Here is a 57,671-nt window from a genome sequence, read left to right on the forward strand (position 1 = left end):
TATAGTTAAGTCGTTTTCTTAAAATGGTTTTGTTATAAATCTTTGTACCGAGTGTTAACCCATCATAAATATTATTAAACTCTATTAAAGGCATTAAAAATACTTGATTGTAATAAGGATCTTCAATGTCTTTAAATAACCTAACTTGCAAGGGCTTATTGTTTATAAAAGACCCGTTAACCGCCTTGTAATTGTCACGTTGGTTAAATTCTGGGATTACATTATAGTAATCTAAAACAAACTTTTCTGTCTCATCTTTTGGAAGAGTAATTGTTTTTGTAGTCTTTATATTTTCTACCCATCGTTTGCCAATTATAGAGTCATTGCTAATACTAAATAATGAAATTGGCATACTGTTTTTGCGCTTGTTTTTAACGGTAACTTTTATAGAGTCTTCTGTTGTTTCTACACTTTTAATTTTAAAATCTATCTTTTTACGAGTGCCTACAAAATCTGTAAAAAACCAATCTATATCTTTAGATGTTTTAGAGTTAAGAAATGTTTCAAAATCTGAAATCTTAGCATGTTGGTTTAGCTTATTTTCTTTTAAAAATGTGGTTATTGTCTCAGTTAAATCTATATCGTCTGTAAATTTACTTAAGTAATTAAGACCCACACCAGCTTTGTATCTACCTGCAATGTTGGCATTAAATTTAATTAGCGAATCTTTAGAGGTTGTTAATGGTTGATCTCTGTTTTTTCTGGCAATTTCCATAGAATACAAGAAATACTGAAAATTAAAATCAACATCAGCGGCATGAAAAGCTTTTACTCCCCATAAATTGGCTAATGTGCCTAAGAGCTTCATGTCGGGATAATACGCTTCAACATATTGTATCATAAAGTAAATTTGAAGCCCTTCGGAAAGCCAATGCTCTTTTCTAGGGTTAAGTAGTAGGATATTGTCAATATATTTTTTTAGAGCTGTTTTTAATAGCTTTAATTCATATTGAAATTGATCTGGAAAAGGCCTTAAAAAATCAGGTAATTGGTTGAGACCATACAAAGGGTTTTTATTATAGTCTATTCGCGATACTAATAGGCGATTATGCGGATATTGGCCCAAATTATCTCTTAGAAATCTAGCGATTTTATCAGTAAGTATTGCTTTGTCTGGGCCTGGCAGACCTCTCTCGTTAATATTAGAGACTAAAATTAAATCATCTGTTTGAACGCTGCGAAACAATGGAAATTTTTGAAGCGCGAGATACGTATCTATTCTGTCCTTGCCAAAGTAAATAGTAGTTTGTGTTCTGGTGTCTAAATTTGGTTGCGCAGATATAAGATCTAGCTCTGAAGTTGGTCTATAATTTAAAGGATGCTCTATGGTGATTTTTATATCGGACTTAGGAATAAACAAGTCGTCGAGATTTTTGTTGCTGTAATAATGCCACTTACCATCGTAGACTGCAGGTGTTATGTACCAGTATTTAAGTTCAAAATCTTTATTCTTAGTAAATCCGTAATCTGTAAAAGTGGCATCTGGTAATACCAAAATGTAGCTGAGTTTAATGTTGTATACTTCTCCAGGTAAAATATGTGTGTTTAAATTCACCTTTAATACATCTGGATGTTCATCTAAATACTGAAAGTTAAGATTAGTATTACCTTCGTTATCTCTAATGTCTGTAATTAGTGTAAATCCTCGCTGTTCACTTTTTGCCAAATGAAATTTTGTGCTAAACTCTTCTTCAAATCGTTTAGCTAGTGGTGTAGATTTTGTTGAATAGCTGTTGTTCCAGTCGTGCAGATAGATTGTACTTAAACTGTCCTTGGTGTTGTTTTTATAAACGATGGTTTGTTTTATGGCAATGGTCTTAGATCCTACATCTACATTGGCGTTAATGTCTATGTAATTTTGCCCATACATTGACGTGCAAAAATGAATAATTACATACCATATGAAAAATCGTTTAGTCAATGCGAAACAACAAATTTTAAAGCTTTTGTATTAGACTCGTAAAATTTAATAAAGTACAAACCATTAGCGAGACTACTGGTATTTAGGATTTGTTTTGTGTTGTGGTTAACAAGATGTGTTTTTACCAATTGTCCTAGCTGATTATAAATATATAATGGTTGATTTAAATATTTAGATGAGTTAATGTAAATGTCTAATTCTGTGTCAACTAAATTTTTACTTAAAACTATAGCTTTGTCCAATTCAAAATTGTTATTGCTCGAGAGGGTAACATCAGCTTCTAACAAAAGTGTTACAGGTAAATGGTCACTAAAGTTATGTAATGCGTCTCTAATTTCAAACGAAAATTCTGAACTAATAGTACCACAGTTAGACGAGTTTATAGCGCTATTATAACAAGAGGTTAGACCATTATTTCCATAAACCTTATATGAGTTTGGTACATAGGTAATATTGGCACTGCTAAGCATGTTTTCAGATGTTAAAATAAAATCAAAACGGTCATCAAAACCACCAGTTGTTCCGCCTAAACCGGTTTGTGTTCTCGTAGATTGTGTAAAAACATCTACAAAGTTTGGGTTGTTATTCCAGCTACCAATTCTGTTGGCAGGATCGGCGAATGTAATAGTGTCACTAGAGTCTAAAAGTTCTTGAAATGCAGACTCGGTAGCTGTGTATACATTAAGATCACCACCTAAAAGGACATTGGAGTCCGCGGGAAGTGTTTCTAAATAAGCATCTAACTCTAATACCATTTCAAAACGTCTTTGTGCATTTTGGGGACCACTAGAGGCCTTTAGATGGCATACAATGATGTAAACTTCAACAGGGTTTGTCTCTTGGTCTATTGTTTTTAGCCTAACTTTATAAACATTAAAATCTCTCAGATCTGTAGGGACAATAATTTCTTCTTCAATACTGAATTTTGAACTGTTGTAATACAATAAATTCTGAAGGTCGTTTTGGTTTCCAAAGCTATCGTCGGATGTATTAGAAACATAAGTAGCCATTTCAAAATTTGCATTTACGGCAGATCTTGTAATGTTTAAAACGTTATTGGCGCCAGTGATATTGTTAAGCTCACAAACAAGAAATAAATCGGGCTGGTAATCTGCTAAGATAAATGCTAAGTCATCTTCACGATTGGGTACAGCATCTTCTAGAGGGTAATTAAGGAGATTATAAAACATCACCTTAAATGTTTCTTGTGCAGAAACACAGATTATATTGATAAATCCGAGAATAATAAAACTCAGTATTTTCCTTTTCATAGAATATAAAAATAAGAAAATTAAAAGTTAGGACTTAATCTGTATTCTTCATAGAATTTGTTTAGAATATCTATTACCTCATCTGCCGTATCTACAACATGTATTAGGTCTAAATCCTTTGGGCTTATGTTACCTGCTTCTAGTAACGTGGTTTTTACCCAATCAAATAGCCCTGTCCAAAATTCTTTTCCAACTAAGATAATAGGGAATGTTTCAATTTTATGGGTTTGTATTAGTGTTATGGCTTCAAAAAGTTCGTCTAGCGTACCGAAACCTCCTGGCATAACAACAAATCCTTGAGAATACTTTACAAACATCACTTTACGTACAAAGAAATAATCGAAATCTAGACTTTTATCATTATCTATATATGGGTTATCGTGCTGCTCAAAAGGTAATTCAATATTTAAACCAACGGAAGTACCACCTGCAATATGAGCCCCTTTATTACCAGCTTCCATAATACCTGGTCCACCTCCAGTTATAACTCCATAGCCATGTTCAACAATTTTTTGAGCCACATCAACAGCTAGCTGATAATATTTGTGGTCTGGTTTGGTACGCGCAGAGCCAAATATAGAGACACAAGGTCCTATTTTACTCAGCTTTTCATAACCATTAACAAACTCTCCCATGATTTTAAAAATGGCCCATGAGTCATTGGTCTTTATTTCATTCCATCCTTTGTGTTTGCTTTCTTTTCTCATGTTATATCTTAATATCTTTTATTCGTTTCTTAGTGTGCAATATAGTGTTATTTCAACTCCTTTTTCAAAAACTTTGCTGTATAACTTTTTTTGTCTTTTGCCACTTGTTCTGGTGTGCCTTTGGCAACGACATTACCACCTCCTTTTCCGCCTTCGTAGCCAATATCTATAATGTAATCTACGGTCTTAATAACATCTAAATTATGCTCTATTATTAATACAGTATTGCCTTGGTCAACCAATTTGTTAAGAACTTTCATTAAAACTCTAATATCTTCAAAATGAAGGCCTGTTGTTGGCTCATCTAAGATGTAAAAGGTATTGCCAGTATCGCGTTTACTGAGTTCTGTAGCCAGTTTAATACGCTGTGCTTCACCACCAGAAAGCGTTGTGCTTTGTTGTCCTAAGGTAATATAACCCAAACCAACATCCTTTATGGTTTTGAGTTTGCGGTAAATCTTAGGAATATGCTCAAAGAAGTCTACCGCTTCTTCAATCGTCATATTTAATACATCGCTTATGGATTTTCCTTTGTATCTAATTTCTAGCGTTTCCCTGTTAAAACGCTTGCCTTGGCAAGTTTCGCACTCTACATAGACGTCTGGTAAAAAGTTCATTTCTATAACACGCAATCCACCACCTTGGCAGGTTTCGCAACGTCCACCAGCTACGTTAAAACTAAAACGTCCTGGTTTGTAACCACGAATCATAGCTTCGGGTATCTGTGCAAATAGTTTACGTATTTCGTCAAAGGTTTTGGTATACGTAGCAGGATTACTTCTCGGTGTTCTGCCTATAGGTGATTGATTTATATCAATAACCTTGTCTATGTGCTCTAAACCTTTAATGCTTTTATATGGCATTGGTTTTTTTACACCATTGAAGAAGTGTGCGTTTAAAATAGGGTATAGGGTTTCGTTAATGAGTGTAGATTTTCCACTTCCCGAAACGCCTGTAACACCAATCATTTTTCCTAATGGAAATTCTACATCAACGTGCTTTAGATTATTACCCGTACAGCCCTTAAGTACCAGCTTTTTTCCGTTGCCTTTGCGCCGTTCTTTTGGGATTTCAATTTCTTTTTTTCCGCTTAGGTAGTCTGCGGTTAAGGTGTTATGAGATAATAACTCATTTGGAGTTCCTTCACTAATAATCTCACCACCATGCTTCCCTGCAAACGGCCCAATATCGATAACGTAATCTGCGCGTTCTATCATGTCTTTGTCGTGTTCGACGACAATTACAGAGTTTCCGACGTCTCTCAGTGACGCTAGTGAGTTAATCAGTTTTTCGTTGTCGCGTTGGTGAAGCCCTATGCTAGGTTCGTCTAAAATATAGAGTACACCAACAAGTTGCGATCCTATTTGCGTAGCCAAACGTATGCGCTGCGCTTCGCCACCAGAAAGCGATTTAGAACTCCGGTTAAGACTTAAATATGTTAAGCCTACATCTAATAAAAACTGCGTACGCGCTTTTATTTCTTTAATAATTTCTTCAGAAATTTTACGTTGTGTTTCAGAAAGTCTGTTTTCTAAGCCTTTTAACCATTCAGCTAATTCAACAACATCCATTTTTACAATATCAGCAATACTTTTGCCATCTACTTTAAAGTACAGGGATTCTTTGCGTAAGCGAGACCCTTGGCAAACATCACACTCTACTTTATCCATATATTCTTTTGCCCAACGCACTAAGGATGTAGAATCTGATTTGTATTGATTTTCTATAAAATTAGCAACACCTTCAAAATCTATGTTGTAATCTCTGGTCACCCCAAGCAGTTTGCTTTCTACAGCAAATTTGTCCTTACCACCATAGAGAATCATGTGTTTGGCATCGTTGGGAATGTCTTTCCATGGTGTATTTAGAGTAAAGTCGAAACGTTGTGCTATGGTATGAAATTGTTTAAAAATCCAGCTTTTTTTCTCAGGACCATGTGGTGCCAAAGCTCCATTTTTAATAGATAAGGTCTCGTCTGGTACCAATTTTTTTTCATTGACTACATACAGTTCGCCTATACCATTGCAATTAGGACAAGCTCCTTTAGGTGAATTAAAAGAGAAGTTATTAGGCTCTGGGTTAGGGTATGAAATTCCTGAAGATGGACACATTAAATTACGGCTAAAATAACGTGGTTGATTGGTGTCTTGGTCTATGACCATGAGGACATCGTCTCCATGATACATGGCTGTATTAATGGACTCCGTAAGACGTTTTTCATTGTCCTGCGTATCATCAATCTTTAGACGATCTATAACAATCTCAATGTCATGGGTTTTATAGCGGTCGAGCTTCATGCCTTTTTCAAGGTCTACAATCTCTCCATCGGTGCGTACTTTTACAAACCCTTGCTTAGCAATTTGCTCAAACAATTCGCGATAGTGGCCTTTACGAGAACGAATAACAGGCGATAAGATGTTGATGCGTTTACCCTTATACGCTTCTAGAATGAGGTCTTTAATCTGCTCGTCGCTATAGCTTACCATTTTTTCACCAGTTTGGTAACTGTAGGCATCTGCAGCTCTGGCGAACAATAGTCTTAAGAAGTCGTAAATTTCGGTAATGGTACCTACTGTAGAGCGTGGTGATTTGCTTGTGGTTTTTTGCTCTATGGCAATAACAGGAGAGAGGCCATCGATCTTATCGACATCTGGCCGTTCTAGACTGCCCAAGAACTGACGTGCGTAAGCCGAAAAGGTTTCGATGTAACGACGTTGCCCTTCGGCATAAATGGTATCGAAAGCCAACGACGACTTTCCACTACCAGATAGTCCTGTAATCACTACCAATTTCTCTCTGGGTATGGTAATGTCGATGTTTTTTAGGTTGTGAACTCGTGCTCCTTGTACTTCAATGGACTCGTTGAAATGGCTCATAGGTGGTATCGCTTCTTCTTTATTTCTAGCAAAGTTGCAAAGGTACAATATTTAGATGTTAATTTAGTGTGAAGGTTTTGTCCTTAAAGCTGTTAGTTTTTAGTTAGGCTTCATCTTTTATTGGCTTACTGTCCTTTTTATTTTCATGTAGGAAAAAACACCCCTTGACCCGAATATGACCCGCTTATGACCCGAATTAGACCCGAGATAGACCTGACTTTGGTATAAGATCTTCCTAAATTACATTTGTATGGCCCCATCGGCAATACTAAATGCAATTTTAAATTTAGATATCCCCTTTATTGGGTATGGTTTTACACTGAAGCTATAACTAATTTAGCATTAGAGTGTTACTGTTTAAAGGAATTATAGTAATCTAAACGAAAAATAACAGTTTAGATATTTCATGCTATATATTTTTTTCTATTTTAACCCTTGATAATTAGCTATTAATCAATTATGAAATATCATAAACGCCATGCCTTTGCATTACTTTTTTATTTATGTATAGGTATCGCTGCCGCTTATAATATATCAAATGTATTTAGAACGGATCAGCCCAAATCTAAAATAGTATTACCTCCTTCGGCTAGTATTTCTGGCACGACCACAGTTTGCCTAAATGCGACACCGCAACCTGTAATTACCTTTACCGGTTCTGATGGTGATGTGCCTTACACATTTACCTATACTGTAAATGGTGGTGCTAATCAGACGATTACTACAACAGGCACAAATGATTCTGCGACCTTACCTGTAAATACAAATGTAGCAGGTACATATACCTATGAATTAATTTCTGTAACAGACGCTAATAACGATACGGAAGCTATCAATGATACCGCAACTGTTACTGTTACTAACCCACCAACAGTGAGTTTTACTTTTAATAATGGAGATTGTTCTGCAGATGGTGTCAATTTTAATGCCACAGCATTAGGTAATGGGCCTTTCACTTATAGTTGGTCTTTTGGTGATGGTAATACTTCAACCGCTGAAGACCCTTTACATATCTATGATGCTTTTGGCTGTGGTTTTTCAAACTACACAGCAACATTAGAGGTTACTGATGCCAATGGTTGTACTGCTTTAGTTTCAGAAACCGTGAATATTGAACAGCGTCCAGATTTAAGTTTTGAAGATTTAGATGCACAGTTTACTCCACCTTTTGATAATTGTGGTAATAATACTGTGGATCCTGCGTACACTGTAAATGTTGGTAATACTTCAACATCTACAGCCTGTATTACCTCTTATGATATTGATTGGGGAGATGGCACATCGGAAACTAATGTTACCTTTCCTCTATCGCATACTTATGCCAATTTGGGGTCGTTTAATATGGTAATTACAGGTTATGGAGATAGTGGTTGTAATGCTACAGAAACCATTTTAGTAAAAAACTCAAGTAACCCCATAGGTGCTATTATCAGCCCAGGAAATACGGTGAATTTATGTTTGCCCGCCAATGAACTTGCATTTGCTATCGGTTCCTGGGGACCTAATCCGCCCGATACGACTTATTTTGTAGATTATGGAGATGGTACACAGGCGACGTACACACAAGATGATTTAATAGCCGCTGTAGCTAATTACGATCCTGATAATCCGGCATTGGCGGATCCTTTCCCAATTCCACATGAATACACCGAATCTAACTGTCCAAATCCTAATTATACCATCACCTTAATTATTGCTACCTCTTGTGGAGAAACCGTATTAACAGCAGGACCTATTATTATTTTGACGCAGCCTGAGGTGGATTTTGAATTTGAGAGTCCGAGTTGTGTCAATACACCTGTACAATTTACCAACCTTACCGAAGGAGGTTTTGGACCCAATTGCGTTACACAAGCCGCACATAATTGGGATTTTGGTGATGGAACTACCTCAAATCTAGAAAACCCAATACATACATATACAACACCAGGTACTTACACAGTGACTTTAACAGAAGAAAACTTTTGTGGTATATCAGAACCTGTCGTTAAGACTATTTGCATAGAGCCAGATTTGGTTGCAGACTTTTCTTTAGACAATAATGACGGTTGTATTCCTCTTGATGTTTCAGCGACTAATACTACCGACTTATCACAGTCTTGTGGTGGTGAAACGTATTTGTGGGAGGTTACTTATGCTTCTGACTTTTGTGGTACATCAGCATCTTGGGGTTTTACTGATAATACAGATGAGACCTCTGAAAACCCATCGTTTCAATTTTTAAATGCAGGTATTTATATTATAAGCATGACGATTACCAACTCGTGTGGTGATTTTATAACCACTCAGCAGATTAATGTAAAGCGTCCTCCAGTTGCTAGTATTGATCCTATCGCTGATGCCTGTGGTGCGGCTAGTTTTAATCCAACAGCTATGGTGACTACCTGTGCGCCAACTACCGATACCATAACCTATAGTTGGTCTTTTCCTGGAGGTACACCAGCTACATCTAATCTCTTAGATCCAGGAACTATTAGCTACACCACACCAGGCGACTATACCGTGACGTTTAGTGTTACTAATGCTTGTGGTACTGCTACGGTTACTGAAGACTTTTCAGTCAATGAAAGCCCAACGCTAACCAATACCGATTTTGATCAAACGTTGTGTTCTGGTAATGATAGTAATGCCATAGTGCTTACGTCAGATAATGTGAATACGACTTATACATGGACGTCTAACAATCCTGCAGGCCTTACAGGCTTTATTCCAAATGGCACAGGAGATACTATTCCGGCACAAACACTTATCAATACTTTGGGTACTCCAATAGATCTCATATACACTGTAACGCCCGATATCAATGGTTGTGTTGGGCCATCCGTGAATTTTACCATCACTGTAGAGCCAGCACCTTTCATAGATATGCAACCGCAAGCCGAAGACATATGTCTTAATGGTACACCAAATGATTTATCAGTAAGCTATCAAGGTACAGGTACTCCAAGTTACCAATGGTATGTAAATACGGTTGATGACAATACAAGTGGTACGGTCATAGCAGGAGCTAATGGACCAACATATACACCACCAACTGATAGTGTTGGTACACTATATTATTATGTGGTAATTACGTTTACAACAGGAGATTGTAATGAAATTATTTCCGATACTGCTGAAATTACAGTAGAAGCTGTTGCGCAAATCGATACAGAGCCAATACCAACACAGTCTATTTGTGTAGGTGGAACATCAGAAGCGCTTACGGTTAATCTTATTGGAGGAGCAGGAACAGTAACTTACCAATGGTACAGTAATACTGCAAATACTAATACAGGAGGTACTGCTATTGCAGGTGCAACATCAGCAAGTTATACTCCGCCTGTTTTTACGACTTCAGGGTCATTTTATTATTATGTTGAGGTGAGTTTTACAGGTAGTGGTTGTTCGGGCTTAGTGAGTGCAGTCGCCGAAGTTGCTGTGGTAGACGATCCAGAGATTACAAGTCCTGATTTTGGTATGCAAAGTGTTTGTCAGAATACCAATGTTAATCCTTTAGATGTTAAGGTGTCTGGTGGCTTAGGGACTATTTCTTACCAATGGTATGTTAACACTGTTAATGATACAACGACTGGAACACCAATTGCAGGTGCGACAGCAGCGACGTATACACCACCTTCGGATGTGGTGGGTACATTTTATTATTACTGTATTGTAACCCAAGATGTATCTGGTTGTGAGGTGACGAGTTCGGTCGCCACAGTTGAGGTCACTGCAGCTGCCCAATTTACAACACAACCACTTTCTGATGAGTTGTGTTTAGGAGATACCACAGCAGCGTTGAGTGTGGCTTATACTAATGGCACAGGTACACCGAGTTACCAATGGTATGCTAATACCGTGAATGATACAACCACAGGTACTGCTATTGCTGGTGCAACAACAGATACATATCAGCCTATAGTAGATACTGTAGGTACAACCTATTACTATGTTATCATCACGTTTAACACAGGTGGTTGTTCTGAAATTATATCAAATGTTTCTGAAATCATTGTTAACAATACTCCAAGTATTGCTGATGGATCTGTCTTAATATGTAGTGGCAATACGTTTGAATTTTTGCCAGAAACTATTACTACTAATGTGGTTCCGGTAGGGACGACGTACACTTGGTCTAATCCTGTTGTGAATCCTGCGGGTAGTATTACAGGTGCATCAGCACAACCCACAGCAAGTGCTACTATTTCTCAATTTTTAGAAAATACAACGGTTAATCCGGCAACAGTGACGTATACGGTTACACCAGATGCCAATGGTTGTATTGGTGCTGATTTTGAAGTTGTAGTAACAGTTAATCCTTCCATTTTGGTGGCTTCAACCGTGGTTAATAACAGTTGTTTCAATTCGGATGATGCCTCTATTGGTATTACGATTACGGGTGGAGTACCTTTTATATCAGGGAATCCCTATCAAGTGAGTTGGACTGGTCCTAACGGTTTTGTTAGTAGTGCGACAAACATTTCAAACCTAGAAGCAGGAACATATACTTTAGATATTCTTGATGATGGTGGTTGTCCCTATAATGAAAGCTTTATAATTACCGAACCTGATGAACTTGTTTTTAGTGCCGTTAATTTCGATCCAGAAACCATATCTTGTTTTGGCGCCAATGATGGCGAGATTAGTATTGACGTCAGTGGAGGTACAGAACCTTATATCTATAACTGGACACGTAATGGTAATCCGTTTTCTAGTGATGAAGATTTAAGCGGTTTAGAACCTGGCACTTATGCTATTACAGTAACCGATGCCAATACTTGTGGGCCTATCAGTTCAACTTTTGTAATTGAAGAACCACCATTATTGGATGTGACTTTACAAAGTCAGACCAATGTTATTTGTTTTGGTAATGCTACAGGAGCCATTGAAGTTTCAACTGTTGGTGGTCGACCAGATTATACGTATAGTTGGACAGGGCCTAATGGATTTACAAGCACCACAGCTAATATCGCTAACTTGTTAGCAGGTACGTATGCATTAACGGTAACCGATAGTTCTGACTGTACAGATACGTTAAGTGTTACAATTATTCAGAATGATCAAATCACTATCGATGTCACCACCACTGAAATAGAGTGTTATGGAGATAATGATGCGTCTATAACCATTAATAATATTTCAGGAGGTGTAGCGCCTTATGATGTGGCTTGGAGTAATTTTGGTACAGGCATGAGTCAGACCAACCTTTCCGCAGGTACCTATACTATTACCATTACCGATGCTGAGGATTGCGTGCGTGCGTTTCCCATTGTTATAGATGAAGCGCCAATTTTTCTTATTGACCCTGTAGTCACACAGATATCCTGCGCTGGTGAAGATGATGCCAGTATTGTACTTAATTTTCAAGGCGGCTTAGATCCTATTACAGTGGTTTGGGACGATGACGCATCAGCAGGAGTAGAGCGTAATAACTTAGCGCCAGGTACCTATAGTGTTACTATTACGGATGGTACTCCTTGTGTGATTCAGGAAAGTTTTACCATTTTTAACGTCTTACCTTTACAATTGTCTGCCAATGTTACCGATGCTTTAGATTGTGATGATCCCAATAGTGGTGCTATCAACCTATTAATACAAGGCGGTACACCACCATTCTCGGTATCTTGGTCTAATGGAGCGACTACGGAAGATTTAATAGCCATTCCACCAAACACCTATGTAGTTACGGTCACAGATGCTAATGCTTGTAGCATCGAAGGCAGTTGGAATGTTAACCGTTTTGAACCTTTGACTTTGGATGTGGATACCCAATCTGAAGTGGATTGTGATACCAAAACCGTAAACCAAACCTTTGTGGCTATGGCCAGTGGTGGCGTACCACCATTTACCTATAACTGGTCTAGTGGTACTGTGAGTGGTGCTAATAATGAACTTATGACAACCGATGTTGATGGTTTGGTACTGCTTGAAGTCACCGACGCACAAGGTTGTACCACCAATTATAGTCTTAATGTGGATATTCCTGTGCTTGGTGATCCAGATTTTGAGCTGTCTTCTTTTGGGTTTAGCAATTTTGGTGTGTATTCAATTTCAGATCCTATTAGCTTTACCAATTTGGCTACAGGTGATTATCTCAGTGTTTTGTGGGACTTTGGTGATGGTAGTTTTTCAGGAGAGGAAAATCCAACCCATACCTACAGTGCTGTAGGTTCGTATGTGGTTACACAAACCGTAACGTATCCTTTTGGTTGTGTGTATGAGCGCGTCATTACTTTGTATGTAGAGCAAGGTTATAAACTAATTATGCCAGATGCCTTTACACCAAACGAGGATGGCATTAATGATTTCTTTGGGCCTGTGTACGAGGGTCTCAATAGTTTAGAATTACATATTTACGATACATGGGGCAGTCTTATCTATACTGAAGACAATGCTAATTTTACGGGTTGGGACGGGAAGATTAATGATGAGGTTGCTGAAAACGGCAATTACTATTACACCTTTAGTGCCAAAACCTTTTATGGTAAAACCATCACAGCCCAAGGCGCCTTTGTATTTATAAAATAATCCTTATGACTTTAAGACCCATATTTACCTTTATTATACTTATATGCTGTTGGACCGTTAGCGCTCAAGATCCGGTTTTTACACAGTCTAACTATATACAAGAAACGTTAAATCCTGCCTTTTCTGGTTTTGAGGATAACGACCGTATTGCGGCTGGTATTTTGAGTCGTGTGCAATGGCCTAATCTCGATTTGCAAATTCACACACAGTATGCTTATGTGAATAAGTCGTATGATTATGGTCCAAGTCTTGGCTTTGGTGTTGGTATCAATGCCGTTTGGCAATACGAATCGTTTAATAATTATAATTACGCCCAGGTTAACCTTAACTATGCCCATCGTATTAATCTTAATAATGGCTGGTATTTTAGACCAGCTATAGAGGTGGGAGTAGGGAATAAGAGTAATCGTTTTAGGAATTTAACTTTAGCCGATCAGATTAATATTAATTCAGGGTTTATCAATCCTGTGTCGGTTGATCCACTAGCAAGCCGATTGAATAGTATTTACTTTTTAGATATTAATGCAGGTTTTATTGTTGAACGCCAAACTTTTAATGATATCAGCTATTGGATTGGAGGTTCGGTACGCCATCTTAATCGTCCTAATATATCCATTGTTGAAGGTGAAAAGTTACCGCTTGATATTTTCTATTCGTTTCATGGTAATGTTCGTTTTCCGTTTTTACATGATAATACTATTATGATGACGACTAACCTTATGGTGCAAGGGCCTTATAACCGATTGGATGTTGGTACTATATTTCAGCTTGATGCTATATTGTTAGGCCTCACGGCAGCAACGAATCCTGCGCGTAATGATGGTAATGCTCATTTATTGACTTCGGTTAATGCCTTTGTAGGCTTTGAGTATCAAACTTTTCGTTTTGGTTTTTCTTATGATAAGAATACCTCAAATATTGGTCGTACTGATGGGGTGTATGAGCTGTCTATGACCTATTTGTCGCGTTGTAGACGTTGTAATACGGATCGTAGTCGGAAGAAGTAGTTAGAAGTTAGAAGTTAGAAGTTAGAAGTTAGTAGTTGGAAGTTAGAAGTTAGAAGTTAGAAGTTAGTAGTTAGTAGTTAGTAGTTAGTAGTTAGTAGTTAGTAGTTGGTAGTTAGGGTTTGATTATTAATATACAGATTGCTGCGTTTGTTCCTTGCTCGCAATTACATTTCATAAATATATAATCAACACCTCATCGCACTTGAACTTCCGACTAGGTCGGAAACCGCTGAAAGCAGAAATAACGAGCTGTAAAACTAAATTTGTAAGCAATATCAAGGATTGAAAGTTAAAGTTATAATTAACTCTAAGTCTTACAAGCACTAGAGCGAGTGGCACGCAGTGATTTCCTCTTACAGCGAAGCACTTTTTGGTTCATTTTTGGTGCTTCAAAAATGAACGTAACGACATAGAGGCCAAAGCTATAAATTCAATGCTAGATTCCGTGTCACACTTCGACTGCGCTCAGTGGGACAGCACGGAATGACAAAAGTGTAATTGATTTAATAAAAAAACAGATTGCCACGTCGCTACGCTTCTCGCAATGACACTTCGGTTTGCGTTGTAAGGTATCATTATTAAAACTATATTTTGATTTTGGTAGTTTTGCTAATGACGCGCTTCTCGATACTATTTGCTCATGCTTCGCAAATCACTCGAAGTGACGCTTGGGGTGTTTAGGGTGTTATCATTAAAACTATATTTTGGTTTTGATAGTTTCGCAAATCACTTGCTTCTCGATACTATTTGTTTAAGTTTCGCAAATCACTCGCTTCTCGATACAATTTGCTTAAGCTTCGCTTAGGTATCTTCAATCAAAATGTATTTTGATTTCGATAGTTTCGCAAATCACTCGCTTCTCGATACAATTTGCTCATGTTTCGCAAATCACTCGCTTCTCGATACAATTTGCTCATGCTTCGCAAATCACTCGAAGTGACGCTAGGGGTGGTTAGGGTGTTATCATTAAAACTATATTTTGATTTTGGTAGTTTCGAATATCACTCGCTTCTCGATACAATTTGCTCATGTTTCGCAAATCACTCGCAATGACACTTCGGTTTGCGTTGTAAGGTATCATTATTAAAACTATATTTTGGTTTTGGTGGTTTCGTAAATCACTTGCTTCTCGATACAATTTGCTCATGTTTCGCAAATCACTCGAAGTGACGTTAGGGGTGGTTAGGGTGTTATCATTAAAACTATATTTTGGTTTTGGTAGTTTCGCAAATCACTTGCTTCTCGATACGATTTGCTCGTCGCTTCACAAATCACTCGAAGTGACGTTAGGGGTGGTTAGGGTGTTATCATTAAAACTATATTTTGGTTTTGGTAGTTTCGCAAATCACTTGCTTCTCGATACGATTTGCTCATGTTTCGCAAATCACTCGAAGTGACGTTAGAGGTGGTTTGGTTATTAATGAGCAGATTGCCATGTCGCTGCGCTTCTCGCAATGACACTATGGTTTGCGTTGTGAGGTATCATTATTAAAACTATATTTTGGTTTTGGTAGTTTTGCTAATGACGCGCTTCTCGATACTATTTGCTCATGTTTCGCAAATCACTCGAAGTGACGCTAGGTGTGGTTTTGGTTATTAATATGAAGATTGCCACGTCGCTGCGCTTCTCGTAATGACACTTCAGTTTACGTTGTAAGGTATCATTATTTAAAATGTATTTTGGTTTTGGTAGTTTTGCCAATGACTTGCTTCTCGATACTATTTGCTTAAGCTTCGCTTAGGTATCTTCAATCAAAATGTATTTTGATTTCGATAGTTTCGCAAATCACTCGAAGTGACGCTAGGGGTGGTTAGGGTGTTATCATTAAAACTATATTTTGGTTTTGGTAGTTTCGTAAATCACTTGCTTCTCGATACGATTTGCTCATGTTTCGCAAATCACTCGAAGTGACGTTAGAGGTGGTTTGGTTATTAATGAGCAGATTGCCATGTCGCTGCGCTTCTCGCAATGACACTTCGACTGCGCTCAGTGGGACAGCACGGAATGACAAAAGCGTAATTGATTTAATAAAAAAACAGATTGCCACGTCGCTGCGCTTCTCGCAATGACGTGCTAGATGTGGTTTGTTTTATTATATTTACGACTCTTAAATACCAACAATGCCCAAACAAAATACGTTGGCTGATGCTGTTCAGCAATTGATTACAGCTATTCTGAATGCTTTAGGTTATAATGCGGCTCCAAAGCGTACTTGGCATCAGCATGTGGTGCCGTATGAGGATGGTTGGGCTGTGCGTCGTGAGGGCAACCAACGTGTTACGTCTAAGCATCGTAAGCAGGGCACTGCAATCCGTAAAGCCAAAACCCTTGCCAAGCGCTATAATGCCGATGTTATTATCCACCGTGCTAGTGGTGGCATCCGTAAGCGAATGAGTTACAGGCACCGATAATGTCGTTATTTTCTGTAAAGTCTCTTACTTCTTAAAGACTATTTTTGTTATTTATCTGGTTTAATATCAAGGTGTTACCCTAATGTTTATCTTTTAGTAATCCCTTTTGTTTCTTTTTTATATAGCGGCAATACGTTATTCCCTTAGTTGTTGACTGCACCGTAACTCAATATACCTATTACTGGGTATGGTTTGCTTTGGTGTGCCTTTATAATTTTGAGTATTAACCAATTAAACCCAAAAGATTATGAAACGTTTTATGTATTCAATTTTAGTAATGTTCTCTTTTGCAGCTCAAGCGCAAGCACCTTTTACAACACTTGCTATGGAGCCAACCTATGTAAAAGCGACGCGTACCGGCTCTGATGACTCTGAAAAACGCTATGAACGTGTTGATATTGTTAAGTTAATAAAAGCAGAAAAAGACAAGGGCACGCTTAGTTCTTTTAGTATGACAGATTTTAAAGAACAAATTATGGATGACGCAGACATAGAACCTACGGAAGATACTAATGAAGTTGGGTTTTTTAAAAGCAGTTCTTTAGCGTTGAACGTTTTAAACAACGCCGATAGTAGGGCTTCTATAAATGCACAAGTTTTATTTTATAAAATCAATTTTATGACTCCTGTTGATTCAATTGCGTCTAACTGGCGCTACAATCTCCCTGTGATGATTATTTCTAAACTGTCTACAAGTTATGATTCTATTTCTGGCGCAAGTGCTATTGATGTTTTAGATTATGAAGCGGCGCCTGTGACTTTGCGTATCATGCCATCTTTTAAAATCAGTGGTAATAAAAAATACAAGGAAGAATTATTGTTCGGGATTTATGCAGATGCCAGAGGCATTAACGTGCAAAATACTGAAACTAATGATTATGATCTCGAAGTTGTAGGCTCTGGTGGTATTGGCTTTACCTTAACAGGACATGGTGAAGCCGGTATTTACAATAAACAGGGCGATTACGAAAAAGGGGAATGGTTGGTGTCTGCCATGCTACAGGGTGCGGTCGGTGACGCGGATGTCATTCAGAAACTGTTTAATACTGATAAGGATTTTGTAACGTCATTTCAATCCTATTTTTCGTTTAACATTGCTGAAGGCAGCAAGTTTAATCTTAAGATTGGATATCAACATTACTTCCAAGAAACCATAGCCGGTACAAAGAATAATTTTTCTATTGCGTTAGGTTTATAATGGTGTGTATTTACCTTAATATTCCAAGTTTAGTTTATTGTTCTAAAAAAAGGCTGGGATCTGCAGGTTTATACAATGTACGCCGCCTGCCCCAGCCAAAAACCATTGGGTTATGCTAAAGCCATTGCCTTAACGGATGCAGTCCGTTAGGTACTACACTTTAGCTTTATGGCAAGTTACAAAATAACCATGTATAGATTGTTATGCATATCGGTACAATTTTTTATATTTAGGCTCCCTTAATTAATAGCGACTCAAATACGAGCCGCTTTATTTGTTTTATAAAACTGATACATGTCAAAATTAAAAACCAAAGCCGACATCAATTTCGAGCAAGAACTGTGGAAAGCAGCCAACGAGTTGCGCGGTGCCGTAGCCGAAAACCAATATAAAGACTACGTCTTACCGCTTATATTTTTAAAACATCTGTCAGAACGGTATCAAGCCCGCAAGGACGAGCTTATAGAAGCATTTAACGATGAGAGTTCCGACTATTACACACAAGACCCAGACGAAAGACAATACATTCTAGAAGACCCAGACGAGTACCTCTCTAAAAACACTTATATCATCCCAAATGAAGCCACATGGCAATTCCTACAGGATAATGCTGAGCAAGATAACATTAAAGTCTTGGTAGATGATGCGTTTGATATGCTAGACGATACCTTAGCACAATACAGACCAGATCTTAAAGGAATCCTACCACGCATCTTTGTTAAAAGCCAACTCACGCCAAAGCAAGTGGCTGGTTTAATCAACTTATTGGCAAATCCTAAGCTTTCCGAAAACGAAAATCCAGGTAGCGATATACTTGGTCGAGTTTACGAATATTACATTGGCAAGTTCGCCATTGCCGAAGGCTCTGGTGCAGGGCAATTCTTTACACCAAGCAGCATCGTGCGCCTTATGGTAGAAATGATTGAACCTTACCAAGGTAAAATATTTGATAATGCCTGCGGCTCTGGTGGCATGTTTGTGCAATCGTTAAAGTTTTTGCAAGCCCATGGAGGAGATAAAAAGAACATTTCCATCTATGGACAAGAGCGCTACGATGGCACTTTACGACTCTGTAAAATGAACCTCGCCCTACGCGACTTATCGTTCGATGTCAGACTAGGCGATTCCTTATTACAAGACAAGTTCCCAGACCTAAAAGCCGATTATATTATCGTAAACCCACCATTCAACGTCAGCCAATGGCACCCAGAAGATTTACCTGAAAACGACCCGCGACTATTTGGGCCCAAAGAAGAATTCACCACAGATGGCAACGCTAACTTTATGTGGATGCAAACCTTTTGGAGTCACTTAAGTGATAGAGGTACAGCAGCCGTCGTTATGGCAAATGGCGCGATGACTTCCAATAACAAAGGCGAAAAAAACGTCCGCCAGTTTATGGTAGATAATGGTATGGTAGATTGTATTGTGCGCCTACCAGACAAACTCTTTTTAACCACAGGCATTCCAGCCTGTATTTTTATTTTAAGTAAAAACAGAGACGGTAAAGATGGCGAACACCGAGAGCGGTTAAACGAAGTCCTGTTTATAGATATGTCTAAACTAGGGCGTATGGAAAGCCGTAAACTACGTGTTTTTGACGAAGCCGACCTACAAAAAGCTACAGACACCTACCATGCTTGGCGCAATAGTAATAACACAACGAACGTCACTTCGAGTGATTCTCGAGGAACGCGTGAATTGTATCGAGAAGCAAATGATACCACAGCGTCCCAATTATACGAAAACATCGATGGCTTCTGCTACAGCGCCACCATAGAAGAAATCGCCAAGCAAGACTACAAACTTACACCAGGCATCTACGTAGGCACCGAAGCGGTTGAAGACGACGGCATCCCATTTGAAGATAAAATGGAAACCTTAAAGGCCCAATTGCAAACCCAGTTTGCTAAAGGTAACGAGCTACAACAACAGATTTTAGAGAATTTTAAGAAGTTTTAAATGAAATTAAAGAAATCAATAAATAAAGTTGCTTCAAGTATATTCAATAAGAAGATGCTTTTTAGTGCGATTTTATTTGTTTCTTTTTTTTATTTCCAATACGCGATCATAAGCTTTATTGAAAAGTATTTAACTATAAATAATAACTTTTCTAATAGTTATCTAGATGTTATTATAATGGTTGTAGTTTTCATTTGGACAGTTTATACACTGTATAAATTAATTGCTTATAATTACAAACCATCATTTTCTCAAAAGTTAACTGTTGCAACTGCCATATTCCTAATAGTTTATTTTCAACAGAATAGAGAGAATTTACCTTGGGATTATTTGAAAGACTCTTTTTTTAATATAGAATACATTCAATATGTATTCATATCGCTATCAGTAGTAGTATATTTTTTTCTGGTAATCAATTTTTTTCAAAAACTGGAGTACCTATTTCCAACCAGTCGATTTAATTTCAATAAAGGTGATAATACATATCTAAGTGATGATCCTGTTCTTGATGAAAAAAAGGATTTATTGAGTTATGGTCCAAAAATTAAGAGCTTAACAAATATCTTATTAAACGAGAATTTTGAAAAGTCAATTGCAATAGGATTAGTTGGACCATGGGGAAATGGTAAATCCAGTGTTATTGAAATGTCGCAAAAGCAATTGAAAACTATTGAGTCATATCATGATAGAGTAGTCATACATTTTCTGCCTTACTTAAACCATAAGGAAGAAGATATAATCAATGAATTTTTCATTGCATTGAGTAATCAGATATCGAAATTTAATGGTAAACTATCTAGTCAAATACTTGATTATGCCAAAAAGTTAACAGATGTTTACAAAGGCGGTAATGCATTTAATTTGTTCGAAAAACATGTCACAACCATTGATCAATCATCTGCAAAAGAGCTTTATGATAACATCAATAAACGGTTAAAAGAAATTGATAAAAAGATAATTGTCTTTGTAGATGATTTGGATAGATTAAGTGGAAAGGAAATTATACAAATTTTAAAACTGATAAGAAATACTGCAGATTTTCGAAATACTATTTTTGTTGTAGCTATGGATAAGGATTATGTCGTTAAGCGATTAAAGGCAGAGAACAATATTTCTAGCACGCGTTTTATAGATAAGTTTTTTCAGTTAGAGATTTATTTACCAGAAATAGATAAGAACATTCTTAGAAAGTTTGTTTATGAAAAATTAAATCAATCCGTTTTAAACTCAACATCCGATTTTAAATCGAAGCTAGAAAGAGGTATTAATCATAAGGACAATTTATTTGAAGATTATATCAAGAATTTACGAGACGCAAAACGTCTGGTTAACCAAATAATTTTTGATTATAACTTTTTAAGAGAAGAAATAAACTTCAAGGATTTTATGAACTTTACATATTTTAAGTTAAAGTTTCCAAAGTTTATGGAACTATTAAATCACAATCGATTAGACTTCTTGAAATTAGAAAACGGACAATACAAATTAAAAGAAAAACCACCTAAAAATGATGAGAAGAGTGAAAAAAAATATGTACCCACTTTAGATAACATTGTTCTACTTGGTAATACGGAGTATAATGATTATAGCTTTCTTGACAAGTATGCCGTTTCAGAGTTATTATCCCAAGAAGAGGATTGCCTTAAAAAACTTTTGGGTATAGATTGCGATGATGCTTTATTGCTTTCGAAAACCTTAGCCTATTTATTTGGAGACCAGAATAAAAAAGAAACATTTAACTCGATTAAAGAGGCTCAGAACTTCAAAATGTTAATGCAGCAAAGAGTTTTTGAAAATGTACTAACGGAGCGCGAATTCAATTTAGTTATACACGAAGGTGACATAGAAAAGCGACATGAGATATTAGAAAATCTTCACACCCAAAATAAATTTCTTCAGTTATTGGATAGATTGGATTACTACAATACCGACAAACATCTAATTCTTTCTCAGATAACTTTAGTACTATTTAGACTATATGAAAAAAGAACAGATTATAATATTACAGACCAACAACTACTCAATAGAATAGCAGTATATGTTGAGCGTCTCATACAAGATAATGACAAAGTAAATCAAGAGCAGGTTAATTGGATGAAGGCAGATATTTTTGAGGGTAATTTACTTTCTACTGAAAATAAGTTAAACATTTTAGGAGAATTATGGGAAGCAAAGGAAGACAATAACTTGTGGCATCTTACCGAGGAGTATATATCTAAAAAGACGCTAGAATTATTTAAAAAGTATTTATCCAAGCACCATAATCAACTTTGGTCGGTAACTGATTTTTCATTTTATAAGTATTATCACCTTTTAAAGCATATAGATGGTTTAAAAGAGGCTCTGAATAAAGAAATTAGAACGTTTTGGTCTAAAAATAATATTGAATTGTTATGTGCTCAAAGTACAGATACACCGGCTTTTTCGTTATCATCATTTCAAATATCTAATACGGTATCTGAAATTTTTGGCAGTATCCGTAAATATCATGAGTTTGTAAAAAATCATTCAAAAAATCCTTCTAGAGCAACCAAAGAATTTTTAGAGTTATACGAATTACATGCTATAACAGGTTATGTTGTACCAATAGTGTACAATTTCAAGAATTCTAGATTAATGCTAGATAAAATTAAAAATAAAGTAGAAATACCTGGAAGAGGCAGTTATGATGAAGATGCCAACATTACACAATTGGTATTTAAAACTAATAGCAAAGAATTGATAGAAGAGCTAATTGAAATAAGGAAAAGACAAAACGCTAATGACAACTTGCTATTGAGCACAACGTACAAGGTGAATATTTCTACTGAAAATTTCCCATCAATGCGTTTTGCTTCTTTTAGCTCAGGCGAATTTCATTATTTATTCATTAATCACGACAAAAAATTTAGATTAAATTTTGCCATTGAAATTTTAAAAGCCCTTGAGGCTATTGCGAGTAATATGTTTACTATTAATAATAAAAATTTTAGACCATGGAGAAGAAAAATAGTAGATAAAGAATTAATTAAACTAACTGATGAAGTGACTTTACAGCTCATTTCATTGCAAAGTGCACAATCAACACAATTGTAACTAATGCCAAACAACTGGAAAACATATAAACTTGAAGAACTCACAACTAAGTTGGGTGATGGCTTACATGGCACACCGAAATATTCGCCTGATGGAGAATATTATTTTATAAATGGGAATAATTTAACTGATGGTAAAATTGAGATTAAACAAAATACTAAACGAGTAAATAGAGACCAATTTATAAAATATCAAAAGCCTTTAAATGATAGAACAATTTTTGTTTCTATTAATGGGACGTTGGGTAATGTAGCAACATACAATAGTGAAAAAGTCGTCCTTGGTAAAAGCGCTTGTTATTTCAATGTAAAGGAAGATGTCCATAAAGAATTTATTAAACACTATGTTTCAACGTCAGATTTTAGAAGGTTTTTAGAAAACAACGCGACAGGTTCTGTAATAAAAAATGTATCTCTTAAATCCATGAGAGAACATGAACTCAACCTACCACCACTACCAGAACAAAAAGCCATAGCCAACATCCTCTCAGCCATAGACGACAAAATAGAAAACAACCTAGCCATCAACAAAACCTTAGAAGACATGGCCATGGCGCTCTACAAACATTGGTTTGTAGATTTCGAATTTCCTGTATCACAGGAAAATCGAAACCCTGAACTCGTTTCTGGGTCTCAACCAATAGGCTACAAATCCGCTGGTGGCGAATTCACCGACAGCGAACTAGGACCAATTCCTAAAGGTTGGGAAGTGAGAAAAGTTAAGGATTTAGGTGAGGTTGTTACTGGTAATACACCATCAAAGAAATATCCAGAACATTATGGTAATGAAGTACCGTTTGTCACACCGACCGATTTCAAAAACTATGGAAAGCACATTCTTAATGCCAATCGTGGTTTGTCAAACTCTGGGATTGAAAAGTACACTAAAAAAATAATTCCAAAAAATTCAGTAGTGGTCACTTGTATTGGTTCAGATATGGGGAAAGTTGCACTTTGCAAAACAAATTGTTTGACTAACCAACAAATTAATTCTTTAAAGACAAACCACTTTCTGTATATGTATTGTTTTTTTGTTTACAATTATTCAATGCTAAAAATGCTAGCAGGTGCAGGTACTACAATGCCAATAATTAATAAGTCACGTTTTGAAGAAATTGAAGTTATTATGCCGACAAGTACAGTATTGAACTCATTTGAAAAAAACATGAGCTATTTAGACGAACAAATATTTAATAACACAAAAGAAAACCAATCCTTAACTCAACTTCGCGACACACTATTACCAAAGCTTATTAGTGGTGAGGTGCGTTTAAAGGAATTTAAAGAACAAGTAGAATCCGTCATTGCGAGTGAGGAAGGAACGACGCAATCTTATGAAGTATAGAATAAACAAACAGATTGCCGCGCTACGCTCGCAATGACAGTAACAACAAACAGATTGCCGCGCTTTGGTCGCAATGACAGTAACAACAAACAGATTGCCGCGCTTTGGTCGCAATGACAGCAAAATTATGACATGAAGAACAAATAATAATAACTATGGAATATAAAGTATTATGTTATATAGAAGTATCTGGGTTGGTGGAGGCTGTCAATTCTGATATTAAAAAGGGTTGGCTACCTCAAGGAGGTGTGTCTTATGCCAGAACAGACGGTATTAGCAATTACCATATGCAAGCCATGATAAAGACATAATAAAACGTCATTGCGAACGCAGTGAAGCAATCTCATTAAGTGAAGGACAAAAAACAAACAGATTGCCACGCTACGCTCGCAATGACGGGGACGATAAACAGATTGCCACTGTTGACTGCAAACGTCAATATCGCAATGACATAAAAATGAAACCAGGATTTGTCTACATACTAACCAATAAAAATAATACGACGCTTTATACTGGTGTCACGGCTAACCTTGTGCAACGTCTTAAACAGCATAAAGATAAAACTGACAAAAAATCGTTTGCCGCTAAATACAATTTAAATAAATTAGTGTATTACGAATCCTTTCAAATGATTGGTGACGCCATAGCAAGAGAAAAGCAAATAAAAGCAGGAAGTAGAGCAAAGAAAATAAAATTAATAGAAAGTATAAATCCTAATTGGGATGATTTAACCGAAACCGTAAAACGTCATTATGCGGACGTAGGACGAAGTAATTTCATGATGTGAAGAACAAAGCAACAAACCGATTGCCGCGCTACGCTCGCAATGACAGTAACAACAAACAGATTGCCGCGCTACGCTCGCAATGACAGTAACAACAAACAGATTGCCGTGCTACGCTCGCAATGACATAAACAAGGTCTCGCAATGACCGTATAATTATGACAACAGAAGCCACTATAGAACAAGCCACCATAGACTGGTTAGAAGACCTAGGCTATACGCATAAAGACGGTACAGCTATAGCACACCATCCTAAAGACGTTGTGCTAAAAGATGTGCTTTTGGCATTTATACAAAAAACCTACCCACAATTATCACCAGAGTTACAAACACTTGCCGTTGGTGAGTTTACCAATAATGTGGGTGCAGACCTAGAGCATCGCAACCGTAGCTTTCACCTTAAATGCACCAAAGGCATCGATTTAGATTATGAAGATGCTCAAGGCAATGAAAAAGCGGTACATATCTATCCTATAGATTTTGAGCACCCAGAAAACAATAGCTTTTGGGCAGTCAATCAGTTCACCATTACAGGCAAAAACAAACGCAGACCAGACATTATCATTTACATCAATGGCTTGCCCTTAATTGTATTTGAGCTCAAAAATTGGTACGACCAAAACACCAATCTTAAAGAAGCACACAACCAAATAGAGCATTACATAAAAGACATTCCGCAGTTGTTTGAGTACAACGCACTCACCATTATTAGCGATGGTAACGAAGCTCAACATGGCATGTTTAGTAGTGGTATGGAGTGGTTCGCCCCTTGGAAAAGTATCAATGGCAAAGAGACGGTTCAAGAAGACGATTTCCAAATGCACACCTTGTTGTTTGGTTTGTTTCCTAAAGAACGATTGCTCAACTACATCAAAAACTTCATCTTTCACGAAGACCATAACGGCTCGCTCATAAAAAAAGGCGCCAAATACCATCAGTTTTTTGGAGTTAACTTTGCCGTAGAAGCTGCAAAGCAATCGGTTCGTCCCTTTGGCGATGGTCGTATCGGTGTTATATGGCATACCCAAGGGTCTGGTAAAAGTATTTCAATGGCCATTTATACTGGGATTCTTAGGAGTTTACCAGAATTAAAGAATCCAACCATTGTAGTGCAGGTGGACCGTAGCGATTTAGACATGCAACTCTACGAGAATTTTGTATTGGCTAAAGATTTGGTAGGTGAGGTACAACATGCCGAAAGTACCAACGATTTAAGACAATTGTTATCGGCTGGTGCTGGTGGTGTGATTTTTACCACCATTGAAAAGTTCCGCCTCAAACAAACCACAGACGACGCTTTGGGCGAATTGGAGCATCCTGTCTTATCAGAGCGTGAAAACATTATCGTCATGGCAGACGAAGCCCACAGAACCCAATACGGTTTATTAGATGGCTTTGCGTCTAACCTCAGAAAAGCCTTGCCAAAAGCATCCTTTATTGGCTTTACAGGTACACCTGTAGATAGTAAGGATGCCGATACAGAAGAGGTCTTCGGAAATGTGATACATACCTACGATATCAAACAAGCGGTTGAAGATAAAGCCACCGTAAATATTTATTACGAACCACGTTTAGCAAAACTGCACCTTTGGAATGAGGATATAGACAAGGATGCGGATAATATATTATGGGAACAAGAAGATACAGGCAATCTTAAATGGGCAGCGATTGAAGATGCAGCAGGTAGCGAAGACCGTGTCAATAAAATTGCCAAAGACATTTTACAACATTTTACCAAACGTATAGCAACCTTAGACGGAAAAGCCATGGTCGTTTGTATGAGTCGCCGCAATTGCGTAAAAATGTACAATGCCTTAACGGCTTTAGAGGATTGTCCAGAAGTGGCGGTAGTCATGACAGGTAATATCTCAAAAGACCCAATAGAATGGAACGAGCATATCCGTACCAAAGATGCGACTGAAGCCTTAAAAAAACGCTTTAGAAACCTAGACGACCCTTTAAAAATTGTCATCGTGCGCGATATGTGGCTCACAGGTTTTGATGCTCCTTGTGTACATACCATGTACGTCGATAAGATTATGAAAGGGCATAACCTAATGCAAGCCATTACACGTACCAATCGTGTATTTAAGGACAAAGAAAACGGTGTTATTGTAGATTATATTGGTATTGGCGACAACTTAAAAACAGCAACCGATAAATATACAGGAGGTGGAGGCAAGGGCAGACCAACCATTGATATGGAGCAGGCTTTAGAATTGTTTTTTAATCAGGTTGAGGTCTGTAAGGCCATGTTACCAGAAACAGTAGATTATAGTAATTGGAAGGCTTTGCGTGAAGCAGATAAAGTATTGTTAGTTAAAAATGCGGTAAATCATTTAGTAAAAGATGAGGATGAGGCTAAAGGCTTTATGAAAGAAGAGAAAAAGCTATCAGGCTTGTTATCTATAGTAAAGAGTCAGCCAGCCATTCAGGAGTTTGCAGTAGAGGTCATATTTGCACAACACGTTTCCAAAGCCGTTCGAAATGCAACAACGGTAACGTCACCAAGAGGTGGCGAAAAAGACATGATAAGGGAGTTAATAAGTCAGAGCATCGAATCCGAAAATATTGTAGATGTATTTGCTATGGCAGGTATAGAAAAGCCAGATATTTCCATATTGGATGAGACCTTTTTGCTAGGAGCCAAAAAAGAAAAAGATGGCAACGCTTTAAAAATTGAAATCATCAAGAATATTCTTAAAAATGAAATCAAACTGCGTTTACATAAAAACATCAAAAAATACACATCCCTAAAAGAGGAATTAGAAAAGGTTATTGATAAATACCATAACAACGCCTTAGATAGTTATGCTACCATCGTGGAATTGGTAGAACGCGCACAAGAGCTCCAAAAAGACGATAAACGTACAGAAGAGTTAGGTTTATCAGAAGAAGAACTGGCCTTTTACGATATTCTGGCAGCAAAGCAAGATATCATCAAAGAAAAAGGACCAATGCAAGATATTGTGCACGGTGTAGTTAAGGCTGTAAAATCCAATTTGCAACTCGATTGGACAAAAAAGGAAAATGCCAAAGCGGCTATAAGACTAGCGGTGAAAAAAGAACTAAGAGGCAAAGTATCCATTGCAAAACTAAACGACATCCTAGCCGAAATCATGGAACAGGCCGAAGGGCAGTTTAGTGATTGGAGTGCATAATATTAACTCAATAAACTAATAAAACTTATAACCTACAATGAGTACATTTTTAACAGGAGAAGCCTTAGAAAGCAAACTAACTGATATCATTTGGGAGGCTAAAAAATATGTAGTTATAGTATCACCTTTTATAAAGTTAGATGAACATACAAAAGCGATTTTAGACAAGATAAAGCATACACCAAAAATTGCACTATATATTGTTTTTGGAAAAAACGAAGAATCAAAATATAATAGCTTTAAAGAAGAAGACTTTAATTATTTTAAAGAATTTAAGAATATAGTAATCCTTTACAATAAAAACCTACATGCCAAACATTATGCTAATGAGAGTGAAGGTTTAATAACATCTTTAAATCTGTATGGTTATTCTATGGTAAACAATATAGAATATGGCGTGTACTTTGCAAAAACACCACTTAATCCTATAGATAGGCTATATGAAGAAACTTATAATTATACGCATCAGTTAGTCCATAAGCTAAGCGATGTTGTATTCTTAAAAAAACCACAATTTTCTAAAGCACTATTTGGCTTAAAAAAGGATAACATGGGCTCTAGAGTGATTTTTGATGTAACATCAAATTTTTTTAACTACTCTAATAACTATGAGAAAAAGTGTTTTGATGATTTTGATATTGAAACAGAAACTATAATACAGAAGAAGTTTGATACAAAACCAACAAGAAATCTAGATTCTAATACTTCTAAAACGATTAAAAGAAATAAAAAACTTACAAATGAAAATTTGGGCTACTGTATAAGAACAGGCGAGAGAATACCATACAACCCAGAACAACCAATGAGTTTAGAAGCTTGGAAGGTATGGAACCAATATAAAGACTATGATTTTCCAGAGAACTACTGTCATAAGACTGGTAAAAAATCAAATGGTCGTACTAGCATGGCAAACCCTATATTAACGTATCAAACTAAATGGACTAACGACCCTTGGTAAAATTACCAATTAGATAATGTCATTCCGAGTATAGCGAAGGAATCTTATGAAAGGTATAGGTATCAATAAGTAGATTGCCACGCTCGTCCCTCGCTCGCAATGACAGTATCATGGTGCGCTTGCTTCGTCATTTCATTCCTCGCAATGACAGTGCTGTTTTATACTTTAGTTGTCACTGCTAGGTACGAAGTAGTCTTGTAAATGGTGATTATGATAATAAACAGATTGCCACGCTCGTCCCTCGCTCGCAATGACAGTATCATGGTGCGCTTGCTTCGTCATTTCATTCCTCGCAATGACAGTGCTGTTTTATACTTTAGTTGTCACTGCTAGGTACGAAGTAGTCTTGTAAATGGTGATGAAGATAATAAACAGATTGCCACGCTCGTCCCTCGCTCGCAATGACAGTATCATGGTGCGCTTGCTTCGTCATTTCATTTCTCGCAATGACGGAGACAAAAAAATCCCGTACAGCAACACCATACGGGATATTTGTTATTAGCTTTTGGCCGATGGCCGTTTAGCTATTAGCCTGCAGTCGCAATCTTCATACTATGGCCTTGCGCCAACTCGTAGAGCTCACCATTGACCATCTGAAAAAACACAATAGCAGTACCGGCAAACAATGCTGTTGTTACTGGTATTGGGCCGTATGTGGTAAGGTTTAGAGTTAAATCCGTATCTGTACCGACCATAGCACCAAGGGCAATGGCATCGCTATAGACAATTTCACCAGCACCATTTGGGGTGTCCTCAACGGGCTCGTACGACTTAAGCGCAGGATCCCACTCATAATTGCTAACATAGCCAGCTGCTAGTGCAAGCTTGCAATGCGTAGCCCCCTCTGGTTTTTTAATATAGGTATCGGTATTAAAGTCTGGAATGCTCCAACTTACCTTATCGCGAGACGCATCAATTACAGGTCCTGTTGAAGGAGCATTAAACTGGCTGTCAAAAGGTTTTGATAGGTTGAACTGAAATCCTATAAAGGGTTCTAGGTTATCTACAAGGTTAATGTTACGCTCGCCACGTAAACCAGCACCGTTAGGTACTACACTTCTAACTTTACCAGTAATACGTGCGCTGAGGTACGTATCGGCGACTAGACGTACGATGGAAGCGAAGCTTTCTCTAAGTGCTTTACTACAGCGTGCAGCACCTCCGAACTCTTGCATGTTTTCGCGTGTACGTTTGTAAGCAGGATCGTTCATTATACGATTACGGCTTACTTGGTTCTTTGTTTTTACAAGGTTATTACCATCCTTGTTGTAGAAGGTTAAACCGTCTAAGGTTCCTTCTAATTTAATAAATGAATTATTACGTGCCATAATATTGTTGATTTAGGACATCACCTAGCAATGGCATAATGCGCTAGGTACATCTGGTTAAATTTCCCAGACTCGTTCTGGGACTTTGTAAGGTATTTAGGGGAGATACAGCAATCTACAAATCCGGATTTTATAGTTAGCACATATACGTTGGCTAAACTGCTGTGCTTCAAACATATAAAATTATTTTTTAACCAGTTACCGATTAAAGATATCATATTATCGGTAAAAAATGTATTTCATCGATGATTTTGTAATAAAGGTCTTGATATCGAGGTTTGTTTTAGAAAATGTTCAACGATACCCGAGAACCAATTAAAAATTTCGTAAAAATGATGATTCTTACAAAAAACAGGGTTAAGTATCACATTACTAGTATTATAAGAATGTAATGTAACCGTCATTCCGAGGACTTATGACTCGCTTCTCGATACAATTTGCTTAAGCTTCGCTTAGGTATCTTCAATCAAAATGTATTTTGATTTCGATAGTTTCGCAAATCACTCGCTTCTCGATACAATTTGCTCATGCTTCGCAAATCACTCGAAGTGACGTTAGGGGTGTTTAGGGTATTAATGAGCAGATTGCCGCGTCGCTACGCTTCTCGCAATGACACTTCGACTGCGCTCAGTGGGACAGCACGGAATGACAAAAGCGTAATTGATTTAATAAAAAAACAGATTGCCGCGTCGCTGCGCTTCTCGCTATGACACTTCGGTTTGCGTTGTGAGGTTTCATTATTTGAAATGTATTTTGATAGTTTCGCCAATGACTTGCTTCTCGATACGATTTACTCATGATTCGCAAATCACTCGCAATGACACTTCGGTTTGCGTTGTAAGGTGTTATCATTAAAACTATATTTTGATTTTGGTAGTTTCGCCTATCATTCGCTTCTCGATACGATTTGCTCATGTTTCGCAAATCACTCGAAGTGACGTTAGGGGTGTTTAAGGTGTTATCATTAAAACTATATTTTGGTTTTGGTAGTTTCGTAAATCACTTGCTTCTCGATACGATTTGCTCATGTTTCGCAAATCACTCGAAGTGACGTTAGGGGTGTTTAGGGTATTAATGAGCAGATTGCCGCGTCGCTACGCTTCTCGCAATGACACTTCGACTGCGCTCAGTGGGACAGCACGGAATGACAAAAGCGTAATTGATTTAATAATAAAACAGATTGCCATGTTCGTTCCTTACTCGCTTCTCGATACAATTTGCTCGTCGCCTCACAAATCACTCGAAGTGACGTTAGGGGTGGTTAGGGTGTTATCATTAAAACTATATTTTGGTTTTGGTAGTTTCGTAAATCACTTGCTTCTCGATACGATTTGCTCATGTTTCGCAAATCACTCGAAGTGACGCTTGGGGTGGTTAGGGTGTTAATAAGCAGATTGCCACGTCGCTGCGCTTCTCGCAATGACACTTCGGTTTGCGTTGTAAGGTATCATTATTAAAACTATATTTTGGTTTTGGTAGTTTTGCTAATGACGCGCTTCTCGATACGATTTGCTCATGTTTCGCAAATCACTCGAAGTGACGCTAGGGGTGGTTTTGGTTATTAATATGAAGATTGCCAAGTCGCTACGCTTCTCGCAATGACACTTCGGTTTGCGTTGTAAGGTATCATTATTAAAACTATATTTTGGTTTTGGTAGTTTCGCAAATCACTCGAAGTGACGCTAGTTACTGCGCTATCCGTCCCTGTTTGCGTGCAGACAGGTATTCCGACTACAAACGTTTGAATGTATTGAGAAGTAGTTTAGTTTTTGCCATAAAATAAATGCGTACAATAACTCATCGGTAATTGTGAAATACTCTAATGTTAACAAAACGCTAAATGTTTAATATATAATGGTTTAAGACATCCAAAAGTGTACGTTTCAACGTATCTTTAGTAACAGAAAAAAGTCTTGCTATGAACACACTACAAAAACTAAGATTACGATTACTAAAGACAGGAACACGGACCAGCACCCTGCCAGAGCCAAAGGTGGAATTATCACCTAAAGCCAAAGACGCCAACAAGACCGTTAAGGACGATGATGCCTTTATGTTTATCTAGTATACAACTAGAGCAAGACTACGATTCTCTGAGCTTTACCGAAATAGGATAGTGGTCACTAAACCCATTACTATTTATTTTTTTGCCCATACCACCAAAGTTAACAGGGACACCATAGGCACCAGGCTTTACCATTTCTGGAAACCGTTCTATACCTACCGAGTTAGATACTACTTTAATTTTGCTATTACTCTTTAGCATGTTCTCATTGGCCAGAAATTGATCGAGCATGTTAGGCTTATTTCCAAAATAAAAACTGGCAGTACCATAGTCCATCAACGACCACATAAGGTTTAAGAAATAAGGAATACGACCACGCACCACACGTGCTCTACTGCGTAAGGCAATTGCAAAACGTGTGAGCGATTCATTAAAAGGCTCGTCGTTAAAGTCGCCCATAGCCATTACAGGCGTATCGTCACCATGAATTTCTCTTATACGCTGATGGAAATAACTCAGCGTTTCACCAGCAATCTGTCGATACCCTTCAGATTCGTACTGCCCTCCACTACGAGAAGGCCAGTGGTTGGCTATCAATACCAAGCGCTGTTGGCTTTGGCTATGACGGGTTAAAAAGTTTACCTGAAGAATATCTCTGGTGGCTGTTCGGCGTAGCACAAAATGGTCAAAAACTTTAGGCTCACCGTTTTCTTCTTCCACGCTAAAGAGATCTGCATCATAGATAAAGGCCACATCGATACCACGGCGATCATCCGAGTCGGCATGCACTAAGGCATAATTTCGATTCAACATACCCATTTTCTGAATCAACATATGAAGTACGTGGGCATTTTCAACTTCACAGACTCCAAGAATATCAGGACCGTTGCCATCATTTAATTGTATAATAATACGATTGAGTTGTTCTAACTTTTGATTCAGTTGGGTTGGTCCCCAACCTTTAACATCACTGCCAATGGCACGTTGCAGTTTTTCGGTGCGCCTAGGCGTGTGTTCAATATCAAAGAGGTTTTCTAAATTCCAGAATGTAATGTGGTAGTCCATATCAGTTGTTGTTGTGGGATACGGCTAATAATTAGTTGGTTATAGCGGATGTTTAAAAGTAGTGGATTTTGGACTAAAAACAAAATGGATATTGTAACTTAAGATTCAGTGATACACGGTGGAAATGTAACAGAGATTTAGTATACTTGTTGTGCAAAATCATATAATGAATCCGTTACATTTGATTTCAAAACTATAATCAAATGTCAGTTCGCGTAATTCTGAGCCACTAAAAATTGTATCGAGAACCATTTTAAAGTGAAACACTCTATTCTGGATACAGATTTTACGCTCTATCAATCGTAAAATCCACTCGAATTGACGAGTTTTATCAAAATAAACAACGGAAAAAAATAAAGTTGACTATGAAATTATTAGGAATAGGATCGCGTATTAATCATGCAGAACATGGCAAAGGAGTCGTAACCAATGTGACCTCAAAACACTATTGGGTGACGTTTATAGATAAAGGATTAGAAACCTTGGAGCTCGATGACGACTTTGAAGTTATTGAAGCTGCGGAAGATGATGTAGATACCGTAAGTTTTTACGAGGTTGAAAAAAGCCTAAAGTCTATTTTGAAGAAATGGTCTGACGTCTCTGAGGTGGTTTCTATTGCCGATAAATGGAAAGGTGGAAAGCTCATTCTTGAACCTGGTGACACTAATCTACAAGGCAAAGAACTGCCAATAGATACTTTTTTTCATAAGATTACCATGGTACGTGATCGTTTACGCGTGATGGAACAGAAAATCAATTCTAGTAGCTTAGATGAACAAGAGAAAATTGATTTGCAGCAATACATTACCAGAAGCTACGGAAGTTTAACGAGCTTTAATGTGTTGTTTAAACTGAAAAGCCAACAGTTTGTAGGGCAGCGGTCTAAGTAGTGGTTAGTAGTTAGTATTGAGTATTGAGTATTGAGTAGTTAGTAGTTAGTAGGCAGTCTCTGTAATTTGATACTTCTATCTAACAGTACTAATTAATTCATTAAAACTTTAATCCTTTAACGTCTCCCATATCAAGGTCAAAGACCAAGAACTTGTGTGTTGTTGGTAACTTGGCACCACTTTCTGTTGTAGTCCATTGGTCCCAAGACGCTTCAAGACCATCGATAGGCAGAATATCTACCCACATTTGAAAGCTTTTAGGCCGTCCGTTGTCATCCAAATGCCAGAGATATGAATCACCAGGAGTCGAGCCACCTTTGGTATAGGTAACCAGTAAGGATGGTTTGCCTTCTTCGGATATTACCAATCTACGTTCAGTACCTTTGTCAAAGACTTTGTATGGTGCCACCAACCAAAAGGAATCGTTATTAAAATAGTCTGTAGCTTTATTGATGTAATCTTGTTTTTCTACACCGTTGTACTCTTGTTGGCCAGCAAAGACTTTTGAGTTATCTGAATCATTAAAATCTAGAATTACCGTAATGGCATCCCATGATACTTCACAGGTATTATCTGTTTTGTACCATTTATAATGGTGCCCTCCCTTAAAAGTCCATTCTAAATAATCCGTATTAAGGTAAGCTTCCTCATTTAACGCATTGAGCATTGTTGTTGCTAATTGATCTGCTTTAGTCCCTTGTTGTCCTTGAGGCAGATCTTCGTTGTATTTGAGGTACATAAACCCAAAGAAAAGTAGGGTAGGTAATGTAAAGAACACTATGAGTCCTCCTATAATTTTAAAGATACGTTTGGTCTTTGAGGATTTTGGCATTTTAAGGTTTTTAGCACTGCGAGTAATTGGTTTTTCAAAGTAGTGTGTTTTGAAAAAAACGGAATTACCCGTAATGTGTTGTACTATTAATTGTCAGATTTGTAACCATTAGGTCGTTTCCAGCGTACAGGCGCTTTTGGTTCTGGTTGTAGTTGAAACTCATTACCTTTTAAAAGTTTTAATGCTTCTTGTACTGCGCGTTCTAATTGTGGGTCATTTCCTTTGGACGTTTCTTTAGGGTGTTGAATCACTTCAATATCTGGTGCCACCCCTTCACCTTCAACAGCCCATTTGCCATTTACATCATAGAAACCTCCACGAGGAGCCACCATGCGTCCACCATCAATGAATGGTGGTGTATCCCAAGTACCAACAAGGCCTCCCCAAGTTCTTGTGCCAATTAATGGTCCTAAGTTTTTCATTTTAAACATGTATGGTAATAAATCACCACCAGAACCAGCGCGCTCGTTAATTAGCATTACTTTTGGTCCCCAAATACCTGCAATAGGTGTGGTCCATGGGCGTTTATCACCAGCTTTACTATTAAAGTAACCGTATATTTCTCTAGACATAATGTCCATCATATAATCTGCAGCAGAACCACCACCATTGTTTCGTTCGTCTATAACCACCCCTTTTTTATCTTGCTGAGCGAAGTAGTATCTGTTGAACGCTGTAAAACCTCCGCCACCAGTGTTTGGTACATAGACGTAAGCGAGTTTACCATTAGATAGTTCATCCACTTTACGACGGTTGCCTTCAATCCAATCTATACTTCTTAAGCCGCGTTCATTACTTACAGGTTTTACAAGTACGCTACGAGCATTGGTCAATGTTGGTTCTGAATTTACCATTATAGTAATTTCTCGACCTGCAGTTTGCTCTAGTAAGGCGTAAGGATTTGTTTTGCTGTCTAGTGTTTTTCCATTAATTGCTAATATGTAATCCCCTTCTTTAATAGCAATGCCTGGTTTAGCCAAAGGCGCATCAATATTAGGATTCCAACGTTCACCTGTATATATTTTAGAAATCTTGAAGTTGCCATTTGTTTTTTCAAAATCACAACCCAACAATCCAACTGCTACACGGTCTACGTCAGGGAAATCACCACCAGAAACATAAGAATGTCCAACAGCAACTTCACCACTCATTATATCCACAACGTAGTTTAAATCTGTTCTATGTCGTACATGGTCTATCCATGGTGCGTACCATTCGTAAACATCGTCCCATGGCGCACCATGCACATTATCTACATATAGGAAGTCTCTCATATAGCGCCAGCCTTCTTTAAAAATTTGATGTGCTTCAGCTTTAGGATCTAACTTTATTTTGATATCAATCTTTAAATTGTCTTTTCCAGGTTTTGGTGGTGCAGATGTACTTGTTAATACCCAATTACCATTCTGAGAAAGCAAAATAGATTTTCTGTCGTTAGAGGCTACCATTTGAGACACGCTATCAGCAAAGTCCGAGGCTTTTTCTTTTTCAACATCATACTCATGTACTTTTAGTCCTCTAGCATTTGGAATAGCCTCAGCAATAAAAACCTTGTTTTCAGGCCCTTTAAGCAATGCTATATAGTTTCTATCAGGTAAGCTTAATGCTACAGCTCTATCGAAAATGCCATCTTCATCAATTGTTACCGTAACACCATCAGATGATTTTTTATCCTCTTTTTTATCATCCTTTTTATCCTCTTTCTTATCATCATTTTCCTTCTTTGCTTCCTCCATATCACTTTTAGGAAGGTTAGGTGCCTTGTCATCTTTACTTAAAACAATGGCGTATAAACTTCTGGTAAGATTGGCTGAAGGATCGTAATTACTCATGTCTAACCAACCACTTTGCAATCCGTAATTGGTACTTGCTAGCGTGTAAAGGTACTTTCCGGACTTGTCCCATACTGGTGTGATGGCATCCGCTATAGGATCTGTAATCTGAATCACTTTTTTAGAGTCTATGTTGTAAACAAAAATGGCTTTAAAATGGTTGTCTTGTTGTTTTGCATATGCTATCCACTTGCTATCTGGTGACCAAACAGGATTCATAGAACGGTTAGGGTGTGCATATCGATCTGTATCAATCTTTTTCGTCTTTTTAGTTTCAAGATTTATAATCCAAACGTTATAATGTGTGTCTGTATAGGCGATGTGCTTACCATCTGGTGACCAATCTGGTTGAAAGTAGAATGTTGGATTTGGCAACGAAATCGCTTCAGTATTGTCACCATTTTGATCTGCTAACATTAATTGGTATTCGCCACTTTTATCAGAAAACCACGCAATTTTATCACCATTTGGTGACCATATAGGATTACGATCAGCAACACCTGGTGAGTTGGTAATATTTTTCCACGTACCGTTTTCTTTTGGTACGGTAAAGATTTCACCACGATGTTCAAAAATAGCACGCTTTCCCGTTGGCGAAACATTAGGATTTATTAATTGTCTGGCAGAAACATTATCCCATTTTGTTCTGTAGAAATTGAGATCTGCTTTAACATCAATATTTAATTGCTTTGTTTTGTTTGTTGAAGGATTGTAAACATGAAGATAACCACCTTGTTCGTAAATTAATTTATCGTTACTCGCGTCTAAACTTTTTACATCAAACTTTTTATGAAACGTGACTTGTTTTTCTTCTTTAGTTGAAGGATTAAAAGACCAGATGTTCATTGTGTAATCACGTTCGGACATAAAATACACCAGTCCGTTTAACCAAACAGGATCTAAATGACGCTCCTTTGTTGGTTGCGATGTTCTTACTAGGTCTTTTGTTTTTAAATCTACAACCCAAATAGGCATTGCTTGTCCGCCACGATAGTTTCTCCACTCGGCATCCCAACCTGTAATAGGAGTATAGGCGAGATGGTTGCCATCTGGTGACATTTCTCCATAAGCTGCTCTCGGAATATCTAACGCTTCTGGCATACCACCATCTGTAGAAACTGTGAAAAATTTATTGGTCATGGTTGGTTGCGCTTCTCTCCCTGAACGAAATAACACTTTGCCGTCTGGTGTCCATCCTTGCACAAAATCACCACCAGGATGATAGGTAAGGCGTTTTGGTTCTCCACCTTCAGCAGGCATCACAAATACATCGACATTGCCGTCGTATTGCGCTGTAAAGGCAATTAGTTTTCCATCGTTAGAAAAATGAGGGTTGGATTCATAGCCTTCATCACTGGTTAATCGTATTGCTGTACCACCGTTTAAGGATGATTTCCAAAGATCGTTAGCATATACAAAGACCACATCATCTCCATGAAGTGTTGGTTGTCTTAATAATTGTGTGCCTTGAGAAAACGAGAAAATAGAAGCGCATAGCGCTACAACTGCAATGTGATTTTTCATATCTGGTTAGTTTTAATGGTGGTTATTAGTTGCTTGATGTAGCTAAAGATACGACATCCTTAAATTGAAAATTTTAAAACAATGTTAAAAACCAACTGCAGTATCGTCGCCTCTATGATCTGCACCACCTTCTAATGTGCCATCATCCAAAACTAAAATACCGTCCACTTTACCGATAACAGGGGAGCGCTTTAAGTTAACGTTATAGCCCAAGGCTTCTAATTCTTTAATGCGTTTGTTGTCAAACCCATTTGGTTCCATTCGTATTTCATCAGGTAACCATTGATGATGAAAACGTGGAGCATCAACTGCATTTTGCATTGTAAATCCAAATTCGTGCACATTCAGAATGGTTTGTAATACAGAGGTAATAATTGTAGATCCGCCAGGTGTGCCCACCGTCATGTAAAGTTCTCCTTCCTTTTCTACAATAGTTGGAGTCATGGAACTCAACATTCGTTTTTCTGGTGCAATGCTGTTAGCTTCTGCACCAATAAGGCCAAAGTAGTTTGGTTCGCCAGGCTTACTGCTAAAGTCGTCCATTTCGTTATTAAGAAAAAACCCTAATTCTTCGGCATACAATTTAGAACCATAGGCACCATTTAGTGTTGTGGTTACAGCAATGGCATTACCAAATTGATCTACGATAGAGTAGTGCGTGGTTTCATCACTTTCATAACCGACAATATTACCATGCGATAAAGAGTCAGATGGAGTCGGTTTTTCAAATGAGAAATTATTCATTCTATCTTGAAGATAGACATCACTCAATAAAGTTTCTGTTGGGATGTCTACAAAATCTGGATCTCCTAAATAGTAACTTCGATCTGCATAGGCACGCTTTTCGGCTTCCACGATAACTTGAATGGTTTTTAAAGCGTTGTGACCATAATCGTTTAAATCGAAGGGTTCAATCATTTTCATGATTTGCCCTAAGCAAATACCACCAGATGATGGCGGCGACATGGACGTCATGGTTAAATCATCATACTCAAAAGTTACAGGATTTCGCCATTTGGCTTCATATTTCTTTAAATCTTCAAGCGTAATGATACTGCCTTCAGATTGAAGAAATGATACGAGTATTTCTGAAGTTTTTCCTAAGTAAAATTCATTTCTTCCATGATCAGAAATGCGCTGAAGTGTTTGCGCTAAAGCTTTATTTCTTATTGTATCTCCGGCTTTAATAGATTTGTTGAATAGTATTTGTTTTTTGTTTACTTGAGTGAAAATGCTATCGTAAGCAGCGAATCGCTTTGCTTGTTTTTGGGTAACAACGAAGCCATTGTTTGCTAGTTCTATGACTGGTTTTAATACAGTTTTTACATCGAGCTTACCGTATTTTTGTTGGGCTTCAAAAATACCAGCAATTGTTCCTGGTACACCAATGGCCATGCTGCCAACAGTGCTTAGGTTTTTAATCACATTACCATTGTCATCGAGATACATATCCTTTGTTGAAGCCAGTGGAGCTTTTTCTCTGTAATCTAGTGCACCTTTTGTACCATCTGCTAATCTAAAGACCAAAAAACCACCACCTCCAAGGTTACCAGCATAAGGGTAAGTAACAGCCAAAGCCATTTCGGTTGCCATCATAGCATCAAAAGCATTGCCACCAAGTTTTAGAATTTGTACACCAATCTCAGAAGCCTCTTTTCTGGCACTAACAACCATTGCCTTTTCTGCAATAGTACCACGCGTATTAACCTCTGTTTTTTGTTGTCTTGCTGCATCTTTACAAGCAATTAAGTTAAATAGAATTAATAATAAGGTAAAGCGGTTTTTCATGGCTCGAATTGCTTTTTTAGTTCAATTAGTTTTGAGTTGCTGTAGGCTCTTAGTTCTTCAAAAAACAGGGTAAACTCATGTTCAAATTCTGAGTAGTATTCTTTTAGCTCCTTAGTAGCTTCATTCATTTTAGATTTGCCTTTTGTGCGTCTGTTCATACCGTTTAGAACTTGTTGAATCCCTTCAATTTTAGCATAACTCAAAAGCCAATTGCCTTCTATCATTAATGGTGCTAAATGTTTAAAGCGATCTGGTAAAATTTCAAAATTGTCATTAAGACTTTGATAAAAATGGTCTATGTATTTTGCTAGTGGTATGTTGGAGTAGTGCTTCCAGTTTTTTGCTAAGAAGTGATCGTAGAAAATATCGACGATAACTCCACTGTAATGCCCATAATTTTTGTGTAATCGCTTGGTGCTTTGCCTAAAGATTGGATGTGCATCTGTAAAGGTATCAATAGCTCTGTGCAATAAAATCCCAGCCTGAATCTTTTCTGGATACAATTTGTATTTATTACCTCTAATGCCGTCGGCAACAAAATTTCCGATGGTTAAAAGTTCGTCGTCTCCTGATAGATAAATGTGGGCTAGAAAATTCATAGGTCCGAATTTACAAATTCGTAATAACAAAATAGGATTAAGATATTATATTTGCTCAAAATCAAAACTCTATGACTTTAATTAAATCAATTTCAGGAATTCGTGGAACTATTGGAGGTGCTGTTGAGGACAATTTAACGCCAATTGATGCTGTAAAATTTGCAGCAGCTTATGGTACTTGGTTAAAGCAACAACGCAATAAAGACAACTACAGAGTTGTGGTTGGTAGAGATGCACGTATTTCTGGCGAAATGATTCAGAGTTTAGTAATGCATACCTTAGTTGGTATGGGAATTCATGTTATAGATTTAGGCTTATCAACTACACCAACTGTTGAGGTGGCTGTACCAATGGAACATGCAGATGGCGGTATTATTTTAACCGCAAGCCATAACCCAAAACAATGGAATGCCTTGAAATTATTGAATCATAAAGGTGAATTTTTAAATGGAGTAGAGGGCAAGAAGATTCTAGATATTGCTGCTTCTAATGATATGACTTTTGCTGAGGTTGATGATCTTGGTAAGATTACCAAAAATGATGCTTACATCGATTTACATATCGATGAGGTTTTAAACCTTCCATTAGTAAATAAAAAGGCAATTGAAGCTGCAAATTTTAAGGTTGTAGTTGATGGTGTACATTCTACTGGTGGTATTGCGATTCCATTATTATTAGAGCGTTTAGGTGTTGAGCCTGTAAAGTTATATTGTGAGCCAACTGGTCAATTTCCGCATAATCCAGAACCTTTAAAGGAGCATTTAGGTGATTTAGCAAAAGCTGTAGTTAAGGAGCATGCCGATTTTGGTATCGTGGTCGATCCAGATGTAGATCGTTTGGCGTTTATGGATGAAAAAGGCGAAATGTTTGGTGAAGAGTATACTTTAGTCGCTTGTGCAGACTACGTATTGAGTAAAAATTCTGGAAACACCGTAAGTAATATGAGTTCTACACGTGCCTTACGTGATGTTACCGAAAAGCATGGTGGAACCTATGAAGCCAGTGCAGTTGGTGAGGTAAATGTGGTAGAATTAATGAAAAAAAACAACGTAGTGATTGGTGGTGAAGGTAATGGTGGTATTATTTACCCAGAATTGCATTACGGTAGAGATGCTCTAGTAGGTGTGGCTTTATTTTTAAGCCTTTTAGCAGAAAAGAAAATGTCTGTAAGTGCATTGCGCGCCACGTATCCGAATTACTATATGAGTAAGAAGAAAATTCAATTGACACCACAATTAGATGTTGATGCCATTTTGAAGACTATGGAAACCAATTACAGTCATGAAACATTAACAACCATAGATGGTGTGAAGATTGATTTTGCCGATAGTTGGGTACACCTCAGAAAGAGTAATACCGAACCAATAATTCGTATTTATACTGAAGCGCAGTCACAAGAGGCTGCAGATGATTTAGCAGATCGTTTTATTGCTGAAATAAAAGCTATCGCTAATATTTAGTATCTTTAGGTTATGATTTCTGAAGCAACGACGCATAACACATCAACGCTTGAAGCTTATTTTGAGCAATTTAGAAAACACATTGTTGGTCAAGATCAGACATTTATGTCTCCTTTTGGTGAACAAAAAATAATTTATACAGATTGGACAGCTTCAGGACGTTTGTATAGACCAATTGAAGAAAAGTTACTCAATGAGTTTGGGCCTTTTGTGGCTAATACGCATACTGAAACTACGGTATCAGGCACTGCCATGACAAAAGCGTACCACAAAGCTAAGCATATTATAAAAGACCATGTTAATGCCAACGAAGACGATGTGTTGATTGTTACTGGTAATGGAATGACAGGTGTGGTTAATAAATTTCAACGTATTTTGGGACTAAAAATCCCTGAAAACCTAAGAGATTATACAACTGTGCCAGATGAAATGCGACCTGTTGTTTTTATCTCACATATGGAACACCATTCTAATCAAACCTCATGGTTAGAAACGATTGCCAAGGTAGAAGTAGTGCCACCAGACGATAACGGTTTATTCTGTTTGAAAAATCTTGAAGCATTGCTAGAACAGTACAAAGACAGAACATTAAAAATTTGTTCTATTGTTGGTGGGTCTAATGTTACAGGCATACAAACACCATATCACAAAGCAGCTAAGCTTATGCATCAGCACGGAGGTGTATGTTTTGTTGATTTTGCATGTTCTGCACCTTATGTAGACATCAATATGCATCCAGAGGATGAAGACGAACAGCTTGATGCTATATTTTTCTCACCACATAAATTTTTAGGAGGACCAGGAACTTCTGGTGTGTTGGTTTTTAATAAGAAATTATACCATAATATGGTACCAGATTGTCCGGGAGGAGGTACTGTGAGTTGGACAAATCCTTGGGGAGAACATAAATACATCGATAATATTGAAGACAGAGAAGATGGTGGTACACCAGGATTTCTTCAAACTATAAAAACAGCCTTATCTATTAAGCTGAAAGAACAAATGGGAGTTAGTAATATCCTTGAGCGCGAGCATGAGCTTATAGATATTATTTTTGATAAGCTTCAACCGATTTCAAACATAAACATACTAGCAGGACAGCATAAAGACCGCTTGGGAGTTATTTCGTTTTATATCGATGATTTGCATTACAACCTTGGTGTAAAATTACTGAACGATAGATTTGGTATACAAACTCGTGGAGGATGCAGTTGTGCTGGTACGTATGGACATTTTTTATTGCACGTAGACCAGCAAACCTCTAAAGAACTTACCGACGAGATTTCTATTGGAGATCTGGTACGTAAACCAGGCTGGATTCGTATGTCTATTCACCCAACTACTACTAATGAAGAGATTGCATATGTTTGTAATAGTATTGTTGACTTAGCCAAAAATCACCAAGAATGGGCTAAAGATTATGAATACTCTCGTTGTAATAATGAATTTATTCATAAGTCTTTAATCGACAAGCCATGTAATGCTACTAATGTAGAAGGTTGGTTTAATTTAGATTGAACAATTTTTTAATCCTTAAATGTTTCTGGGACTTTATTGCGATGTTTCCAGCGTTTGTGCGTCCATAAATAATATTGCGGAGCTTCATTAATTTGTTGTTCAACGAGTTTAAAGAAGATATCTGTGATTTCGTAGTCTTTATAATCTTTAGGGTTTTCTGTAATTGTGGTGAACGTCGTTTCGTAAAAACCGCGTTTTAATCGTTTTACGCTAAAGAATACTACGGCCATATCAAGCCTTTTAGCAAGCATTTCTGCGCCTGTATGCATCGGTACTTTTATACCCATAAATTCACTCCAGTGAAAGGCTTTATTTGCTTTTGGGGATTGATCTGAAGCAAATCCGTTAATGGTAAGTTCGCCTTTTTTCTTTGATTCGGCTAAAACTGTAAATGTGTCTTTGGTTGTAATTAAGTGTGAGTTGTATTTGGCTCTAATACGCTTTATAAGTTTGTCGAAGTATTTGTTTCTTAGGCGTTTATATACGGCATATCCTTTATGTTGTATGTATGTTTGAAGTATAAAAACCCACTCCCAACTGCCATAATGAGCACACATAAGCACAATACTTCTTTGTTTGCTTCCTAAATCATTTATCAATTCTACATTACTAAACTTGTAGCGTTTTTTCATTTCAGATTCTGATATTGTCATGGACTTAATAGACTCTACAATCATATCGCATAAATGATGGTAAAATTGACTAGTAATCATTGCTATCTCCTTTTCGGATTTATCAGGAAATACAAGGCGAAGATTTTCTTTTACAGTAGACTTTCTATAGCCGAAAATTTTATAAAGAAAAATATATAATACATCAGAGAGACCATATAGTAATCTAAATGGTAAAATAGATATCAACCATAAAAAGGGATAAATAATAATGTAGGCTATAAGTTGCATAAAAGCGAGTTCGTTCTAAAGCGCAAATATATTATATTTGAATCAATAGATATTTTTATGCACAATTTAGATCCTGTTACCATTGTAATTATCGCGGCTAATGTTTTGCTATCATTAAAGGGTTTTAATGACCGTTTATTTTTTGAAAAATACAAGTTTAATGTAGGTAGTATAAGACGTGGCGAGCAAATAAGAATGTTTAGTTCTGGCTTTTTGCACGTAGATACGACGCATTTGCTGTTTAATATGATTACCCTTTATTTTTTTGCAAGTTATGTTGTAGACTCTTTAGGAACTTATAATTTTTTAATCCTCTATTTTGCAAGTCTTCTTTTTGGTAATCTATTATCCTTGTATTTTCATAAAGAAGAATTCTGGTATAATGCTGTTGGTGCCAGTGGCGCTGTTACTGGAGTGTTATATTCGGCAATATTACTAGATCCTAGTATGAGCTTGTACATGTTTTTTATACCAATTCCCATACCTGGATATTTATTTGGTATAGGCTATTTGTTATATTCTATCTACGGTATGAAAAATAGGGTAGGAAATATTGGCCATGATGCTCACTTTGGTGGTGCGGTAGGAGGTTATGCAATAACTTTAATTTTAATGCCCAGTTTGTTTAAAACAGACCTAGGTCATATAGGTTTATTGACTATCCCTATTATCATTCTTTTTATCCTATATAAAGTGGGAAAACTCCAATAAAAAAGCCCGCTTTAGTTAGCAGGCCTTTTATACTATGTTGGTTTTTTAGTTATTGTTATCAAACAATTGTCTCAACTTACGCTCCAGAGCAAAACCTCTTAAATTTTTTGCTACAATCTTACCTTCTTCATCTAGTATATAAGTAGCAGGTATAGATGTTATATTATACTGCTTTGCAACGGGATCATTAAAGTACATTAAGCTAGATACATGGTTCCACTTTAACCCATCCTTTTCAATAGCATCTAACCATGCTTTTTTAGGATCCTTTTGGTTTGGAGCACCATCTAGAGATACACCAATAATTTCTAAACCTTTGTCGTGGTATTGCTCATAGATTTTAACAACGTTTGGGTTTTCTCTTCTACATGGACCACACCATGCTGCCCAAAAATCAATAATGGTGACTTTTCCTTTTAGGTCATTAAGGCTTACACGCTCACCACTAGGTGTTTGAGACTCAAAGTTAGGTGCTATTTTACCAATTTCTAGGTAAGCTGTTTTTTCATATTCCTTATAGAGTTCATCTAATTTTTGCTTTACTAACTGTCCTCTTTTTGATGCTTTTAACTCTTCCGGGAAACGCTCAAATGCCTCTTTATATTTTAAAATATCAAAGCCAGCTCTACTAGATTCTAGTTGAATAAGGTTTAAACTAAAAAAGCTATTGTTATTTTCTTGCACAAATTGCAAAGGGTAGGCTCTTTGTCTATCTCTCAAGGCTTCCATTGCCCTACCAATAGAATCTCTTGTTTCTGGAGCTGGTTGTTGGCCAAGTTCTCTAAATTTAGCCATAATAGCTTCACCTTCTTCTTTAAATGCCATCATACCATTCTGAAAATTCTCGTAACTTTTGTTAGACTCAGACCCAGTAACTTCAGATTCCATAGGAATGTCTTTATTAAAATTTATAGCTATATCGCTATTTTCTAACATAAAAACAACGTTGCCAGGACTGCTGTCAGCCGATAAAAAATAAATACTAGGCTCATCTACAGCGCCCTTTATTATAAATTTTTCATCTTTCACTACAGCAGAGTCTTTAATGATTTGCTGACCTTTAGCATCTATCTCGGCAAGCTGCACTCGTACACCATTTGCAACGCCTTTTGCATTTCCGTTAATAACGAATTCTGCGTTTTTTTGTTGGTTGCAACTTACAAACGCCACCGTTAAAATTAATAAAACAAGTATTTTTTTCATGTATATGATTTTCTTATTATGAGGTAGCAAATATAACAACATAGGCTAACTAATCTAAGCTTTAGATGTGAATATAATCTTAAATACAACCGTTAACCTTTTAACAATCCCACATTTTACAATATTTTTGTATTAAGTAAAGATCCATTATGCATAACGATACAATTGTGGCCTTGGCAACACCCTCAGGAAGCGGAGCTATAGCTGTTATACGGCTATCTGGTAGTGAAGCCATAAATATTGCAGCATCTGCTTTTAAATCTATTAAAAATAAAAATCTAAAAGCACAAGCTACGCATACGATTCATTTAGGTCATATTATTGATGGTGATAAAACTCTTGACGAAGTTTTAGTTTCAGTATTTAAAAATCCAAACTCGTATACAGGTGAAGATGTTATAGAGGTCTCTTGCCATGGCTCTCCCTATATTCAACAAGAAATTATACAATTATTTCTTAGAAAAGGTTGTAGAATGGCCAATGCTGGCGAGTTTACATTACGCGCCTTTTTAAATGGAAAATTAGATTTAAGTCAGGCAGAAGCTGTAGCAGATTTAATAAGCAGTGATAATGCAGCATCGCATCAAATTGCTATGCAGCAGATGCGTGGTGGTTTTTCTTCTGAAATTGCAAAACTGCGAGAAGAACTTTTAAACTTTGCGTCGTTAATAGAATTAGAATTAGACTTTGCCGAAGAGGATGTAGAATTTGCAGACAGGACACAATTTAAGGACCTTATTAACCGCATTATTTTTGTATTAAAACGATTAATAGATTCTTTTGCGGTTGGTAACGTCATAAAAAATGGTATTCCTGTGGCGATTGTAGGCGAACCAAATGTTGGCAAATCTACATTGTTAAATGCACTTTTAAATGAAGAACGTGCAATTGTTTCAGAAATCGCAGGTACTACCAGAGATACTATTGAAGATGAAATATCTATAGGAGGTATAGGTTTTCGATTCATTGATACGGCTGGTATACGAGAAACAGAGGATATTGTTGAAAGTATCGGTATTAAAAAGACCTTTGAAAAAATAGAACAATCTCAAGTAACAATTTATCTGTTTGATGCTAGTAAAACCATAGATACACTAGAAGAGGTAAGAATAGAAATAGAGAAGATTAGAAATAAATACCCTCAAAAACCTTTGTTGGTTATTGCTAATAAAATTGATAGGTTAAATGATATACAGTTAGCTAAAATAAACACCACCATTGCCGATGTACTTTTACTTTCAGCTAAAACGGGTTTTGGTGTAGAACAGTTAACCAACTCGTTATTAAAATTAATCAATACAGGTGCTTTACGCAATAATGAAACCATAGTTACAAATACACGCCATTATGATGCGCTTTTAAAAGCTGTTGAAGAAATTCAAAAAGTGCAACATGGTTTAGAAACTGGTTTATCAGGTGATTTGTTAGCTATAGACATTAGACAAGCTTTATATCATTTTGGTGAAATTACAGGTGAGATTACAACCGATGATTTATTGGGTAATATCTTTGCTAACTTTTGTATCGGGAAGTAATACCTTGTTTTTAAAAATATAATTGTAACATTAGTTGCTTACTTAACTAAGTATAAAAACTAGCTTTGATATCAAAATTACAATCTTAATATGGATTTGACTCAGATTTTAGGTTATATCGGAGCTTTGTTTATAGGTATTGTTCTTGGGCTCATTGGCGGAGGAGGCTCCATTCTAACTGTTCCAATCTTAGTTTATTTGTTTTATGTAAATCCAGTTACGGCAACAGCTTATTCTCTCTTTGTAGTAGGTGTTTCGTCTTTAGTAGGTGCTATTAGAAATATTCAAAAAGGCTTAGTGGATTTTAGAACAGCCATTGTTTTTTCAGTACCAGCTTTTATTGCAGTATATATTACCAGAAAGTATTTGGTGCCAGCAATGCCAGAAGAACTATTTAGTGTTGGTGATTTTTTAGTAACAAAGCATATAGGTATAATGATATTTTTTGCCTTTGTTATGCTTGTTGCCTCTGTATCCATGATAAAGAATAAAAAGGTTAAAGCAGTTTCTGATACCGAAGTAAATTTCAACTATCCATTAGTTGTTGCTGAAGGTGTAATCGTTGGTGTTATAACAGGAATCGTAGGTGCTGGAGGTGGATTTTTAATTATACCAGCATTAGTGTTGTTGGCCAAACTACCGATGAAAAAAGCCGTAGCCACGTCATTACTCATTATTGCTATAAAATCCTTAATAGGTTTTATAGGTGATGTTGAAAATTTAGACATAGATTGGTCATTTCTTTTAATATTTACATCCATCTCTGTAGTTGGCATATTTTTAGGAGTTTACCTCTCCAATTACATTGAAGGCAAAAAGCTTAAAAAAGGTTTTGGTTGGTTTGTGTTAATTATGGGTATTTACATCATTTACAAGGAATTAACATTGTAACTTTTGTTACAACTCAATTTTTTTAATGTCCGTAATTTAAGTGAAATTTATTCACATTAACCAAAATAATTATGAAAATAGAACAGATTTATACAGGATGCTTAGCTCATGCAGCATATTACATTGAAAGTAATGGTGAAGCTGCAATTTTTGATCCATTACGAGAAGTTCAGCCGTACATTAATAGAGCCAAAATGGCTGATGCAAAAATCAAATACATTTTTGAGACGCATTTTCATGCAGATTTTGTTTCAGGTCACTTAGATCTTAAAGAAAAAACAGGTGCTAAAATTGTATTTGGTCCAACAGCAAAGCCTAATTATGAAGCTATAGTTGCAGAAGACAATCAGATTTTTGAGGTAGGTAATTACAAGGTGAAGGTTATCCACACACCAGGTCACACTATGGAAAGTACGACTTACTTACTCATAGATGAAAACGGCAAAGAGCATGGTATTATTACAGGAGATACTTTATTTATAGGTGACGTGGGCAGACCAGACTTAGCACAAAAAGTTGATGCAAAACTTACACAAGAAAAATTAGCCTCTCATTTATACGATTCCTTGCGTAACAAAATAATGCCATTGAGTGATGATTTAATTGTGTATCCCAATCACGGTGCAGGTTCTGCTTGTGGTAAAAACATGAGTAAAGAAACAACAGATACTCTTGGTAACCAGAAGAAAACTAATTACGCACTTAGAGCAGACATGACCAGAGAAGAGTTTATAGAAGAACTTTTAGATGGTTTAACTGAGCCGCCAGGATACTTTCCTCAAAATGTACTAATGAATATTAAAGGTTACGAGAGTTTTGATAAAGTTATGGATAAGGCTCAAAATCCGTTATCACCAAAAGCTTTTGAAGCTGCTGCAATCGAAACTGAAGCTGTGGTATTAGATGTTCGCCATCAATCAGAGTTTATTAAAGGACATATTCCAGGTTCTGTTTTCATTGGTATCGATGGTAATTTTGCACCATGGGTAGGAGCATTAATCGTAGATGTTACCCAGCCCATATTATTAGTGGCACCAAAGGGCAGAGAAGAAGAGGTGATTACCAGATTATCTAGAGTTGGATTTGATAATGTTGTAGGCTACTTAGATGGAGGTTTCGAAGCTTGGAAAGATGCTAATATGGAAATCGACACTATAACTTCAATTTCTGCAGAAGAATTTGCAAAAGATTTTGAAGATAAAAAAGATGTTGTTTTCGACGTTAGAAGAGAAGGTGAGTATATTGCTGAGCATGTAGATGGAGCTAAAAATACTCAACTAGATTATTTAAATAATTACCTAAGCGAATTCCCAGAAGATAAAACCTTCTATGTGCATTGTGCTGGTGGGTATCGTTCAGTAATTGCCGCTTCAATATTAAAAAGTAGAGGAATTCATAATTTGGTGGATATAGCAGGCGGTTATGGCGCCATTAAAAAAACAGACATCCCAAGAACGGATTATGTCTGCCCTTCAACTCTAAAATAAATTCCAAAGTCAAAATTATTAGAGGTTGTCTCAAAACCTATATTTTTTGTCAATCTTAATTGGTTTCAGATTCTTAAAATAATTAAAATCAGGTCAATAAGATTCTGAAATAAATTGACTACGTCGAATCTTCGATTTCAGAATGACGGTGTTTTCGGTTTTGAGACTGCTTTTTTTGTGTAACATAGGTTACGCTTTGCCAAAAGTTTAACGACTATTTTTATCATGTTTTATAATTCAATTCTAAAAATTCTTCTTATGTCATTTTTCGCTTCATTATTTGGTTCTAAAACATCACAAAGCGATGTTATAAAGCTATTATCACCAAAAGAATTTAAAGTGCAGGTTGAAAACAAAAATGTGCAATTGATAGATGTTAGAACACCAGCTGAGTTTAAAGGTGGACATATAAAAGGTGCAAAAAACATAGATTTTTTCTCCGGTAAGTTTAATGTTGAGTTTAATAAATTGAATAAGGATAAAGCAGTCTATGTTTACTGCCGAAGTGGAAGTAGAAGTAGACAAACATCTAAAAAGCTGGAAGCTATGGGATTTACTGAAATTTATGATTTAAAAGGAGGAATAATCAATTATTAATGAGTCACTTATGAAATATACTATAGTACTTTTGGCATCTGTTTTTATTTTAAGTTGTAATAACTCTGATAAAAAAGAATTATCGGCATTTGAAAAGTCTAAGTTGGCTAATAGTCATCCAGGTAAAAAATTGATGGAAACCAATTGTTACGTTTGCCATAGTCCAACAGCTAGCCACGACGATAGAATTGGGCCACCCATGGTAGCCATAAAAAGACATTATATTGATGATGCAACTACCAAAGAGCAATTTATTGCAGACATGCAAGCTTGGATAAAAAATCCTAACGAAGCTGATGCAAGAATGCGTGGTGCTGTAAGACGCTTTGGAGTTATGCCAAAACAAGTTTTTCCAGAAGAAACCATTGAGAAAATTGCAGATTATATGTATGATTTTGAGATCGATCAGCCAGAATGGTTTGAAGATCATTTTAATGAAGAAAAAGGAAAACATAACGGAAATGGTAAAGGTATGGGACAAGGTAAAGGAAAACATCAGCAACAAGCACAAACCAACTACCAAGATTTACCTTATGGTGAAAGAGGTCTAAAGTATGCTTTAACCACAAAAGCTGTGTTGGGTAAAAACCTTATGGGTACAATTCAAAAAAAAGGAACATTAGAAGCCTTAGAGTTTTGTAATGTTAAAGCCTATCCATTAACCGATAGCATGGCAGTAGTTCATAATGCAAGCATAAAACGGGTAAGCGACAAACCTAGAAACCCAAAAAACAAAGCCAATTCAGAAGAGTTAGAGTACATCAATACTTTTAAAACTTTGGTTGCTGGCGAAAAAGAAGTTAGTCCAATAGTAAAAGAATCTGAAGACAATGTCCATGTGTATTATCCGATTGTAACAAATACAATGTGTCTTCAATGTCATGGCAAGCCAAAATCTGATATAAAACCCGATGTTTTAAAATCATTATCTTCATTATATCCCAAAGATAAAGCTATACGCTATTCCGAAAATCAGGTAAGAGGTATTTGGAATGTCTCTTTTAAAAAGAATTAAAATTAGTTATGAGCAAGTTTTCAGAATTAATCAATAAAGACAAATTAGTCCTTGTCGATTTTTTTGCAGAGTGGTGCGGTCCTTGTAAAATGATGTCTCCGATTTTAAAAGAAGTAAAAGACAATCTAGGCGATAGAGTAGCCATCATAAAAATTGATGTTGATAAAAATCAAGCTTTAGCTGCAAAATATCAGGTAAGAGGTGTACCAACATTACTATTGTTTAAACAGGGTAAACAAATTTGGAGACAGTCTGGAGTGCTTCAAAAAGATGATTTAATTAATCTTATTGCCAACAATGATTAGGTAATTGAGATATACTTTAAAAACAACTAAAGCACATCTTAAAGAATTATTTTTAGGTACTTTTTCATTTACTGACAAATGTCATTTTTATTACAAATGATTACAGCTAACTTAGCATTTGTAAATGATAAATCGGCTAAAAAATGAACAACTCTTTACTAGTATATGACCATAGCAATGGAGTAATAATGATTGCAGTGTTTGCTTTAGTCTGCGTAATTTTAGTAGGCGTACTTATTAATTTTATGACAAGCGGAAAAAAGAAAGACAACAACGAAGCAAACTAAATCAACCAACTATCATACATGGTTTTTTTAACAGTGTAATTTTTTAAAATTCTTCTTGAATTTTGGGCTAAAAAAAAGAGGCTCGATTCATTGATCGAGCCTCTTTTTTTTTAACTATTAAAAATCAGGGTATAAACAACGATTATTTTAAAGATAGATAGAATGACGCATTAAGGATTAACTAGTGCAGTTAATTAGGTTTTTTTGGTTAGTGTTAAGAAGCATCTTTTTTTAAAGGTGCTTCTTGCTTTAGTAACCTTTGTTACTAAGTAAAAGTTGAACGCAGCTTAATTTTGAATCAAATTAAATACGACATGTATAAACTAAAATATCTTATCACATTCACTTTAATAGGTTTCATATCTGGTATTTATGCTCAAGACATGAGATCTATTTCAAAAGATGAAGTATTAAGTAAGGTTTCTGAATTTAATCAGCAAATAAAGATTTCGGTTGAAGCTTTTAATGAGGCCAAAGCAGATTACAGACAAACCAATGCTGTGTTTTTACCAAATATTAGTGTGTCTCACACTGCAATGACTACAACGAACCCATTAATGGCTTTTGGATCTAAGCTAAATCAAGAGATTGTAACTCAAGCAGATTTTAATCCAGATGCATTAAATGATCCAAGTCAGATTGAAAACTATGCTACGGTTTTTGAGTTTCAGCAACCATTAATCAATATGGATGGGTTTTACCAACGTAAAGCTGCAAAGTATAAAATGGAAGCTATGGCTTTGCAAACAGACAGAGTTAAGGATTATGTGAATTTTGAAGTCGAAAACGCCTATATGCAATTGCAATTAGCATATAAAGCGGTTACTGTTTTAGAAAAAGCGTTGGAGGCAACTGAGGCAAATTTACAACTGGCACAAAATAGTTACGATCAAGGCTATTTACAACAATCTGATGTGCTCTTGGTTAAAGTAAGAGTTACAGAGGTAAAAAACCAATTGCAAACGGCAAGGAGTAATGTGAAAAATGCTTCAAACTATTTATCATTTTTAATGAACGATGTTTCAGATGTGGTTTTAAAACCTCAGGATTCTCTTCAGTTGGAAACTACCGTTTTAGAAACTGATGAAAAGCTTAGTGAAGAACGTGCAGACATAAAAGCAATGCAATTAGCTGCCAATGCCAGAGAGACTATGTACAAGTCCGATAAAATGACATTTCTACCAACCTTAAATGCCTTTGGTAGCTACCAATTGTATGACGATAGTTTATTTCAGTTTGGTGCTGATGGTTATTTAATTGGTGCCGAATTAAAATGGAACATTCTTCAAGGTACTAAGCGATTTGGTAAAGCAAAAAAATCTAAGGCAACTCTAGAAAAGTCAAAATTAGAGTATGAGCAATATGTTTCTAAAAGTCAATTAGAACTCAATAAAACCAAACGCCTTATTCAAGATATGGAAAGCAAATTACAATTGTCAAAATTAGCAATGGAACAATCTAAAGAGGCTTTAAGAATTAGAACTAATCGATTTAAAGAAGGCTTAGAAAAAACAACAGATTTGCTTATGGCAGAAACACAATTTGCACAAAAAGAACTCGAATATTATCAAACCATTTTTGAATATAATAGTACTAAAGCCTATTTAAAATTTTTAACCGTAAACTAAAATGAAGACATTATCTATACATAAATTATTTGCCATCGTTACTTTATTCGCATTTCTAAGTTGCGGACAAGACGAAAAAGAAGGTGTAAAAAACACGTCAAATCCTGTTTCAGTTGTTGTGGCAAAAGTAACGGCCAATGACGATAATTCTCCATTAGTGGTTAGTGGTACTATTGAAGCTGTAAATAGCGCAAACTTAAGTACGCGTCTTATGGGTTATGTAGAACGGATTAATGTAAAAGTAGGCGATAAAGCATCTAAAGGTCAGACTTTAGTTGTTATAAATAATTCCGATTTGCAAGCTAAAAGCGCTCAGGTAAACGCTGGAATTTCTGAAGCCAAAGCAGCTTTCACCATCGCTGAAAAGGATTATAACCGTTACAAAAACCTTTTTGATCAAAATTCTGCTTCACAAAAAGAATTAGATGATATGACAGCACATTATAATATGGCAAAAGCAAGATTAGAGGCTGCGCAACAGATGAAGAATGAAATCAATGCGCAATTTGCTTATACCAATGTAAAAGCACCTTTTAGTGGTGTTGTTACAGGAAAATTTATAGATGAAGGCGCTTTAGCAAACCCTGGGATCCCGTTATTGGCTGTAGAATCACCACAAAATTTTGAAGTGATTGCCAGAGTTCCAGAAGCCATCATATCAAACATTAAAGAAGGTGAAGCTGTTAATGTTGTGGTGTCTTCCATTGATGCTGAACTAAAAGGAAAAGTTTCAGAAGTGAGTACGTCTTCGGCAAATTCTGGAGGACAGTATTTGGTAAAGGTAAGTTTAGATTCAAAAAACGATAAGGTACGTTCAGGTATGTTTGCTACAGTACAATTTCCGAATTTAAAATATCAAACATCAAATTCTACTACAACAATCATGATTCCAAAGGACGCTATAATTACTAATGGTCAACTATCTGGAATTTATACCGTAAGTCAGCAAAACACAGCGGTATTACGTTGGTTAAGATTAGGGAAAACTTTTGGTGATAAAGTAGAAGTGTTATCTGGCTTGTCGGCAGATGAATCGTACATATTGTCTTCAGAAGAGAAACTTTATAATGGAGCACCTTTAAGTATTCAGTAGACAGTTGATAGTAAACAGTATTTAATAATGTAAAGAATGTGCGTTAGGGATAGAAGCGACATCCTTTTTATGTCAGTTCGAGTGAATTTGTGAACATTGAGCGCAGTGGAAAATGAAACAAATTTGTATCGAGAACTAGTAAAAAGATACAGCGCATAGCCCGTTAAAACGCCAAAAAATATAAAACATGAAAGAAGGTTTAGCAGGAAAAATTGCCAAAGGCTTTATAAGTTCTAAACTTACAGTGCTTTTAATGATTGTTTTTATGGTCATTGGAGTGTACAGTTCGTTTTTAATTCCTCGAGAGGAAGAGCCGCAGATTGATGTGCCAATGGCAGATATTTTTGTGGGTTATCCTGGCGCAAGTCCTACAGAAGTTGAGTCTAGAGTTATAAAACCATTAGAAAAGCTTATCTCTAATATTAAAGGTGTAGAATATGTGTATTCTACATCCATGCAAGAGCAAGGTATGGTCATTGTTCAGTTTTATGTGGGAGAAGATATTGAGCGCTCGTTTGTAAAATTATACAACGAAATCAACAAGCATATGGACCAAATGCCACAAGGTGTAACGTTTCCTTTGGTAAAAACACGTGCTATTGACGACGTACCAATGCTGGGATTAACCTTATGGAGTGAGAATTATGACGATTATCAGTTAAAACAAATTGCACAAGAGTTAACAGACGAAATTGAAAAGGTTAACGATGTGTCGGCAACACAAAAAATCGGTGGAAGAAATCGCGAGTTACGCGTAGTTTTAGATAAGAATAAACTAGCGTCTAGTGGCTTAGATTTTTTATCTGTTGCCGAAATGATTAAAGCTAACAATCAGCAACTAAGCTCTGGTAGTTTTGATAGAAATGATACCGAATTCCTTGTAAAAACAGGAGAATTTCTACAAACCAAAGAAGATGTAGAAAATTTGGTTATTGGCGTTTTTCAAAATCAGCCTATTTATTTAAGTCAAGTGGCAAAAGTATTAGATGGACCACAAGTACCTGTTAATTATGTGAGTCTTGGATTTGGTTCTGCCAGTGAAAAGATTAAAGATTACAAGTCGGAATATCCTGCAGTTACCATTTCTGTCGCAAAGCGAAAAGGTGCTGATGCAATGAAAATTTCCGATGTTATTATAGACAAGGTGGAGCACCTGAGAGCGACTTTAATTCCAGGTGATGTTCATGTAGAAATAACACGTAATTATGGAGAAACAGCCTCACAAAAAGTATCTGAATTATTAATGCACCTCATTGGAGCAATAATCGCAGTAACGATTGTGGTAATGCTAGCTATGGGCTGGCGTGGTGGATTGGTGGTATTCTTATCGGTACCAATTACATTTGCTTTAACCTTGTTGAGTTATTACTTACTCGATTATACATTAAATCGTATAACGCTTTTTGCTTTAGTTTTTGTTACTGGTATTGTGGTAGATGATTCCATTATTATTGCTGAAAATATGCATAGGCATTTTAAGATGAAACGTTTGCCGTTTAAACAAGCCGCTTTATACGCGATTAATGAAGTTGGTAATCCAACCATTTTAGCCACCTTTACGGTAATAGCATCGGTTTTACCAATGGCTTTTGTATCTGGTTTAATGGAACCATATATGAGTCCTATGCCTATTGGTGCATCAATTGCCATGTTATTATCCTTATTTGTCGCGTTGACAATTACGCCATATTTGGGTTATATTTTCTTGAGAGAAAAGAATAAAAAAGCAGATGCTTCGGTTGAAGATGAAACTTCAGGAATTTCGGATTCAAAAATATTTAAAATCTATTCAAAATTTGAAACACCACTTATTGAAAATAAAACCAAACGTTGGGCATTTTTAGGTATAACATTTTTCTTATTGATTGGTTCTGTTGGATTATTTTTTACAAAAACAGTTGCTGTAAAAATGTTACCATTTGATAATAAGAATGAATTTCAGGTGGTCATTGATATGCCAGAAGGTACAACCTTAGAGCGTACAGCTTTA

General features: G+C 36.6%; 38 protein-coding genes (2 of these 38 running past the window's edge). 26 read left to right on the plus strand and 12 right to left on the minus strand.

All coding sequences use genetic code 11. The annotated features are described in order from the left end of the window. The 4 genes in view from BWZ20_RS00720 to uvrA are tightly spaced (at most 47 nt apart) and all read right to left on the minus strand, a layout consistent with a single transcriptional unit that may run on beyond the window. Nucleotides 1-1,870: the 5' portion of a metalloprotease gene (locus BWZ20_RS00720; protein WP_076614944.1), read on the minus strand. The gene continues 926 nt to the left of window position 1, outside the view; 1,870 of the gene's 2,796 nt are visible here — the first part of the coding sequence; it begins with the start codon at nucleotides 1,868-1,870; its stop codon lies off the left edge, out of view. Nucleotides 1,871-1,917: 47 nt separating this feature from the next. Further along, the gene (locus BWZ20_RS00725; RefSeq protein WP_083677125.1) at nucleotides 1,918-3,192 is read right to left on the minus strand and encodes a T9SS type A sorting domain-containing protein; all 1,275 of its coding nucleotides are present in this window, start codon (nucleotides 3,190-3,192) and stop codon (nucleotides 1,918-1,920) included. 20 nt (nucleotides 3,193-3,212) lie between these two features. Next, entirely contained in the window at nucleotides 3,213-3,899 is a 687-nt protein-coding gene (locus BWZ20_RS00730; RefSeq protein WP_076614950.1) for a TIGR00730 family Rossman fold protein, read from the minus strand. A gap of 47 nt (nucleotides 3,900-3,946) precedes the next feature. Then, nucleotides 3,947-6,775, minus strand: a complete 2,829-nt coding sequence (gene uvrA, locus BWZ20_RS00735) for an excinuclease ABC subunit UvrA (protein ID WP_076614953.1) — start codon at nucleotides 6,773-6,775, stop codon at nucleotides 3,947-3,949. 459 nt (nucleotides 6,776-7,234) lie between these two features. Here uvrA and BWZ20_RS00740 point away from each other — a divergent pair, with 459 nt between their 5' ends. From BWZ20_RS00740 to BWZ20_RS00790, 11 genes are all read left to right on the plus strand, one after another. Continuing rightward, complete coding sequence (locus BWZ20_RS00740) at nucleotides 7,235-13,285, plus strand: PKD domain-containing protein (protein ID WP_076614956.1); 6,051 nt, start codon at nucleotides 7,235-7,237, stop codon at nucleotides 13,283-13,285. Between the two features lie 5 nt (nucleotides 13,286-13,290). After that, entirely contained in the window at nucleotides 13,291-14,292 is a 1,002-nt protein-coding gene (locus BWZ20_RS00745; RefSeq protein ID WP_076614959.1) for a PorP/SprF family type IX secretion system membrane protein, read from the plus strand. 2,121 nt (nucleotides 14,293-16,413) lie between these two features. Beyond that, nucleotides 16,414-16,704 (plus strand): DUF2188 domain-containing protein, encoded by a 291-nt coding sequence (locus BWZ20_RS00750; protein WP_083677126.1) that lies wholly within the window; start codon nucleotides 16,414-16,416, stop codon nucleotides 16,702-16,704. Nucleotides 16,705-16,951: 247 nt separating this feature from the next. Further along, nucleotides 16,952-17,902 (plus strand): hypothetical protein, encoded by a 951-nt coding sequence (locus tag BWZ20_RS00755; RefSeq protein ID WP_076614961.1) that lies wholly within the window; start codon nucleotides 16,952-16,954, stop codon nucleotides 17,900-17,902. Between the two features lie 294 nt (nucleotides 17,903-18,196). Next, nucleotides 18,197-19,864, plus strand: a complete 1,668-nt coding sequence (locus BWZ20_RS00760) for a type I restriction-modification system subunit M (RefSeq protein WP_076614964.1) — start codon at nucleotides 18,197-18,199, stop codon at nucleotides 19,862-19,864. Nucleotides 19,865-20,041: 177 nt separating this feature from the next. Then, a complete protein-coding gene (locus BWZ20_RS00765) occupies nucleotides 20,042-22,939 on the plus strand; it encodes a P-loop NTPase fold protein (RefSeq protein ID WP_198034963.1) in 2,898 nt (965 codons plus the stop codon). A 3-nt stretch (nucleotides 22,940-22,942) separates the two neighbouring features. Then, entirely contained in the window at nucleotides 22,943-24,283 is a 1,341-nt protein-coding gene (locus BWZ20_RS15355) for a restriction endonuclease subunit S (RefSeq protein WP_076614969.1), read from the plus strand. Between the two features lie 155 nt (nucleotides 24,284-24,438). Further along, nucleotides 24,439-24,594, plus strand: coding sequence for a DUF1737 domain-containing protein (locus tag BWZ20_RS00775; protein WP_083677127.1), 156 nt, complete (start codon nucleotides 24,439-24,441; stop codon nucleotides 24,592-24,594). 146 nt (nucleotides 24,595-24,740) lie between these two features. After that, nucleotides 24,741-25,070, plus strand: a complete 330-nt coding sequence (locus BWZ20_RS00780; RefSeq protein WP_076614972.1) for a GIY-YIG nuclease family protein — start codon at nucleotides 24,741-24,743, stop codon at nucleotides 25,068-25,070. Nucleotides 25,071-25,225: 155 nt separating this feature from the next. Next, complete coding sequence (locus tag BWZ20_RS00785; protein ID WP_076614974.1) at nucleotides 25,226-28,228, plus strand: type I restriction endonuclease subunit R; 3,003 nt, start codon at nucleotides 25,226-25,228, stop codon at nucleotides 28,226-28,228. A gap of 37 nt (nucleotides 28,229-28,265) precedes the next feature. Continuing rightward, nucleotides 28,266-29,186, plus strand: a complete 921-nt coding sequence (locus BWZ20_RS00790; protein ID WP_076614977.1) for a phospholipase D family protein — start codon at nucleotides 28,266-28,268, stop codon at nucleotides 29,184-29,186. A 527-nt stretch (nucleotides 29,187-29,713) separates the two neighbouring features. On the opposite strand, the gene BWZ20_RS00795 is transcribed toward BWZ20_RS00790, so the two are convergent. Further along, nucleotides 29,714-30,514 carry a hypothetical protein gene (locus BWZ20_RS00795; protein WP_076614980.1) on the minus strand — a complete coding sequence of 267 codons (801 nt, stop codon included), beginning with the start codon at nucleotides 30,512-30,514 and terminating at the stop codon, nucleotides 29,714-29,716. Nucleotides 30,515-32,432: 1,918 nt separating this feature from the next. Here BWZ20_RS00795 and BWZ20_RS15235 point away from each other — a divergent pair. Next, complete coding sequence (locus BWZ20_RS15235) at nucleotides 32,433-32,579, plus strand: hypothetical protein (protein ID WP_157358290.1); 147 nt, start codon at nucleotides 32,433-32,435, stop codon at nucleotides 32,577-32,579. 18 nt (nucleotides 32,580-32,597) lie between these two features. Here BWZ20_RS15235 and BWZ20_RS00800 read toward each other — a convergent pair whose 3' ends face one another. After that, nucleotides 32,598-33,584, minus strand: a complete 987-nt coding sequence (locus tag BWZ20_RS00800) for an endonuclease/exonuclease/phosphatase family protein (protein WP_076614982.1) — start codon at nucleotides 33,582-33,584, stop codon at nucleotides 32,598-32,600. A gap of 365 nt (nucleotides 33,585-33,949) precedes the next feature. On the opposite strand from BWZ20_RS00800, the gene BWZ20_RS00805 reads away from it, so the two are divergent. Continuing rightward, nucleotides 33,950-34,474, plus strand: coding sequence for a hypothetical protein (locus BWZ20_RS00805; protein WP_076614985.1), 525 nt, complete (start codon nucleotides 33,950-33,952; stop codon nucleotides 34,472-34,474). A 100-nt stretch (nucleotides 34,475-34,574) separates the two neighbouring features. Here the strand turns inward: BWZ20_RS00805 and BWZ20_RS00810 are convergent, their stop codons facing one another. The 4 genes from BWZ20_RS00810 to BWZ20_RS00825 form a co-directional block, all read right to left on the minus strand. Next, on the minus strand, nucleotides 34,575-35,306 hold the full coding sequence (locus tag BWZ20_RS00810) for a hypothetical protein (protein WP_076614988.1): 732 nt from the start codon (nucleotides 35,304-35,306) through the stop codon (nucleotides 34,575-34,577). An 86-nt stretch (nucleotides 35,307-35,392) separates the two neighbouring features. Further along, nucleotides 35,393-38,662, minus strand: a complete 3,270-nt coding sequence (locus tag BWZ20_RS00815) for a S41 family peptidase (RefSeq protein WP_076614990.1) — start codon at nucleotides 38,660-38,662, stop codon at nucleotides 35,393-35,395. Nucleotides 38,663-38,746: 84 nt separating this feature from the next. Further along, a complete protein-coding gene (gene ggt / locus BWZ20_RS00820) occupies nucleotides 38,747-40,450 on the minus strand; it encodes a gamma-glutamyltransferase (protein WP_076614993.1) in 1,704 nt (567 codons plus the stop codon). Next, the gene (locus BWZ20_RS00825) at nucleotides 40,447-41,049 is read right to left on the minus strand and encodes an ACP phosphodiesterase (RefSeq protein WP_076614995.1); all 603 of its coding nucleotides are present in this window, start codon (nucleotides 41,047-41,049) and stop codon (nucleotides 40,447-40,449) included. Before BWZ20_RS00825 ends, ggt begins: the two co-directional genes overlap by 4 nt. Nucleotides 41,050-41,120: 71 nt before the next feature. On the opposite strand from BWZ20_RS00825, the gene glmM reads away from it, so the two are divergent. Beyond that, entirely contained in the window at nucleotides 41,121-42,509 is a 1,389-nt protein-coding gene (gene glmM, locus BWZ20_RS00830; RefSeq protein ID WP_076614998.1) for a phosphoglucosamine mutase, read from the plus strand. A 12-nt stretch (nucleotides 42,510-42,521) separates the two neighbouring features. Continuing rightward, nucleotides 42,522-44,027, plus strand: coding sequence for an aminotransferase class V-fold PLP-dependent enzyme (locus tag BWZ20_RS00835; RefSeq protein WP_076615000.1), 1,506 nt, complete (start codon nucleotides 42,522-42,524; stop codon nucleotides 44,025-44,027). A gap of 8 nt (nucleotides 44,028-44,035) precedes the next feature. On the opposite strand, the gene BWZ20_RS00840 is transcribed toward BWZ20_RS00835, so the two are convergent. Continuing rightward, nucleotides 44,036-44,929, minus strand: a complete 894-nt coding sequence (locus BWZ20_RS00840; RefSeq protein WP_076615002.1) for a lysophospholipid acyltransferase family protein — start codon at nucleotides 44,927-44,929, stop codon at nucleotides 44,036-44,038. 57 nt (nucleotides 44,930-44,986) lie between these two features. On the opposite strand from BWZ20_RS00840, the gene BWZ20_RS00845 reads away from it, so the two are divergent. Then, nucleotides 44,987-45,640, plus strand: a complete 654-nt coding sequence (locus BWZ20_RS00845) for a rhomboid family intramembrane serine protease (RefSeq protein WP_076615005.1) — start codon at nucleotides 44,987-44,989, stop codon at nucleotides 45,638-45,640. A 45-nt stretch (nucleotides 45,641-45,685) separates the two neighbouring features. On the opposite strand, the gene BWZ20_RS00850 is transcribed toward BWZ20_RS00845, so the two are convergent. Further along, complete coding sequence (locus tag BWZ20_RS00850) at nucleotides 45,686-46,843, minus strand: TlpA disulfide reductase family protein (RefSeq protein ID WP_076615006.1); 1,158 nt, start codon at nucleotides 46,841-46,843, stop codon at nucleotides 45,686-45,688. A 149-nt stretch (nucleotides 46,844-46,992) separates the two neighbouring features. Here BWZ20_RS00850 and mnmE point away from each other — a divergent pair, with 149 nt between their 5' ends. The 10 genes from mnmE to BWZ20_RS00895 all read left to right on the plus strand — a co-directional run. Further along, nucleotides 46,993-48,378, plus strand: a complete 1,386-nt coding sequence (mnmE, locus tag BWZ20_RS00855; RefSeq protein ID WP_410529704.1) for a tRNA uridine-5-carboxymethylaminomethyl(34) synthesis GTPase MnmE — start codon at nucleotides 46,993-46,995, stop codon at nucleotides 48,376-48,378. A gap of 90 nt (nucleotides 48,379-48,468) precedes the next feature. Next, a complete protein-coding gene (locus tag BWZ20_RS00860; protein ID WP_076615011.1) occupies nucleotides 48,469-49,269 on the plus strand; it encodes a sulfite exporter TauE/SafE family protein in 801 nt (266 codons plus the stop codon). Between the two features lie 71 nt (nucleotides 49,270-49,340). Continuing rightward, nucleotides 49,341-50,756, plus strand: coding sequence for an MBL fold metallo-hydrolase (locus tag BWZ20_RS00865; protein WP_076615014.1), 1,416 nt, complete (start codon nucleotides 49,341-49,343; stop codon nucleotides 50,754-50,756). 258 nt (nucleotides 50,757-51,014) lie between these two features. Then, nucleotides 51,015-51,353: a rhodanese-like domain-containing protein gene (locus BWZ20_RS00870; RefSeq protein ID WP_076621216.1), complete on the plus strand. Its 339-nt coding sequence runs from the start codon at nucleotides 51,015-51,017 to the stop codon at nucleotides 51,351-51,353. A 10-nt stretch (nucleotides 51,354-51,363) separates the two neighbouring features. Continuing rightward, the gene (locus tag BWZ20_RS00875; protein ID WP_076615017.1) at nucleotides 51,364-52,368 is read left to right on the plus strand and encodes a DUF3365 domain-containing protein; all 1,005 of its coding nucleotides are present in this window, start codon (nucleotides 51,364-51,366) and stop codon (nucleotides 52,366-52,368) included. 8 nt (nucleotides 52,369-52,376) lie between these two features. Further along, nucleotides 52,377-52,673, plus strand: a complete 297-nt coding sequence (gene trxA, locus BWZ20_RS00880) for a thioredoxin (RefSeq protein ID WP_076615019.1) — start codon at nucleotides 52,377-52,379, stop codon at nucleotides 52,671-52,673. A 143-nt stretch (nucleotides 52,674-52,816) separates the two neighbouring features. After that, nucleotides 52,817-52,960, plus strand: a complete 144-nt coding sequence (locus BWZ20_RS15360) for a hypothetical protein (RefSeq protein ID WP_198034964.1) — start codon at nucleotides 52,817-52,819, stop codon at nucleotides 52,958-52,960. A gap of 314 nt (nucleotides 52,961-53,274) precedes the next feature. Beyond that, nucleotides 53,275-54,588 carry a TolC family protein gene (locus BWZ20_RS00885; protein ID WP_076621217.1) on the plus strand — a complete coding sequence of 438 codons (1,314 nt, stop codon included), beginning with the start codon at nucleotides 53,275-53,277 and terminating at the stop codon, nucleotides 54,586-54,588. Between the two features lies 1 nt (nucleotide 54,589). Next, nucleotides 54,590-55,681, plus strand: a complete 1,092-nt coding sequence (locus BWZ20_RS00890) for an efflux RND transporter periplasmic adaptor subunit (RefSeq protein WP_076615022.1) — start codon at nucleotides 54,590-54,592, stop codon at nucleotides 55,679-55,681. A 187-nt stretch (nucleotides 55,682-55,868) separates the two neighbouring features. Beyond that, nucleotides 55,869-57,671, plus strand: partial view of an efflux RND transporter permease subunit gene (locus BWZ20_RS00895; RefSeq protein WP_076615024.1) — the 5' portion only. 1,398 nt of this gene lie beyond the right edge of the window; the window shows 1,803 of its 3,201 coding nt (coding positions 1-1,803); the start codon lies at nucleotides 55,869-55,871; its stop codon lies off the right edge, out of view.

It is taken from the genome of Winogradskyella sp. J14-2 (genome assembly GCF_001971725.1).
Classification (GTDB): Bacteria; Bacteroidota; Bacteroidia; order Flavobacteriales; family Flavobacteriaceae; genus Winogradskyella.

What these genes read in the sequence shown, in the direction of transcription:
- BWZ20_RS00725 (WP_083677125.1), bottom strand. Translation starts at nt 3,192, where the DNA reads ATGAAAAGGAAAATACTGAGTTTTATTATTCTCGGATTTATCAATATA.
- BWZ20_RS00730 (WP_076614950.1), bottom strand. Translation starts at nt 3,899, where the DNA reads ATGAGAAAAGAAAGCAAACACAAAGGATGGAATGAAATAAAGACCAAT.
- uvrA (WP_076614953.1), bottom strand. Translation starts at nt 6,775, where the DNA reads ATGAGCCATTTCAACGAGTCCATTGAAGTACAAGGAGCACGAGTTCAC.
- BWZ20_RS00740 (WP_076614956.1), top strand. Translation starts at nt 7,235, where the DNA reads ATGAAATATCATAAACGCCATGCCTTTGCATTACTTTTTTATTTATGT.
- BWZ20_RS00745 (WP_076614959.1), top strand. Translation starts at nt 13,291, where the DNA reads ATGACTTTAAGACCCATATTTACCTTTATTATACTTATATGCTGTTGG.
- BWZ20_RS00750 (WP_083677126.1), top strand. Translation starts at nt 16,414, where the DNA reads ATGCCCAAACAAAATACGTTGGCTGATGCTGTTCAGCAATTGATTACA.
- BWZ20_RS00755 (WP_076614961.1), top strand. Translation starts at nt 16,952, where the DNA reads ATGAAACGTTTTATGTATTCAATTTTAGTAATGTTCTCTTTTGCAGCT.
- BWZ20_RS00760 (WP_076614964.1), top strand. Translation starts at nt 18,197, where the DNA reads ATGTCAAAATTAAAAACCAAAGCCGACATCAATTTCGAGCAAGAACTG.
- BWZ20_RS00765 (WP_198034963.1), top strand. Translation starts at nt 20,042, where the DNA reads ATGGTTGTAGTTTTCATTTGGACAGTTTATACACTGTATAAATTAATT.
- BWZ20_RS15355 (WP_076614969.1), top strand. Translation starts at nt 22,943, where the DNA reads ATGCCAAACAACTGGAAAACATATAAACTTGAAGAACTCACAACTAAG.
- BWZ20_RS00775 (WP_083677127.1), top strand. Translation starts at nt 24,439, where the DNA reads ATGGAATATAAAGTATTATGTTATATAGAAGTATCTGGGTTGGTGGAG.
- BWZ20_RS00780 (WP_076614972.1), top strand. Translation starts at nt 24,741, where the DNA reads ATGAAACCAGGATTTGTCTACATACTAACCAATAAAAATAATACGACG.
- BWZ20_RS00785 (WP_076614974.1), top strand. Translation starts at nt 25,226, where the DNA reads ATGACAACAGAAGCCACTATAGAACAAGCCACCATAGACTGGTTAGAA.
- BWZ20_RS00790 (WP_076614977.1), top strand. Translation starts at nt 28,266, where the DNA reads ATGAGTACATTTTTAACAGGAGAAGCCTTAGAAAGCAAACTAACTGAT.
- BWZ20_RS00795 (WP_076614980.1), bottom strand. Translation starts at nt 30,514, where the DNA reads ATGGCACGTAATAATTCATTTATTAAATTAGAAGGAACCTTAGACGGT.
- BWZ20_RS15235 (WP_157358290.1), top strand. Translation starts at nt 32,433, where the DNA reads ATGAACACACTACAAAAACTAAGATTACGATTACTAAAGACAGGAACA.
- BWZ20_RS00800 (WP_076614982.1), bottom strand. Translation starts at nt 33,584, where the DNA reads ATGGACTACCACATTACATTCTGGAATTTAGAAAACCTCTTTGATATT.
- BWZ20_RS00805 (WP_076614985.1), top strand. Translation starts at nt 33,950, where the DNA reads ATGAAATTATTAGGAATAGGATCGCGTATTAATCATGCAGAACATGGC.
- BWZ20_RS00810 (WP_076614988.1), bottom strand. Translation starts at nt 35,306, where the DNA reads ATGCCAAAATCCTCAAAGACCAAACGTATCTTTAAAATTATAGGAGGA.
- BWZ20_RS00815 (WP_076614990.1), bottom strand. Translation starts at nt 38,662, where the DNA reads ATGAAAAATCACATTGCAGTTGTAGCGCTATGCGCTTCTATTTTCTCG.
- ggt (WP_076614993.1), bottom strand. Translation starts at nt 40,450, where the DNA reads ATGAAAAACCGCTTTACCTTATTATTAATTCTATTTAACTTAATTGCT.
- BWZ20_RS00825 (WP_076614995.1), bottom strand. Translation starts at nt 41,049, where the DNA reads ATGAATTTTCTAGCCCACATTTATCTATCAGGAGACGACGAACTTTTA.
- glmM (WP_076614998.1), top strand. Translation starts at nt 41,121, where the DNA reads ATGACTTTAATTAAATCAATTTCAGGAATTCGTGGAACTATTGGAGGT.
- BWZ20_RS00835 (WP_076615000.1), top strand. Translation starts at nt 42,522, where the DNA reads ATGATTTCTGAAGCAACGACGCATAACACATCAACGCTTGAAGCTTAT.
- BWZ20_RS00840 (WP_076615002.1), bottom strand. Translation starts at nt 44,929, where the DNA reads ATGCAACTTATAGCCTACATTATTATTTATCCCTTTTTATGGTTGATA.
- BWZ20_RS00845 (WP_076615005.1), top strand. Translation starts at nt 44,987, where the DNA reads ATGCACAATTTAGATCCTGTTACCATTGTAATTATCGCGGCTAATGTT.
- BWZ20_RS00850 (WP_076615006.1), bottom strand. Translation starts at nt 46,843, where the DNA reads ATGAAAAAAATACTTGTTTTATTAATTTTAACGGTGGCGTTTGTAAGT.
- mnmE (WP_410529704.1), top strand. Translation starts at nt 46,993, where the DNA reads ATGCATAACGATACAATTGTGGCCTTGGCAACACCCTCAGGAAGCGGA.
- BWZ20_RS00860 (WP_076615011.1), top strand. Translation starts at nt 48,469, where the DNA reads ATGGATTTGACTCAGATTTTAGGTTATATCGGAGCTTTGTTTATAGGT.
- BWZ20_RS00865 (WP_076615014.1), top strand. Translation starts at nt 49,341, where the DNA reads ATGAAAATAGAACAGATTTATACAGGATGCTTAGCTCATGCAGCATAT.
- BWZ20_RS00870 (WP_076621216.1), top strand. Translation starts at nt 51,015, where the DNA reads ATGTCATTTTTCGCTTCATTATTTGGTTCTAAAACATCACAAAGCGAT.
- BWZ20_RS00875 (WP_076615017.1), top strand. Translation starts at nt 51,364, where the DNA reads ATGAAATATACTATAGTACTTTTGGCATCTGTTTTTATTTTAAGTTGT.
- trxA (WP_076615019.1), top strand. Translation starts at nt 52,377, where the DNA reads ATGAGCAAGTTTTCAGAATTAATCAATAAAGACAAATTAGTCCTTGTC.
- BWZ20_RS15360 (WP_198034964.1), top strand. Translation starts at nt 52,817, where the DNA reads ATGAACAACTCTTTACTAGTATATGACCATAGCAATGGAGTAATAATG.
- BWZ20_RS00885 (WP_076621217.1), top strand. Translation starts at nt 53,275, where the DNA reads ATGTATAAACTAAAATATCTTATCACATTCACTTTAATAGGTTTCATA.
- BWZ20_RS00890 (WP_076615022.1), top strand. Translation starts at nt 54,590, where the DNA reads ATGAAGACATTATCTATACATAAATTATTTGCCATCGTTACTTTATTC.